56 protein-coding genes and 1 pseudogene (1 of these 57 only partly in view) are annotated in these 57,385 nt (G+C 63.2%); 26 read left to right on the forward strand and 31 right to left on the reverse strand.

Annotation, left to right across the window (positions count from 1 at the left end; genetic code table 11):
* Positions 1-412 carry the 5' portion of a DUF305 domain-containing protein gene (locus tag sphantq_RS21020; protein WP_037529695.1) on the reverse strand. 146 nt of this gene lie to the left of the window's left edge, so only the first 412 of its 558 coding nucleotides appear in the window; the start codon lies at positions 410-412; its stop codon lies beyond the left edge, outside the window.
* Between the two features lie 645 nt (positions 413-1,057).
* Here sphantq_RS21020 and sphantq_RS21025 point away from each other — a divergent pair.
* The 18 genes from sphantq_RS21025 to sphantq_RS21110 all read left to right on the forward strand — a co-directional run bounded on the left by sphantq_RS21025 (position 1,058) and on the right by sphantq_RS21110 (position 17,240).
* Positions 1,058-1,417 carry a hypothetical protein gene (locus tag sphantq_RS21025; RefSeq protein WP_024018512.1) on the forward strand — a complete coding sequence of 120 codons (360 nt, stop codon included), beginning with the start codon at positions 1,058-1,060 and terminating at the stop codon, positions 1,415-1,417.
* A gap of 135 nt (positions 1,418-1,552) precedes the next feature.
* Positions 1,553-1,915 carry a hypothetical protein gene (locus tag sphantq_RS21030; RefSeq protein ID WP_024018511.1) on the forward strand — a complete coding sequence of 121 codons (363 nt, stop codon included), beginning with the start codon at positions 1,553-1,555 and terminating at the stop codon, positions 1,913-1,915.
* A 174-nt stretch (positions 1,916-2,089) separates the two neighbouring features.
* Positions 2,090-2,569, forward strand: coding sequence for a MerR family transcriptional regulator (locus tag sphantq_RS21035; RefSeq protein WP_082679233.1), 480 nt, complete (start codon positions 2,090-2,092; stop codon positions 2,567-2,569).
* A 2-nt stretch (positions 2,570-2,571) separates the two neighbouring features.
* Positions 2,572-2,787, forward strand: a complete 216-nt coding sequence (locus tag sphantq_RS21040) for a hypothetical protein (RefSeq protein ID WP_024018509.1) — start codon at positions 2,572-2,574, stop codon at positions 2,785-2,787.
* Between the two features lie 86 nt (positions 2,788-2,873).
* A complete protein-coding gene (locus sphantq_RS21045; RefSeq protein WP_024018508.1) occupies positions 2,874-3,212 on the forward strand; it encodes a hypothetical protein in 339 nt (112 codons plus the stop codon).
* 102 nt (positions 3,213-3,314) lie between these two features.
* Positions 3,315-3,779 carry a heavy metal-responsive transcriptional regulator gene (locus sphantq_RS21050; protein WP_272800328.1) on the forward strand — a complete coding sequence of 155 codons (465 nt, stop codon included), beginning with the start codon at positions 3,315-3,317 and terminating at the stop codon, positions 3,777-3,779.
* A complete protein-coding gene (locus sphantq_RS21055) occupies positions 3,776-4,240 on the forward strand; it encodes a hypothetical protein (protein WP_031308715.1) in 465 nt (154 codons plus the stop codon). The genes sphantq_RS21050 and sphantq_RS21055 overlap by 4 nt, the downstream gene beginning before the upstream one ends.
* Positions 4,240-4,611, forward strand: a complete 372-nt coding sequence (locus sphantq_RS21060) for a DUF1622 domain-containing protein (protein ID WP_024018505.1) — start codon at positions 4,240-4,242, stop codon at positions 4,609-4,611. Before sphantq_RS21055 ends, sphantq_RS21060 begins: the two co-directional genes overlap by 1 nt.
* Positions 4,612-4,745: 134 nt before the next feature.
* Positions 4,746-5,132: a hypothetical protein gene (locus sphantq_RS21065; protein WP_088181972.1), complete on the forward strand. Its 387-nt coding sequence runs from the start codon at positions 4,746-4,748 to the stop codon at positions 5,130-5,132.
* A 12-nt stretch (positions 5,133-5,144) separates the two neighbouring features.
* Complete coding sequence (locus tag sphantq_RS21070; RefSeq protein ID WP_024018503.1) at positions 5,145-7,124, forward strand: FAD-binding oxidoreductase; 1,980 nt, start codon at positions 5,145-5,147, stop codon at positions 7,122-7,124.
* 1 nt (position 7,125) lies between these two features.
* Complete coding sequence (locus tag sphantq_RS21075; RefSeq protein ID WP_024018502.1) at positions 7,126-7,809, forward strand: iron reductase; 684 nt, start codon at positions 7,126-7,128, stop codon at positions 7,807-7,809.
* Positions 7,806-8,501: a cytochrome c3 family protein gene (locus sphantq_RS21080; protein WP_024018501.1), complete on the forward strand. Its 696-nt coding sequence runs from the start codon at positions 7,806-7,808 to the stop codon at positions 8,499-8,501. Before sphantq_RS21075 ends, sphantq_RS21080 begins: the two co-directional genes overlap by 4 nt.
* 238 nt (positions 8,502-8,739) lie before the next feature.
* Positions 8,740-10,065, forward strand: coding sequence for an NRAMP family divalent metal transporter (locus sphantq_RS21085; protein WP_226949255.1), 1,326 nt, complete (start codon positions 8,740-8,742; stop codon positions 10,063-10,065).
* A 465-nt stretch (positions 10,066-10,530) separates the two neighbouring features.
* On the forward strand, positions 10,531-12,936 hold the full coding sequence (locus sphantq_RS21090; protein ID WP_024018499.1) for a glycosyltransferase family 4 protein: 2,406 nt from the start codon (positions 10,531-10,533) through the stop codon (positions 12,934-12,936).
* Between the two features lie 111 nt (positions 12,937-13,047).
* On the forward strand, positions 13,048-14,031 hold the full coding sequence (gene gnd, locus sphantq_RS21095; protein WP_024018498.1) for a phosphogluconate dehydrogenase (NAD(+)-dependent, decarboxylating): 984 nt from the start codon (positions 13,048-13,050) through the stop codon (positions 14,029-14,031).
* Positions 14,028-15,458 carry a glucose-6-phosphate dehydrogenase gene (gene zwf / locus sphantq_RS21100; RefSeq protein WP_024018497.1) on the forward strand — a complete coding sequence of 477 codons (1,431 nt, stop codon included), beginning with the start codon at positions 14,028-14,030 and terminating at the stop codon, positions 15,456-15,458. Before gnd ends, zwf begins: the two co-directional genes overlap by 4 nt.
* Positions 15,455-16,270, forward strand: a complete 816-nt coding sequence (locus sphantq_RS21105) for a Cof-type HAD-IIB family hydrolase (RefSeq protein WP_024018496.1) — start codon at positions 15,455-15,457, stop codon at positions 16,268-16,270. The genes zwf and sphantq_RS21105 overlap by 4 nt, the downstream gene beginning before the upstream one ends.
* Positions 16,271-16,472: 202 nt before the next feature.
* Positions 16,473-17,240 carry an HAD-IIB family hydrolase gene (locus sphantq_RS21110; RefSeq protein WP_024018495.1) on the forward strand — a complete coding sequence of 256 codons (768 nt, stop codon included), beginning with the start codon at positions 16,473-16,475 and terminating at the stop codon, positions 17,238-17,240.
* A gap of 100 nt (positions 17,241-17,340) precedes the next feature.
* Here the strand turns inward: sphantq_RS21110 and sphantq_RS21115 are convergent, their stop codons facing one another.
* The 4 genes and pseudogenes from sphantq_RS21115 to sphantq_RS21130 form a co-directional block, all read right to left on the reverse strand.
* Positions 17,341-18,630, reverse strand: coding sequence for a glycoside hydrolase family 130 protein (locus sphantq_RS21115; protein ID WP_024018494.1), 1,290 nt, complete (start codon positions 18,628-18,630; stop codon positions 17,341-17,343).
* A 181-nt stretch (positions 18,631-18,811) separates the two neighbouring features.
* A pseudogene (gene adhP / locus sphantq_RS21120) lies at positions 18,812-19,848 on the reverse strand (alcohol dehydrogenase AdhP).
* 57 nt (positions 19,849-19,905) lie between these two features.
* The gene (locus sphantq_RS21125) at positions 19,906-21,426 is read right to left on the reverse strand and encodes an aldehyde dehydrogenase family protein (protein ID WP_024018492.1); all 1,521 of its coding nucleotides are present in this window, start codon (positions 21,424-21,426) and stop codon (positions 19,906-19,908) included.
* A gap of 226 nt (positions 21,427-21,652) precedes the next feature.
* Complete coding sequence (locus sphantq_RS21130; RefSeq protein ID WP_272800329.1) at positions 21,653-22,705, reverse strand: retropepsin-like aspartic protease; 1,053 nt, start codon at positions 22,703-22,705, stop codon at positions 21,653-21,655.
* 384 nt (positions 22,706-23,089) lie between these two features.
* Here sphantq_RS21130 and sphantq_RS21135 point away from each other — a divergent pair, with 384 nt between their 5' ends.
* The 7 genes from sphantq_RS21135 to sphantq_RS21165 all read left to right on the forward strand — a co-directional run bounded on the left by sphantq_RS21135 (position 23,090) and on the right by sphantq_RS21165 (position 28,531).
* A complete protein-coding gene (locus sphantq_RS21135) occupies positions 23,090-23,452 on the forward strand; it encodes a hypothetical protein (RefSeq protein WP_024018490.1) in 363 nt (120 codons plus the stop codon).
* 291 nt (positions 23,453-23,743) lie between these two features.
* The gene (locus tag sphantq_RS21140) at positions 23,744-25,396 is read left to right on the forward strand and encodes a copper resistance system multicopper oxidase (RefSeq protein WP_443021572.1); all 1,653 of its coding nucleotides are present in this window, start codon (positions 23,744-23,746) and stop codon (positions 25,394-25,396) included.
* A 44-nt stretch (positions 25,397-25,440) separates the two neighbouring features.
* The gene (locus sphantq_RS21145; protein ID WP_370569401.1) at positions 25,441-26,331 is read left to right on the forward strand and encodes a copper resistance protein B; all 891 of its coding nucleotides are present in this window, start codon (positions 25,441-25,443) and stop codon (positions 26,329-26,331) included.
* 48 nt (positions 26,332-26,379) lie between these two features.
* On the forward strand, positions 26,380-26,829 hold the full coding sequence (locus tag sphantq_RS21150) for a four-helix bundle copper-binding protein (protein ID WP_024018487.1): 450 nt from the start codon (positions 26,380-26,382) through the stop codon (positions 26,827-26,829).
* Positions 26,830-27,141: 312 nt separating this feature from the next.
* A complete protein-coding gene (locus sphantq_RS21155) occupies positions 27,142-27,636 on the forward strand; it encodes a hypothetical protein (protein WP_130752805.1) in 495 nt (164 codons plus the stop codon).
* Positions 27,637-27,671: 35 nt separating this feature from the next.
* Positions 27,672-28,109 (forward strand): YeeE/YedE family protein, encoded by a 438-nt coding sequence (locus tag sphantq_RS21160; RefSeq protein ID WP_024018485.1) that lies wholly within the window; start codon positions 27,672-27,674, stop codon positions 28,107-28,109.
* 65 nt (positions 28,110-28,174) lie between these two features.
* Positions 28,175-28,531 carry a DUF6691 family protein gene (locus sphantq_RS21165; protein ID WP_254913922.1) on the forward strand — a complete coding sequence of 119 codons (357 nt, stop codon included), beginning with the start codon at positions 28,175-28,177 and terminating at the stop codon, positions 28,529-28,531.
* Between the two features lie 52 nt (positions 28,532-28,583).
* Here the strand turns inward: sphantq_RS21165 and sphantq_RS21170 are convergent, their stop codons facing one another.
* From sphantq_RS21170 to sphantq_RS21300, 26 genes are all read right to left on the reverse strand, one after another.
* Positions 28,584-29,747: an MFS transporter gene (locus sphantq_RS21170; RefSeq protein ID WP_161633892.1), complete on the reverse strand. Its 1,164-nt coding sequence runs from the start codon at positions 29,745-29,747 to the stop codon at positions 28,584-28,586.
* A 226-nt stretch (positions 29,748-29,973) separates the two neighbouring features.
* Complete coding sequence (locus sphantq_RS21175; protein WP_024018482.1) at positions 29,974-30,393, reverse strand: response regulator transcription factor; 420 nt, start codon at positions 30,391-30,393, stop codon at positions 29,974-29,976.
* A 94-nt stretch (positions 30,394-30,487) separates the two neighbouring features.
* On the reverse strand, positions 30,488-31,114 hold the full coding sequence (locus tag sphantq_RS21180; RefSeq protein ID WP_031308706.1) for a response regulator transcription factor: 627 nt from the start codon (positions 31,112-31,114) through the stop codon (positions 30,488-30,490).
* Positions 31,104-32,636: a PAS domain-containing sensor histidine kinase gene (locus tag sphantq_RS21185; protein ID WP_088181988.1), complete on the reverse strand. Its 1,533-nt coding sequence runs from the start codon at positions 32,634-32,636 to the stop codon at positions 31,104-31,106. The genes sphantq_RS21180 and sphantq_RS21185 overlap by 11 nt, the downstream gene beginning before the upstream one ends.
* Positions 32,637-33,103: 467 nt before the next feature.
* Entirely contained in the window at positions 33,104-34,582 is a 1,479-nt protein-coding gene (locus sphantq_RS21190) for a multicopper oxidase family protein (RefSeq protein WP_031308704.1), read from the reverse strand.
* Positions 34,583-35,029: 447 nt separating this feature from the next.
* On the reverse strand, positions 35,030-36,226 hold the full coding sequence (locus tag sphantq_RS21200; RefSeq protein ID WP_031308703.1) for an acetate/propionate family kinase: 1,197 nt from the start codon (positions 36,224-36,226) through the stop codon (positions 35,030-35,032).
* Positions 36,223-37,644, reverse strand: a complete 1,422-nt coding sequence (locus tag sphantq_RS21205; protein ID WP_066608841.1) for a bifunctional enoyl-CoA hydratase/phosphate acetyltransferase — start codon at positions 37,642-37,644, stop codon at positions 36,223-36,225. The genes sphantq_RS21200 and sphantq_RS21205 overlap by 4 nt, the downstream gene beginning before the upstream one ends.
* A 3-nt stretch (positions 37,645-37,647) precedes the next feature.
* Positions 37,648-39,405: a PHA/PHB synthase family protein gene (locus sphantq_RS21210; protein ID WP_272800330.1), complete on the reverse strand. Its 1,758-nt coding sequence runs from the start codon at positions 39,403-39,405 to the stop codon at positions 37,648-37,650.
* Between the two features lie 158 nt (positions 39,406-39,563).
* Complete coding sequence (locus sphantq_RS21215; RefSeq protein WP_031308588.1) at positions 39,564-41,945, reverse strand: phosphoketolase family protein; 2,382 nt, start codon at positions 41,943-41,945, stop codon at positions 39,564-39,566.
* A gap of 213 nt (positions 41,946-42,158) precedes the next feature.
* Positions 42,159-43,025, reverse strand: a complete 867-nt coding sequence (locus tag sphantq_RS21220) for a F0F1 ATP synthase subunit gamma (protein ID WP_024018191.1) — start codon at positions 43,023-43,025, stop codon at positions 42,159-42,161.
* Positions 43,022-44,542, reverse strand: coding sequence for a F0F1 ATP synthase subunit alpha (locus sphantq_RS21225; protein ID WP_024018190.1), 1,521 nt, complete (start codon positions 44,540-44,542; stop codon positions 43,022-43,024). Before sphantq_RS21225 ends, sphantq_RS21220 begins: the two co-directional genes overlap by 4 nt.
* Positions 44,523-45,275, reverse strand: a complete 753-nt coding sequence (locus tag sphantq_RS21230; protein ID WP_024018189.1) for a F0F1 ATP synthase subunit B family protein — start codon at positions 45,273-45,275, stop codon at positions 44,523-44,525. The genes sphantq_RS21225 and sphantq_RS21230 overlap by 20 nt, the downstream gene beginning before the upstream one ends.
* A 1-nt stretch (position 45,276) precedes the next feature.
* On the reverse strand, positions 45,277-45,519 hold the full coding sequence (locus sphantq_RS21235) for a F0F1 ATP synthase subunit C (RefSeq protein ID WP_010405656.1): 243 nt from the start codon (positions 45,517-45,519) through the stop codon (positions 45,277-45,279).
* Complete coding sequence (locus sphantq_RS21240) at positions 45,516-46,220, reverse strand: F0F1 ATP synthase subunit A (RefSeq protein WP_024018188.1); 705 nt, start codon at positions 46,218-46,220, stop codon at positions 45,516-45,518. The genes sphantq_RS21235 and sphantq_RS21240 overlap by 4 nt, the downstream gene beginning before the upstream one ends.
* Positions 46,217-46,483: an N-ATPase subunit AtpR gene (locus tag sphantq_RS21245; RefSeq protein WP_024018187.1), complete on the reverse strand. Its 267-nt coding sequence runs from the start codon at positions 46,481-46,483 to the stop codon at positions 46,217-46,219. Before sphantq_RS21245 ends, sphantq_RS21240 begins: the two co-directional genes overlap by 4 nt.
* Complete coding sequence (locus sphantq_RS21250) at positions 46,480-46,761, reverse strand: AtpZ/AtpI family protein (protein ID WP_024018186.1); 282 nt, start codon at positions 46,759-46,761, stop codon at positions 46,480-46,482. Before sphantq_RS21250 ends, sphantq_RS21245 begins: the two co-directional genes overlap by 4 nt.
* Positions 46,758-47,168 (reverse strand): F0F1 ATP synthase subunit epsilon, encoded by a 411-nt coding sequence (locus sphantq_RS21255; RefSeq protein WP_024018185.1) that lies wholly within the window; start codon positions 47,166-47,168, stop codon positions 46,758-46,760. The genes sphantq_RS21250 and sphantq_RS21255 overlap by 4 nt, the downstream gene beginning before the upstream one ends.
* Positions 47,165-48,583, reverse strand: a complete 1,419-nt coding sequence (gene atpD, locus sphantq_RS21260; RefSeq protein ID WP_024018184.1) for a F0F1 ATP synthase subunit beta — start codon at positions 48,581-48,583, stop codon at positions 47,165-47,167. Before atpD ends, sphantq_RS21255 begins: the two co-directional genes overlap by 4 nt.
* A gap of 171 nt (positions 48,584-48,754) precedes the next feature.
* Positions 48,755-50,008 carry a hypothetical protein gene (locus sphantq_RS21265; protein ID WP_024018183.1) on the reverse strand — a complete coding sequence of 418 codons (1,254 nt, stop codon included), beginning with the start codon at positions 50,006-50,008 and terminating at the stop codon, positions 48,755-48,757.
* Between the two features lie 197 nt (positions 50,009-50,205).
* Positions 50,206-50,973, reverse strand: a complete 768-nt coding sequence (ppk2, locus tag sphantq_RS21270; protein WP_024018182.1) for a polyphosphate kinase 2 — start codon at positions 50,971-50,973, stop codon at positions 50,206-50,208.
* Between the two features lie 78 nt (positions 50,974-51,051).
* Positions 51,052-53,460: a heavy metal translocating P-type ATPase gene (locus sphantq_RS21275; protein ID WP_024018181.1), complete on the reverse strand. Its 2,409-nt coding sequence runs from the start codon at positions 53,458-53,460 to the stop codon at positions 51,052-51,054.
* Between the two features lie 102 nt (positions 53,461-53,562).
* Positions 53,563-54,312: a Bax inhibitor-1/YccA family protein gene (locus sphantq_RS21280; RefSeq protein WP_024018180.1), complete on the reverse strand. Its 750-nt coding sequence runs from the start codon at positions 54,310-54,312 to the stop codon at positions 53,563-53,565.
* 162 nt (positions 54,313-54,474) lie between these two features.
* Positions 54,475-55,149 (reverse strand): methyltransferase family protein, encoded by a 675-nt coding sequence (locus tag sphantq_RS21285; RefSeq protein WP_024018179.1) that lies wholly within the window; start codon positions 55,147-55,149, stop codon positions 54,475-54,477.
* Positions 55,146-55,409, reverse strand: coding sequence for a DUF2933 domain-containing protein (locus sphantq_RS21290; RefSeq protein WP_024018178.1), 264 nt, complete (start codon positions 55,407-55,409; stop codon positions 55,146-55,148). The genes sphantq_RS21285 and sphantq_RS21290 overlap by 4 nt, the downstream gene beginning before the upstream one ends.
* A 65-nt stretch (positions 55,410-55,474) precedes the next feature.
* Positions 55,475-55,741 (reverse strand): hypothetical protein, encoded by a 267-nt coding sequence (locus sphantq_RS21295; RefSeq protein WP_024018177.1) that lies wholly within the window; start codon positions 55,739-55,741, stop codon positions 55,475-55,477.
* Positions 55,742-55,839: 98 nt separating this feature from the next.
* Positions 55,840-56,562, reverse strand: coding sequence for an AraC family transcriptional regulator (locus tag sphantq_RS21300; RefSeq protein ID WP_024018176.1), 723 nt, complete (start codon positions 56,560-56,562; stop codon positions 55,840-55,842).
* A 93-nt stretch (positions 56,563-56,655) separates the two neighbouring features.
* Between sphantq_RS21300 and sphantq_RS21305 the strand changes: the two genes are divergently transcribed.
* A complete protein-coding gene (locus tag sphantq_RS21305) occupies positions 56,656-57,315 on the forward strand; it encodes a class I SAM-dependent methyltransferase (protein ID WP_024018175.1) in 660 nt (219 codons plus the stop codon).
* Positions 57,316-57,385: the final 70 nt, after the last annotated feature.

The raw sequence follows: 57,385 nt of genomic DNA on the forward strand, positions 1-57,385 counted from the left end.
TTTGGGCGATCTCGCGTACCTGCGCGTCGATGATGCCATCGGCCAGCTTTCGAACCTCGGGGTCCTTGATGTGCGCGCGCTCGCTGGTCATGATCGCAATCGAGTGGTGCGGGATCATCGCCTTCATGTAGGAGACGTCGTCGACCGTTTCCTGGCTCCGCACCAGCCAAAGCGCTAAACCAAAAATGGCAGCGCTACCGAGCAGGATGCCGATATTGAGGCGGGTGTTCTTGTACATGCCCCACATGAAACTGAGCATGATCACCGCCATGACCGCGCCCATGACGAGCGCCATCCAGGTGCGCGTCTGGCTGAACTGGACATGGCTCAGCGCATAGGTGTTGAGATACATCAGCCCGAACATCACGACCGTAGACGTCGCAATCATCGCCACGAACCGGCCATAGCCCATGCCTATGCCCATGCCATTCTTCTTGTCTTCCATTGACCGACTCCGTCCTACCTCTAGGCTCCTCACCCTCCTCGGCTGCCAAGGGGGCATGCCTGCAACTCACTTCATACCCAAAGGGATCCAAGATCACCTGGAGTATGACCGGGAGGATGGACATTCAACTTTGATCATAGCCGGGTTTCCGCTGCGCCGTACCTCTGCATTGTTCAGCCAGGCTCTTGGGCGGCGACGCTTAACCGGCCAAGTTCTGAGGGCGCCCTGATGTCGACCGGCTTTGTCGCTATCAATTCCTTGAGCGGCCCGAGCAGCTATGATGATCCTGTTGCATACTGCGGGCGTGAGTGATTTGATCCTTGTACCGCCCGACGGCACCCTGGACCGCGAGAATCGCCCTAATTTACAGGCCATCGAGTACGCGTACCCCTTATCGCCAGAGCACAACCCGCTAGTAGCGGGAGCGTATCAAAAGATGCGATTAGTGCGACGACGTTTTGGCACGGGGTTTGCCCGGAGCTTTGATGGGGCTTCGTAACATTACGCATATTGAGTCGGGAGCCGGGTCCATAGTCTTGGTGGCGAAGAAAGGTTCTTCACCGCCAGTTTTCCTCGGCGGGTCTTGTAAACTCAGCCAAGGAGGCTTCCACCATGTTGCTCAAGAAGAAGATCACCATCGCGCTTGCAGGCCTCGCCGTGCTCGGCGCCGCGCCTACCTACGCCCAGGGCATCGGCCACAGCTTTTTCATGCGTGGATCGATCGTCGGCAAGGACACGACCGGAACGGTCGTTTGTGTGGGTAAGGCCGACGGCGCGACCGTAGGCCAGGTCCTCGAGGTCTACCGTGTGGAAAGCACACCTGGACCTTCGAAGACCCCCGGCGCGGGCTTCCGGCGCGTGGCCGTCGGGCACGTCAAGATCGATCACATTTTCGATGACCATTTCGCGCATGTGAGCATCGCCGACGGCACGCCGAAGGTCCACGACATCGTCGAACTCCGCAGGAAATAAGTCGGCAGCGGGGACGGCGACCGCCGTCCCCACCATCAACGCCACCTCGCTGCAGAACGAGACCGGCACGATCGCTCGCAACCAAGCGACGAACACCGGCCTGGGTGCACGAGACATGAATTGAAAGGAATCGAGATGCGCTTCAAGAAGTCAATATCGATGGCCATGGCGAGTATCGCCCTCGCCGGCGCGGTCCCCGCTCTGGCGACCGGCATCGGCCACAGCTTTTTTATGCGTGGATCGATCATCGGCAAGGACACGACCGGAACGATCGTGTGTGTCGGCAAAGCAGATGGCGCGACAGTCGGACAGGTGCTTGACGTCTATCGCGTGAAGACGCTGCCCGGCTCCGGCTACAAAGGAAGCGGCCCCGCTTATCGCCGAGACCTCATCGGCCACGTCAGGGTCGATCATATATTTGACGACCATTTTGCGCATGTGAGCGTCGCCGACGGCGCTCCCGCAGTTCACGACATCGTCGAGCTCCGCAAGAAATAAGGGCGTGCCGGGGAGGGGCTTGCCGCTCCCCATGATGCCTGATGGCGGCCGCAAGCGACGAAAAGTCGCGCGGCCTTTGAGCGGACAGGAGAGCGGCGATGATCGACCGACGTCCAAATATTTCTCTTGACCCTGGACCTAGGTCCAAGCGGCACTGTGCCTCCGAGACTTGCCATGTCACGGCTTAGAATCGGTGAGCTGGCCGAGGCTGCCGGCGTTCGAAAGGACACCATACGTTATTATGAGCGCACCGGCCTGCTCCCCGCTCCGCAACGGACCAGTGCAGGATACCGCGTCTATCATCCTGCAGACGTCGAACGCATCAAGTTCGTTCGCGCTGCACAGGGGCTCGGTTACACCCTCACCGAAACGCACGCGCTCCTGCTGGTGCGGGCCGGAGACGCCCTCGCCGGGTCGGATATCCTCGCCGTCACGCGGGTCAAACTGCGCGAAGCACTGGTCAGGGTGGAACAGCTCAAGCTTATCGAAACAGGCCTTGAGCAGCTGGGTGAAGCGCCCTCGCACGAAGCCGAAAGCGACCCTTGCCCGATCCTCTTTCTGGTTCGGGACGGGCGGCTGTCTCAATTGGCCGCAGATCAGCCAGAACAAATGTCCGTGGGAGAGGACCACACCACCTGCACAGGGAAGGACTGAACATGAAATACTCTATCTCGCTGGGATTGCTACCACTGGCGCTGCTCGGCGCTTGCGCGACCCTTCCGCCGACTAGCGCGCAGATCGCGAGCTGCAAGGCCATGGAAGACAATATGGGTCTCGCGACGCCCCATGATCACAACGAGATGAAGGGACAGGGGCGCAACCCGATGAATCTCTCGCACGATCGCTGCCTGCAGATTCTCAAGCAGCAATGACACCCTGATCTGTCGGTCGAGCACGCTTATCAAGCTCGTCCGACGGGATTTGCGTTCGACCGCTCACTCTCATTCGGAGACACATCATGAAGACTCACCTCACGAATACGTCCGGGAAGATCGTCTCGGGGCTCACAGCCCTTGCGCTTCTCGGAACGCTTGCTGCGTGCGGCAAGAAGACGGACGGCACGCAAAACCAGGCTGCCTCCAATGCCTCTGCAAGCGCGCCCGGCGCTCTTGAAAACGACACCGCCGCCGCCACGGACTCTGTCGGGACCGACAACACGGCGGCCGATATGGATGAGCGCCACCGTCAGGATATGGACCACAGCGACATGCGCCGGGGTGGGCCGATGATGCCCAATGGCGCCCCGCCTACGAGCACGCCCGACAACAGTCAGTCCGCCCCGATGAAGGATATGTAAGCCGAGCAGGCTGAAAACCCCGGCACTGCCCGACCTGAGCAAGACCAATTCGAAGGAATAATGCCGCGACCTTTCGAATGGTCGCGGCAACGGAGACGCGCCATGACATATTTCACGATCGGAAAGCTGTCGCGTGCGCTCGGCATCCGTCCCGATACCATCCGCTATTACGAGCGCAACGGTCTGCTTCCTCCGCCCGCCCGGTCTTCTGCCGGTTACCGCACCTATGGCGACGCCGATCTCGAGCGCGTGCGGTTCATTCGCAAGGGGCAGCAGCTGGGTTTCACGCTTCGCGAAATCGGAAGCCTGCTCGATTTGCGCGCGTCCGACACCGCGACAACCGCCGATGTCCTGGCCATCACCGAGAGCAAGATAAATGAAGCGACCACCCGTATCGATGATCTGACCCGCATCAAGACCGCCCTGTCCGCCCTGTCCGCCCAATGCTCGATCGACATTCCCATCGCGGATTGCCCGATCCTCGCGCATCTCGCGAGCATTCCCAGGGGAAGCCCACCTGGCGACGGCGGCCCTCATGCCGCCCGCGCAGTGAAGGCGTCCATATGAGACCTGTTTTGCAGCGTTTGGGTTTACTGCTGCTTTGGGCAAGTCGGCGCCAAGCGCGCGCGCTCCTCAGCCGAGCAAGTTTAGCCTTGGCTGTTATCGCTGCGGTTGGCGGCCTGGCCCAGCCTTCTGTTGCCGAGCATCTGCCCGGTCAGCATTTGGGCTCGAAGACGGATCTCATCGGTATCTGGTCATTCGACGCCCGGTCCGGGTGCAAGACCGGTACAGCCTGGGAGTTCCGGGCGGATGGATCTTATAATGAGATCAGTTTGCCCGACCGTGCACCGCAGGCCACCGGGACGTGGTACGAACGCGGTGACATCATCTTTTATTCCCTGGCGCGGCCAGAGACAGTCGCCCCGGGGCGGCCTGACAAACGCATGGTGATCATCGAACGCGAACCCGATCGCCTCGTCGCATTGGGAGGTCGCAGAGTTCGCCACGTGATGCACAGGTGTCCGTGATGACCGAGAGCCTCATTGTGGAGGGCATCCACTGGATCACGCGTGCCATCGAAGTCACCGGGACGGCGATCATCGTCGTGGGCGCCGGTTCTTCGCTGATCAGATTCCTGCAGCAATCCCTGAAAGGTCCGATCGACCAACATGTCGTCGGCAACTTCAGGTCGAGCCTCGGTGAAGCCATTCTTCTCGGACTCGAATTCCTGGTTGCGGCCGACATCATCAACACTATCGCGATCCAGCCAACGCTTAGCAGTCTCGCGGTCCTTGCCGGCATTGTGCTGATACGAACCTTCCTGAGTTTCTCGCTAGAGGTCGAGATCAAGGGTCGTTGGCCCTGGCAGCGGGCGACGGGAACCCCGCGCGATGATTGAGCATCGGCGCCGGCTCCGGGCGCCCGGGCGACAACGCCGGGGAAACAGGAAACTACGTATATTGGCGAAAATCGATTTGTGGTCCCTCGGGGCCGTTGCCAGCCGGATGTTCGGCCGGTCATAGCAATGGAGTATTGATCATGATCATGACGCGTTCTTCCCGCTTGCGCGCGCTCGCCCTAGGGGGTGCAATCGTGCTGTCGCCCGCCATCGCCTCGGCCCAGGGGCAAACCACCGGCCATCCGTCGACCCAGTCTGCGCCCTCCGCCAACGGGTCGATGCCGGCAGGCGGCATGGAGAAGCACGACGCGATGCCAGGCATGGCCGGCATGCCGATGCAGGACGACAAGATGCCTGCGGCCATGCCTCCGATGGCAAAGAAGGCCGGATGCTGCGGCATGAAGAAGATGCCGATGGCCAAGCACAAGGCAGCCCCGCACCGCCGCCATGCGAAACCCGCCACCGCGAAGCCGGCGCCGATGCCCGCGGACAAGCCGATGCCCATGAAGGATGACATGTAAGGAAGTCCTCAGGTGACGCGCCCTCACAACAACATCACCGGCCTCAAGCTATCGCGGGCTTTGAGGACGAGCGGTATCGCACTCGCGCTGGCGATGATCTCCGGATCACCGCCAGCGTCGGCGCAGATGGCCGAGTCAGAGCACGCGTCGCATCATCCAGCGGGCGGAGCCGCCGCGCCAGCGGCGATGCCAGCGGGCAACGTGATGGGGGCAGCAGCTCCGGCCGCGGCGAAAGCTGCCGATCCCATGGCGGCGATGATGAAAGGGATGATGGTGCCGTCGCCGGGTACCAAAATGGGCGCGGGACCGGCGGGATGCTGTGGAAACGGCGGCGCCAAACCCTTCTACCCCTCGCTGATGGACTGGCCCGTCCTGACCGATGAGGCACGACGGACGGTACGCGCCGCGGCTCTCGCCCGCCTGGGGTCAGGCGCCGAGGTCCTGACCGCGGAGCAAGCCCGGCTTCACCACGCTCTCATGTCGAACGACACGAAAGGAGCCCAGGATGCGATCAGGGGCGCCCGCGAAGGCCTCGCACTCGCGGACAGCGGAGCAGGCGCGCTCAGGGGCCTCGAAGAGGGCCGCCCTCCCCGGCAGATTGCCCTGAGCTGGTTCAAGACCCAGTCGGGTTTTGCCGTCAGCGACCAGATGGCATACGGAAACGAGCTGGCGGGCCTTTCCTGGTGGCACCTGATCGCGATGGCGCTGCTGGCGGCGGCTCTGGTTGCGGCGCTGCTACTCCGATGGGCGCGGCTGCGCCGCATCGCAAGCTTGGTGGAGCGGCTCGCACCAGGCGGGGCTACACCACCGGCCAGTCCGGCCACCTCTCCGGCCCCGGCCCCCATCGTGCCGGCGCCCGCTGCTCCTGCAGGCGCAGCTACGCCCGGCAGCGCCACGCCGGCAGCGCCGCGCCTGTGGAAAGGCGTCCTGCGGATCACCGCGATCTTCGACGAGACCCCGAGCGTCAAGACGTTCCGGCTCATGGAACCGAACCGCGGGCCGATGCCGTTCACGTTCCTGCCCGGCCAATATGCCTCGATCACCTCGGAGATCGAAGGCCAGAAGGTCCGACGATCCTACACGATCTCGTCGTCGCCCACACAGCGCGACTATATCGAGCTCACGATCAAGCGCGAACAATATGGGCTGGAATCGCGCCATCTCCATGATCATGCCGCTACGGGCGACCTTCTCGAGATTGCGGCGCCCGCGGGCCGGTTCTTCTTCACCGGCAAGGAAGCCGAGGGGATCGTCCTGATCGCCGGCGGAGTCGGCATCACACCGATGATGAGTGTGCTGCGCAGCCTGACGGACCGCTCCTATGAACACGACATCTACCTCCTCTACGGTGTCAACACGCCGACGGATCTGATCTTTCGCGAGGAATGCGACTATCTGGCGCGGCGCCACCACAAGCTTCACATCGTCTCCATCGTCGCAAAGCCCGAAGGGACCGACTGGGCCGGGCCTTCCGGTTATTTGACGGCCGATTTCATCGCCGCTTCCGTTCCCGAAATCGCCAGCAGGCGCGTTCACCTGTGCGGCCCGCCGCCGATGATGGACGCGGTGAAGGCGGCGCTTGCGCAGCTCAAGGTGCCGGCGGAGCAGGTAAAGACGGAGGAATTCGCGCCCCCCAAGGGCGGACCCGTCCTTGAAGATGAACCGGCGGAGACCGCGACCGACAGCTCGGCATCGGCCGCCCCGCAGACGCCGCCCGCCATTCCTTCCGCGCAGGCGACGATCGCTTTTTCGAAGTCCGGCAAAAGCGGTGCACTCGCACCCGATCAGTCCGTGCTCGAGGCGGCGGAGGCCATTGGCGTGGCCATCGACTATGAATGCAGGGTCGGCATCTGCGGAAGGTGCAAGGTCCCGCTGCGGCAGGGCCAAGTGACGATGGAAGTGGAAGACGCTCTCGCCGCCGACGAGAAGGCCGACGGTATCATCCTCGCCTGCCAGGCAAAATCGGTGGGCGATCTCGTGGTGGACGCTTGAGATGACCGAAACCGAGAAAGTAACGGTCGGCGCTCTCTTGACCGCTCTTGCGCTGCTGGTCCCGGCCTTCCTGCTGCATTCCGCGCCGCGGTTCCCCGGGAGCCTGGCGGGAGGCCTGTTCGGCATCGCCGCCGCCCTGCTTTTCGTGCTCCTGCTCGTCTACAGCATCGTGAAGCGGCAGGCGTGGGTCAAGCAGCGCACGCAGCGTCTCGTCTCGCTTGGCGGACTGCTCAGTTTCCATGTGTATGCCGGCGCGATCGGCGCGCTGCTCGGGATTATCCATTCAGGGCACAAGTTTCAAAGTCCGATCGGCATCGCCCTCGTGATCGCGATGCTGACAGTCGTCGTCACGGGCTTCATCGGCCGATATTATCTGGCGCAGGTCGGCCAGGAATTGCGGTTTCAGCAAAAGGAACTCAAGGTCCTGCGCGACCGCTATGACGTCCTGGCGGCCGTATCGGCCGATCTGCACGGTCAGAACATCGTTGATCCATCAGGACTGCCGCTGGACTCGCTGCTCGGCGCGATAGCCGATCTCGAATTCACGATTACCGCACGCGACGTCATCAAGGCCACGCTCGACAGGTGGATCGTCGTGCATATCGTCGCGGCGATCATCATGTACGGATTGCTGACGATGCACATCTGGAGCAGCATCTACTTCGGCCTGCGGTGGTGGCCATGAACCGGACGACCATCGTCTATCTGATCCTTGCGACGCTCGCGGTGGCCGCCGCGATCGCCGTCCCCCTCACCATCTACCGCTCGGGCAGCACCGCGCTGCCGCAATGGGCGTCGTCGGTTCGACCCGGGCCGCTATCGAACGCCCATGCATTTCTCGAAGGCAAGTGCGAGAGCTGTCACACGCCCAATCGCGGGATCAAGGCCGAAACCTGTATTGCCTGCCATGCGTCGGCGCCGGAATTGCTTATGAAGCCGGAGACCGCCTTCCACGTTAACGTCACGGAATGCGCCGGCTGCCATGTCGAACATCAGGGGAGAGACATTCGGCCGGTCCGCATGGATCATGCCGTACTCGAGAAGATCGCCCAGCGTGGCATGAACCATCCCGCGGGGCTCGACTGCCAGTCCTGTCATGCCCCCCGGGACACGCATAAGGGCTTCTTCGGCACGGACTGCGCCAGCTGCCATCTCACGAGCAGCTGGAAGATCAGCGGATTTCTCCACCCCAGCCCCAAATCAACCGAATGTTCGCAGTGCCACAAGCCGCCGCCGAGCCATAACATGATGCACTTCGAAATGATGGACAAGACGATCACCGGCGAGAAGAGCGCCCGCGTGGAGCAGTGCTTCGCGTGTCACCAGACCGACTCATTCAACAATATCAAGGGTGTCGGCATGGTGAAGGTCCATTGACCCGTCATAGGGGTGTACCGGCAACAGTCGCTACGCGCGCTTTACTCCAGCCCGAAAGAGCAATTCGAGGATTTCCCGGAGTTGGAAAGGGCGCTGCCCGACAGCTTTTCCTCGCGCCACGTCCGTTCGCGCGAAAATGCCGCTGCCCGCAGACCACATTCACGAAACCGAACTCAAGGATCCGTAACCGGCCGACCAAAGAACTGGAAAAATGGGACCAGCGTGCACGAGAACCCCGTTGGCGCGCGAGCCGGATTCCCAACAGGACGGCCCTTTGATGAAAGCTCCACGCCCAAAGGCGTCTCGCACCCGCCGATTGCGACGCATCCGCCAAATATTTGGCCCAGGATTTATTGCCGGAGCCGCCGACGACGATCCCAGCGGGATTGCAACCTATGCGCAAGCCGGCGCGGCTTATGGATATATGCTTGGCTGGACCATGCTTCTCACCTGGCCGCTTGCCGCGGCCGTGCAGGAGATCTGTGGTCGAATAGGGCGAAGTACCCGCGCCGGGCTGGCTGAAACCATTCGTCGTCGTTGTCCATCACCCGTTCTAAGGCTCGTTGTCCTCCTCCTGTTCATCGCAAATATCATCAATCTCGGGGCCGACCTGGGTGCAATGGGCTCGGCGATGTCTCTCATAGGCGGCGGTCCCCCGCACCCCTGGGTGATCGTCTTTGCGCTTGCTTCAACATTGCTCGAGACGTTTGTGGACTATCAGCGATATGCCCGGCTCTTGCGATGGATGACCCTGGCGCTCCTGGCTTATGCGGCGACGGCATTTGTGGTGCATGTATCCTGGGGCTCGGTCTTGCGCGGGCTTGTAGTACCAGCCATGCCCGGCTCGGGAGCGTGGATGCTGGTGGCGGCGATCTTTGGCACCACGATCAGCCCCTATCTTTTCTTTTGGCAGGCCTCGCAGGAAGCCGAAGAAGCGGGCCTGGCCAGCGCTGGTGATGCGGAGCCAGGGCCAGACTGGCAAGTGCGCCGTATCCGACTGGACAGCTGGCTCGGAATGCTGTTCTCGAACGTCATTGCCATCTTCATCATCGTGACGACGGCCGCAACTCTGAATGTCGCTGGAACCACCCAGATTGATACGGCTGCTCAAGCGGCCGAGGCGCTTCGACCGCTTGCAGGCGATTTTGCCTTCGCGCTTTTCGCTGTCGGAATCATCGGGACCGGCATGCTCGCCATTCCGGTGCTCGCCGGCTCTGCGGCCTATGCCGTTTCTGAAGCATTTGGTTGGCGGACCGGCCTTGCGCAAAGCGCTGGGCGGGCCAAGGCCTTCTATGGCGTAATTGCTGCCGCGGGGTTGCTGGGTGTGCTTGTGCACTTCTCCTCGATCGATCCGATGAGGGCATTGCTATGGAGTGCTGTCGTCAACGGCTTTGTTGCAGCCCCACTTATTGCCCTGGTGATATGGCTCGGCTCGGATTCCGAAGCGATGAACGGCCAGCCCATTCCTCGGCGGCTGCAACTGCTCGGTGGCGCAGCCTGTCTGGTCATGGTCGGTGTTGCCATAATGACCACAGTTTCGTGGATCGCCCCGACCGCGCGATAAATGATGATGATCCCCTGGCGATCCAGCGCTCGCACGCACAGATCAAGCTTGGCACGAGATTGACGCGTTCCGCCCTCAGCAATTTCAGCATCGTGAATCCGGCCGACGCGCGGCCTGGCTCAGGCGACGCCGGTCAGCAAGTCCTGCGCACATTACGTAACGCGACGTGTGTGTGCTTGCCATAAATCGAAGAAATGCAAGCCAATCGCCCAAGTCACCGCGCCAGCATTAACGCCGTCAGGCCGGCGCGGCCGCGCAATCCTGTGTCCAAGCTGCTCAGGCGTGGAGACAGAATATTGGCCTTGACTCTGGACGGTGGTCGAAGCCCGACAACATGGTCGGATCATGAACCCCATTGCTCGGCAACCGTCGTCTTGCCGCGGCGCGAACACGAGGGAGCAGCGGACGCGGCCCCCAAGGCGGCATGAGCCGCTCTGAGAGATATTTTCATATTTGAGGTCGAGCATGAACCACTCTGTGATCATTCCCCCGCTCAAGCGTATCGCTGTCGTAGGAACCTGCATTCCAAGGCAGTGTGGCATCGCCACCTTCACCAACGATCTGCAGCAGGCGTTGAAGAACTGCGATTCCGATCTCTCTTCAATGACGATCGCGTTGACGGACGATGCCAACACTTACGCCTATCCGCCCGATGTCGCCCTGGAGATCCAGCAGGCCTCGCCCGCGTCCTATGCAGTCGCCGCCGACTTCCTCAACGTGTCGAACGTCGATCTCGTTTCTCTTCAGCACGAGTTCGGGATCTTCGGAGGTGAGGCCGGTGAATTCATCCTTGGCCTTCTCAGCGGCCTCAACGCTCCGATCGTCACGACGCTGCACACCGTACTGGCCAACCCCAACCCTGCACAACGTCGCGTCATGGATGGCATCATCAAACACTCATCCCGCCTCGTCGTCATGGCGGACAAAGGACGGCGCATTCTGCAGGACGTCTATGATGTCCCGACCGAGCACATCGCCGTGATACCCCACGGCGTTCCGGACCGCGCCTTTATCGATCCGGCGATGGCGAAGCACAAACTGGGACTTGCAGACCGGACCTTGTTGATGACCTTTGGCCTGCTTGGTCCAGGCAAAGGTATCGAAACGGCAATTCGCGCAGTGCCGGCACTCGTTCGCGACCATCCCAATCTGCTCTATATGATTGTCGGCGCGACCCACCCCAACCTCGTTAGGGATGAAGGCGAACGCTATCGCGATAGCCTCGTTGCACTCGCAACCGAACTCGGCGTCATCGAGAATATTTGCTTTGTCGACCGTTATCTCTCACTGGATGAGCTGCTCGACCATTTGGCTGCATGCGATATCTACCTATCGCCTTACCCCAATGAAGCGCAGATCGTTTCAGGAACGCTCGCTTACGCTGTTGCCCTTGGTAAAGCGGTCGTCTCCACGCCCTTCTGGTATGCGCAGGAACTGCTCGCCGACCATTGTGGCGTGCTGGTGCCTTTTTCGGAACCGGATGCACTCGGAGCTGCCGTCGCTCGATTGATCGTCGATGGCGCGTCGCGTAGCGAGATTAGAACCCGCGCGTACGAGCGCGGTCGCGCGATGATCTGGTCGAGCGTGGCGAAGCAGTACCTGAAAGTCTTCTCCGATGTCCGATTTGAAAGACGCTCCGGCGCTTCTCGGGCTATACGTCCTGTAAATGACGAAGCCTGGAACAGGGCGCTTCCACCGATAAACACGGACCATCTCGCCGCTCTTACCGACATGGTCGGCGTAACCCAGCACACAAAATTCGCGGTTCCGGACCGGAGACACGGCTATTGCCTCGATGACAACGCGCGCGCGCTGTTGCTTCTCTCCGAACTATCGACGCTGCGTTCTCTTACTCCACACGAGGAGCAGCTTGCGTTGACATATGCCGCATTCGTTGAGCACGCCTGGTCGCCAAAGGATAACCGCGTCCACAATTTCATGGGGTTCGACCGCACATGGCTCGACGATGCGGGAGCCGACGACGCGCATGGCCGCACGGTCTGGGCGCTGGGGGCGGTCGCAATGCGAAAAGACGATCGATTCCTGGACGGATGGGCCGCCGCGCGCTTGCTGGAGATGGCGCCGGCGTTGGTAGCGCTGACCACGCCGCGTGCCTGGGCCTACGGGCTGCTCGGCATCTCAAAGCTTCTCCGGCGCTTCCCGGGCCATCGCAATCTGGAACAGCTGCGAGGAGAACTGTCCAATCGCTTGTTCCAACGTTGGTCTGACGCCGCCGCGCCCGACTGGATCTGGTTCGAAGACAGGCTCGGCTATGACAATGCCCGATTGTGTGAAGCTCTCATCGAAAGCGGCCATGACACTGGCAACGAGTCTCACCTTGATGCCGGCCTCGATACGCTGCGCTGGCTGATGACGCTGCAGACGGCTGAAGCTGGGCACTTTCGGCCGATCGGAACCGAAACATTTGGAAGCGACAGGCGGCGCCCGCAGCCGTTCGACCAGCAGCCTCTCGAGGCTTGTGCAGCGGTGAGCGCATGCCTTACCGCGGCCCGAGTCACCAGCGACGTCCGGTGGAAGCGCGAAGCGCGCCGGGCCTTCAATTGGTTTCTCGGGGCAAACGACCTTGGCATCCCCGTCGTGGACGTCGAACGAGGCGCCTGCTTCGATGGTCTCCATCCAGACCGGCGCAATGCCAACCAAGGCGCTGAATCGACGCTCGCATATCTTTCCGCACTGACCGCGATCCTGAGCACGGCCGAACAGGATAGCTCGTCGAGCAGAGCGGCACGCGTAGTCGAACTCTGCGCGGCCGGTACTAAGCCTCTCAGGCGGGTACCCAACGGGGTCCGAACAGGTCTTCCCGAAGACCGCCCAGAAGCTCAGCTTTCCTGTGGATGCCCAAATCCATGACGACGGTATCGGCTCAGCCGGCTGAAAAGGCCCGAGCGCTCAAAAGGTCCGCGACCGACTCCATCGGTCCGTTGGCGATGGATGCCGTACAGAAAGCTGAGGCATGAGCAGATGCGTATAGCGATGATCGGCCTCGGCAGGATGGGTGCCAATATCGCGCGCCGTCTGATGCGCGGCGGTCACGAGATCGTCGCCTATGATCGGAACCCGCCGCTGGTGGCCATGCTGGCCGGCGAAGGCGCGACCCCCGCCGCTTCGCTTGAGGAGGTCGCAGCCACGCTGGAGGGGCCGCGCATCTTCTGGGTGATGCTGCCAGCCGGACCGCCGACGGAGAGCACGATCGAGACGCTGATGGGCCTCGCCTCCCCAGGCGACATAATCATCGACGGCGGCAACAGCTTCTACAAGGACGACATCCGCCGGGCGAAGCTGTGCGCCATGAAGGGGCTCCACTATGTCGATGTGGGCACCTCAGGCGGCGTGTGGGGCCTCGACCGAGGCTATTGCATGATGATCGGAGGCGATGCTGCGACGCTCGTCAGTCTCGATCCTCTCTTCGAGGCCCTGGCACCAGGCTTCGGGACGATCGCACGCACGCCGGATCGCGGCGATCCCAACGAGGATGCCCGTGCCGAGAAGGGCTATATCCACACCGGTCCCGCCGGCTCGGGCCATTTCGTCAAGATGGTGCACAACGGCATCGAATATGGCTTGATGCAGGCCTATGCTGAGGGGTTCGACATCCTGAAGGGCAAGTCATCGGCCAAGCTGCCGGAAGACGAGCGCTTCGACCTCAACCTGACGGACATCGCCGAAGTTTGGCGTCGCGGAAGCGTCATCTCCTCGTGGTTGCTCGATCTGACCGCAACGGCGCTCGCGAAGGACCAAATGCTGGAACAATTCTCCGGCCAGGTCGCGGATTCCGGCGAGGGTCACTGGACGATCGAGGCGGCAATGGAGGAGGCAGTCCCTGCCTACGTGCTCTCAGCGGCACTGTTCGCGCGCTACCGCAGCCGCGTCGACACAACGTTCGGCGACAAGCTGCTCTCGGCGATGCGGTTCGGCTTCGGTGGCCATGTCGAGATGCCGCAATGAGCGATGCTCCGACTGCGCCCTCTGCCACCTTCGTTATCTTCGGCGCACTCGGAGACCTCGCCCGCCGCTTGCTGATACCCGCGCTCGTCAACCTCGCTCGGGCCGACTTGCTGAAGGAGGATTTGGCGCTCGTCGGTGTCAGCCATCATGACATCGACGACGAACAGCTGCGCGCGGCGCTTGACGAAGGCGTGGAGGACGATGCCAACTGGCAATGGCTCCGCAGTCGTATCCGCTATTTGAAAGGCGATTTCGCCGACCCGGCAATGTATCAGGGTCTCGGCCGCCAACTCGCCGGCAACGCGATATTCTACCTCGCCACCGCGCCGACTTTCTTCGGGACCGTCGTCAATCAGCTCGGCGATGCAGGACTGCTCACCGAGACCGATGGTTTCCGCCGCGTCGTGATCGAAAAACCGTTCGGGACCGACCTTGTCTCCGCGCAGGCGCTGAACCGGCAAATCCTTTCCCGCGCCAGCGAGTCCCAGATCTACCGGATCGATCATTTCCTTGGGAAGGAGACCGTGCAGAACATCATGGTCACACGCTTCGGCAACACCATGATGGAGGCCGTCTGGAACAACCGCTACGTTGACCATGTCCAGATAACGGCGGCCGAGGCAGTGACCGTCGGCACCCGCGGCAGATTCTACGACGCCACCGGCGCATTGCGGGACATGGTTCCCAATCATCTCTTCCAGCTACTGGCGATGATAGCGATGGAGCCCCCGATCAGCTTCGATGCCGATGCGATCCGCACGGAGAAGGAGAAGGTGATTGCCGCCATCCTGCCGATCGACCCGGCCGAGGCCATTCGCGGGCGCTATTGCTCGGGCTCAGTCGCTGGCAAGGCCGTTCCCGCCTATCTCGACGAGCCCGACGTGGACCCTGCCAGCCGCACGGAGACCTTCGCCGCACTCAAGTTGCACGTAGAGACATGGCGGTGGTCGGGCGTGCCCTTTTATCTACGCACCGGGAAGGCGCTGGCGACCCGTGATACCGAGATCGTCGTCCAATTCCGCGACGTGCCGCTGGCGCTTTTCCAGGAGACGGTGGTGGACCGGCTGCCCCCCAACCGTCTTGTGGTGCAAATCCAGCCCGACGAGGGCATCAGCCTCGAGTTTGTGGTCAAGCGGCCTGGGCTCGTCGTGAACACTGCGCCAGTGGCAATGGATTTCCGCTACCGTGACCATTTCGACGTTGGCCACCAGACCGGCTACGAAACTTTGCTGTATGACGTGCAATCCGGCGACCAGACGCTGTTTCAGCGCGCCGCGCAAATCGAAGGTGGCTGGCGCGCTGTGCAGCCGCTCCTCGATCTGTGGACGCAGGGCACTCCCGAGGACTATGCCGCAGGCAGCGCCGGCCCAGAAAGTGCGGATGCGCTGATGCACCGCTCGCATCGACGCTGGCATCACCTGGGATGAGCAGCCCTATTCGCCTGATCGTCTCCGATATAGATGGCACGCTCGTCCGCCAGGACAAAAGCCTCTCCGAAGGCGTCATCTCTGCAGTTGGACGCGCCAGAGCAGCTGGTATTGCGGTGAGCCTGATCAGTGCTCGCCCGCCCAGCGGCATGCTTTGGATCGCGAGACGGCTGGAACTCCCGGGCGTCATCGGCGCTTTCAATGGCGGCACGATCGTCGAGACGGATGGGGCTGTCATCTCGGCCGACCAACTCGATCCCGAGTGCGCCGCGCGGACGCTCGCCCTGCTCGAGCACCCAGCCGTCACGCCCTGGCTGTTCACGGGCGGCCTCTGGTACGCACGCGCGGCCGACGATGTGTACGTTCCGCGCGAGCGCCGCGCGGCAAACATCGAGCCGATAATCAGGGACAACTTCGCGGGATTGCTCGCACACACTGACAAGATCGTCGGCGTCAGCAACGACCAAGCACTCCTCGCGCGACTTGACGGCGATATCGCGGCAGCGCTCGGACGCTCTGCGACTGTCGGCCGTTCACAGCCTTACTATCTCGACATTACCGCCGCCCAGGCCAACAAAGGTGATGGCGTCGCCGCCCTGGCAGCCGCGATCGGAGTGCCGCTCGCCAACGTTGCCGTCTTGGGGGACGAGCGCAATGACCTTCCAATGTTCGCGCGCGCTGGCCTCTCAATTGCGATGGGACAGGGTCCCGACGCGGTCCGCTCAGCCGCTGACCAGGTGACTGTGTCGAACGAGGAGGACGGCGCTGCCCAGGCGATAGACAATATCATCCAGACGGAGGCTGCGAGATGATCCAGCCATTGTCGGTCGCGCCATCGATGTGCGCGACGAGGTGGCGCGCAAAAAATGTGCAGCGCCGCACGAGCCGGGCCAAAGGCGGATCCGCTGCGGCATCTTGGAAAGGCGCATCGCGTTCGGAGATCCACCAGAGCCGGCGATCGTGCCTTAGCGCCGCCTACCTGCCGAGCGACCGCACCCTGATTGGAGTCCACCGATGAAGCGACTTTTCGCCTTCGATCTCGACGGCACGCTGGCTGAAAGCAAGCAGCCGATCGACCAGAATATGGTCGAGTTGCTTGCCGCGCTGCTCGATCTCGTCGGCGTCGCGGTTATCTCCGGTGGCGACTGGCCGCAGTTCGAAGCGCAAGTCGTGTCGCTGCTGCCGAGCAGTGCCAACCTCCGGCAGCTCTTCATTATGCCGACGACGGGCACCAAACTCTACCGTTTCGAGAGCAGCTGGAAACCAGTCTATGCTGATGTGTTCGACCCCGACGAACGCCAGCGCATTCTGCGCGCGTTTGAACAGGCTCTGGACGAGATGGACCTGGCGCACGAGAAGATATGGGGCGAGCGGATCGAGGACCGCGGAAGCCAGATTACTTTCTCTGGACTTGGACAGGAGGCGCCGCTCGATGCAAAGAAAGCGTGGGATCCCGACTTCGCCAAGCGCAAGGCACTGCAGGCGGCGCTTCGATCACGACTGCCGGAATTGTCCGTCAACGTGGGAGGATCAACCTCCATCGACATTACTCGCCAAGGTATCGACAAGGCCTACGGAATGCGCCGTCTTTCCGAGGAATCCGGCATTCCGCAGTCGGCCATGCTGTTCATGGGGGACGCGATCTATCCCGGTGGCAATGACGATCCCGTTCGCGCAGCCGGAATCGACGTAATCCCCGTGCGAGACGTGGCGGAGACCCGAACCGCGATCATGGCAATCCTCGCTTGCCTCGCGCCTGATCCCGCTCTGGCCGAGCAATAACCACAGGTGCGAGATGACCCGCCGCCCGGGCGCGTCTCACGCCGGCCGGAACAAGAATTCTCCACCCGGCGGCCGACTATTCCCTGTGAGCCAAAGTGACCTACTCCATCACATCGAGGAGATTGTCGATCGATGCCGTAGCGAAGGCAGTAAAGCTGTCCGCCACGCCATAAGGGAGCAACATCGTCCGACCCTGAACAATCGCACCGCAACTGTAGACGACGTTGGGCACGTAACCGTCTCGCTCGTGGGGACTGGGGAAGAGCACCGGGCGCGGCGTGCGGGCCAGCAGCTTCGATGGGTCGTTCTTGTCGAGCAGACACGCGCCGATGCAGTAGTTTCGCACCGTGCCGACACCGTGGGTCATCACCAGCCAGCCTTCGTCGAGCTCGATCGGCGACCCGCAATTTCCCACCTGCACGAATTCCCAGGGGAACTTTGGCGTAATGAGCTTTTCGCCCCCTTCCCAGTTCAGCAGCTCATCGGAAAAATGTAGCCAGATGTTCTTGCTGTCCTGACGCCCAAGCATTGCGTACTTGCCCGCGATGCGCCGCGGAAAGAGGGCCATACCCTTTCCGCTCGAGGCGCGACCGCTCAGAACGCGCATGTCGAACGACCGAAAATCGGACGTCGTCAGCAATTCCGATCGCACTTGGCCCCCGCCGAACGCGGTATAGGTTCCATGATAGATCATGCTGCCGTCATCTTCGCAGAAGCGGACGAGGCGCGTATCTTCGATGCCTTGCGTTTGGCTTGGCAGTACCGGGAACAGCACGGTCTCCGAAATCGACCTGCCACCAGCGCAGCAAAGGCGCGCCGCTACGCCCTCACCTCTCGGACAGGTATCGATAAGGGGCGCTACCGATGTCGGACTGGCATCATCGACGACGAGCGCTCCTCCCGGCGTCCAGGTGCCAGTGCGGAACGTCACGGACGACACATGTCCCTCGCCAATTCCCCGCAACGAGATCACGAAACGGATGGTGCCTTCGGCAAGACCCGACTGGTCGGGATGGAGTACCGCGCTTGGATTGAACAAGGCGGCCGCCTCATATGCAAATTCCTCGCTGCAATAGGCACCGATCAATCGTCGTTGCGCAGCGTTCGTCCGATCAGCGCCTTTAATCCGACCGGCGATATCGTCGAATTGGCGAAGCAGCATGGCATCAACATCACGATGGTTCTCGTCCAGCGACAGCGTCACGCCTTTCAACTGGCGGGCCAACTCAGCCTCGTCGAGACCCATGATCAGGTCGACTGTCTCCTGCGTGCGGGATGGACCGTCGTCGAAGCCTCTGGGGTAACTCGGCTCAAATGGCCGGACGACAGTGCGTGATGGATCGGGTCGAAGCACGCGGTCGTAAAAGGTGAGCTTGGCGCGTTCGGTCATGCCGGCCGGTCTCCACCCAGGGCGCTGCCGCGACCAAGGAGATCTATGACCGCTTTGTGCCGGTCCCACGGTACGAGAAAACTCGCCCCGGGGTCGCGGCACGTGACCCGCCGACGTCGAGAGCCGAGGCTAACTCGATGCGAGAGCGGTTGTTCCGCGCAGGCTTTGAGCGAGCGCGCCGTCACTGGGCGCCGCCCTCGAAGTCGATCACGATCCGGCCTTCGATTTCGCCATGATGCATGCGCGCGAAGATGTCGTTGATATTCTCCAGCGTGTCCGTCGTGACGGTCGCGTGACCTTGCCCTCGGCGGCAAAATCAAGGGCTTCCTGCAGATCGAGGCGAGTGCCGACAATGGAGCCGCGAACGGTGATCCCGTTGAGGACCGTGTCGAAGATCGACAGCGGAAAGTCGCCTGGCGGAAGCCCGTTCAACGCCACCGTGCCGCCCCGCCTGACCATGCCGAGTGCCTGCTTGAATGCGATCGGCGACACGGCGGTGACAAGTGCGCCATGGGCGCCCCCGATCTCCTTCTTGATGAATGCCGCGGGGTCGACGTTGCGCGCGTTGACGGAGAGATCTGCGCCCAGTCGCTCCGCGAGCGCGAGCTTGGCGTCGTCGATATCGACGGCCACGACATTGAGCCCCATCGCCTTGGCATATTGCACGGCCATATGCCCGAGACCGCCGATGCCCGAGATCGCCACCCAATTGCCGGGCCGTGTGTCCGTGACCTTCAGCCCCTTGTAGACCGTCACGCCGGCGCACAGGATCGGGGCGATGTCGATGAACCCGATATTGGCCGGCAGGTGACCGACATAGTTGGGATCGGCGAGAACATATTCGGCAAAACTGCCATTCACCGAATAGCCGGTATTCTGCTGGGCCTCGCAGAGCGTTTCCCATCCGCCGAGGCAATGAACACAGTGCCCGCAGGCGGTGTAGAGCCAGGGGACGCCGACACGGTCGCCCTCCTTCACATAGGTCACGCCGCTACCCACCGCGACCACATGACCGACACCCTCATGGCCGGGAATGAACGGTGGATTGGGCTTGACCGGCCAGTCCCCCTCGGCCGCGTGAAGGTCTGTATGACAAACGCCGGTCGCCGCGATCTTCACCAGGATCTGGCCCGGGCCAGGCATCGTGACCGGCACTTCCTCGATCACCAGCGGTTGGCCAAATTCGCGTACGACCGCAGCTTTCATGGTCTTGTTCATCGTGGTGTTCCTTGCAGAGGCGGCCGCGCGGATTGGCCGCGGCCTGGGTGAGCCGGGTCAAAAGAGGCCGAGGGCCGTCTCGTCGTAGCTGACCAGCAGATTCTTGGTCTGCTGATAGTGGTCGAGCATCATCTTGTGGTTTTCACGCCCGAACCCGGAGGCCTTATATCCTCCGAACGCCGCGTGCGCGGGATAGGCATGATAGCAGTTGGTCCACACCCGACCGGCCTCGATCGCGCGGCCCAGCCGATAGGCATGATTGCCGTTACGGGTCCACACACCGGCGCCCAATCCGTAGATGGTGTCGTTGGCGATCGAGATCGCGTCCTCGATCGTCTTGAACGGGGTCACCGACAGGACCGGCCCGAAAATCTCCTCCTGGAAGATCCGCATCTTGTTGTTGCCGACAAACACGGTGGGCTCGACGAAGAAGCCGTCGTCGAGCTCGCCTCCCGGACGGGCGCGCTGCCCCCCCGTCAGGCACTCGGCGCCTTCCTGCTTGCCGATGTCGATATAGCCCAGGATCTTGTGGAGCTGGTCCTCCGACGCCTGCGCGCCCATCTGCGTGAGCGGATCGAGCGGGTCGCCGACCCGGATCGCCGCGACGCGCGCGACCGCCCTTTCGACAAACCGGTCGAAGATCGATTCGTGGACCAGCGCGCGCGAGGGGCAGGTGCAGACCTCACCCTTGTTGAACGCGAACAGGGCGAAGCCTTCCAGCGCCTTGTCGAGGAAATTGTCGTCCTCGTTCATGACGTCCGCCAGGAAGATGTTCGGGGACTTTCCGCCCAGCTCCATCGTCTGCGGGATCAGGTGCTCGGCGGCATAGCCCATGATCTGCCGGCCGGTCGTCGTTTCGCCGGTGAAGGACACTTTCGCAATCCGCGGATTGGCCGCGATCGCGCGTCCGACCGACCCACCCGGTCCGGTCACGATATTGACCACCCCCGGCGGCAGGATATCGGCGGTCAGCTCGGCGAACAGCAGCAGCGAAAGCGGCGTCTGCGAGGCGGGCTTGATGACCGTGCAGTTGCCGGCCGCGAGCGCCGGGGCAATCTTCCAGGCCGCCATCAGCAGCGGGAAATTCCACGGAATGATCTGTCCGACGACGCCCAGCGGCTCGCGGAAATGATAGGCGATCGTCTTCTCGTCGATTGTCGAGATCGACCCTTCCTCCGCGCGGACGCAGCCGGCGAAATAGCGGAAGTGATCGATGGCCAGCGGCACATCGGCGGCGCGGGTCTCCCGGATCGGCTTCCCGTTGTCCATGGTCTCGGCCAGCGCGAGCAGCTCGAGATTGTCCTCGAGCCGGTCAGCCACGCGATTGAGGATCCTTGCGCGCTCGGCGGGGCACATGCGCGCCCAGCCCTCCTTCGCCCGGTGGGCAGCATCCAGCGCTGCCTCCACATCCTCTGGCGAAGACTTCGCGATCTCGGCGAGCTGCCGGCCGTTGATCGGACTATGGTCCGTAAAATATTCGCCGCGTATCGGCTCCACCCATCGTCCACCGATGAAGTTGCCATAACGCGACGGTGCGTGACCCTTCGCCCGGACGGTGTCGATCGCTTGCTGGAACATGAAACATCTCCGCTATACATGGCCCGGCGCCCAGGTGTGCGGCACCGCGGACTCAATATTCTCCCTCGCAGGAGGGCTGCGTTGCGGATGTGCGAGATGACGACTTTGCGAAGTATTGGGATTGTTACGTAGCGGCTGATAGAGCAATCCGGGGCCGGTTGGATGCGGTGTCGATCGGCAACAAGAAGCCGTGCGTCGCGACCGAACGCCGACACGGGCGTCAACGTCAGTAATAATCTGCGAGCGTCAGCAGCCGCACGATACCGGATCCGTCGACGAGCCTGAAGTGGGTGCCGGCAGGAAGGAAGCGCCAGCGCCAAAGCTGCCCACGCGTGTAGCTTGCATTGATTGGCCGCCCGTCGATACGGACGATCCGATCGCCGACCGACCAGCCGCTCTTCTCGGCCGGACTATGGACCGCGACATGGGCGACGGTCAGGGCGGAAGGCGAAACCGCCAGGCCGAAGCCTGAACGGTCTTTCAGCATCGGGAGCCTGTGTTTTGGCGGCGCCGGACGCAGCCACAGGCTTTCCGCAGTGATATCCATGATCACATCGAATTGCGCGATGAGCGGCAATCCGATGCTCCCCACCGCGCTGTCGGATTGCCAATGATCCAGCCCCGCCACCGGCACCCCGGCAATGAGCACTTCGCCGATAACAATGTCGTCCAGAACAAAGGCGGTCACAATCTGGACCCCATCGAGGCTTCCCAGCGCCGCGGTCGACCGGGCCTTGCCGGCGAGGAGGTCCTGCGCAGCGACAAAGGGGGTAGAGAGCATGAGCGCATTTGCGCTCCCGAGATCGAAAATGAGTTGCACGGGGCTCCCGCCCCCGATCGACGCTGTGACCAGCAGTTCGCTGCGAGTCCCGTGCGTCAGAGGAAGGCGACGCCAGCCGCTCCCGCCGGCAAAACTCCCCGTCGGGGCGAAGCCGATCCGGTCCTGCGTGAAGTCGAGGGCGACACAGCGCCCCGCCAAGATGTCCTCCCCCAGGACCAGATCGATCGGGCGCCCGAATTCGGACGATATCGCCGCAAGGTCGCTCACGATGGCGAACGGCAAGCGCCTGCGATCGTCGGCGACGGTGAGGGCAACGTCGCTGATCTCGGTGACCTCGACGCGGCCACCGGTGCCGCGAATGATCCGTTTCCCGGATGGGGCGATATCCAGACTCTCCACCAGGCGCGTATTGATGATCGAAGCGGCGCTTCCGCTGTCTAGAATGGCGCGGACGGGACTGCCGGCCACCTCTGCCGAGACCATCAGCGTATCGCCCATCGCGATCTCCGCTGACGTCCAGGCAAAGGAACCCCACCCATCGCCTGCGCGGGCGAGAGACGTCAGAGGGAAGCCAGCCGACGAGGCGCCCAGGAGCGACGCGGCGGACAGGCCGCGGGCGAGAAGCGTCCGGCGATGCATCCTGTGATAAGCGTCCGCGTCGTTTTCCAATCTGCCCTGCCTGCTTCTGGAAAACCGCCCCGTTCGATCGACGCCGCACAGGCGGTCTCATTGCCCGGCATGATCGTTCGCATGCTGCGCCGGCGGCAGGCATCCGTAACAAAACGTATATTTCCCGAACGGCTCGAACGGCACTTCTGCTGGCATCTTCAAACGGATCGAAATCTTGCGGTCCCCACGTCCAATTCTTCGAGGAGCCAAGTCATGCAGAATATTTTCCGTAGCAAAGCTGGCCTGATCGTCCCCGCCATCGCTGCGCTTGTCGCGCTCTCGGCGACGCAGGCTTGGGCGGATGAGGCCCCGCCGGTGCCGGCAAAAGTCGTCAAGCACCAGAACCACGAGGCGCATCAGGCCCATCAGGCAGGGATGAAGCATGGCGCGAGACAGATGCATGACGAGATGATGCACGACCATCAGATGGGCGTGAACGCGTCGGGCGGCATGCAGATGGGATGTGGCGGGGCGGCCGGGTGCAAGGACAAGATGCCGATGGCGCCCAAAGCGAAGCCGGACCAGGCGCCGCCCGCCGCCAGCATGCCCGCCACGCCGATGAGCGACGACATGTAGGAAGCGCGGAAGTGAAGGGCCGACAGCGTTGGCGAGACAGATGCGAGGGTCCGGCAGATACGGATGTCTCCACCGGACGCTGATCCTGCGCGCCTTTCACTTCCTCGGCCGGGTTTCATGCGCCCCTGACCCCGCCTGCCCGGTCGGCCGTCTCTGCGACCATGCCCCCGCGGGGCAATCGGCTCCGCGGCGTCTCTTCAGGTCTGGTTCCGAAAGTTCAAATTGATGCGGACTCTACTTCCCCCGCTTGCCGATACGACCACCGGTCGCCGAGGCTTCGTGCAAGGTCTTTTGCTCGCGACAGCCCTTGCCACGCTGGGTTGGCCCGCGCACGCGCTCGCGGCACCGGCGGTGAAGACGCCGGACGTGCTGAGCGGCACCGAGATCGATCTCGACATCAGCCGGGTCACGGTCAACTATTCCGGAAAAGCGAGCGTCGCCACGGCCGTCAACGGGAGCGTGCCGGGCCCGCTGATCAGGCTGCGCGAAGGCGACGCTGTAACGATCAGGGTCAAGAACAGTCTGGATGAAATGACCAGCATCCATTGGCATGGCCTGATCCTGCCGACGGACATGGATGGCGTGCCAGGGATCAGCTTTGGCGGAATAGCGCCGGGCGAAACCTTTACCTACCGCTTTGTCGTGAAGCAGAGCGGCACCTTCTGGTACCATGCTCATACATTGGCGGAGCAGACGGGCCTTTATGGCCCGATGATCATCGAATCGAAGAGCGAGACGCCCCTCGCCGCCGACCGCGACTATACGGTCATGCTCAGCGACTGGACGGACGAGGCTCCGCTTCAGGTCTATCTGAACCTGAAGAAGATGAGCAGCTATTATAATTTCGCGCAGCCGACCGCCGGCGATTTTGCGCGCGATGCCGGCAAGCTCGGGCTGGGCGGTGCTTTGTCGAAGCGCGCGATGTGGAACAAGGCGCGCATGAATCCGACCGATCTGAGCGACGTGTCCGCCGCCACCTACACCTATCTCCTGAACGGCGCGCCCTCCGCCAGGCACTGGACGGGCATCGCGAGCAAGGGCGAAAGGGTTCGCCTGCGCTTTATCGGCGCCGGAACCGCCACCTATTTCGACGTTCGGATTCCCGGCCTGATGCTCACGGTCGTCGCCGCCGACGGACAACCCGTCGAGCCGGTCGACGTGGATGAATTCCGGATCGGACCCGGTGAAACCTACGACGTCATCGCGACCATCGCGGACGACAAGGCCTATGCGATCTTCGCCCAGTCCATGGATCGCACCGGCTTTGTCCACGGCGTGCTCGCGCCGCGTGACGGCATGAGCGCGGACATTCCCCCGGTCGATCCGCGCTCCTGGCTCGATCCGATCGACATGATGGGTGGGATGGCCGGGATGGCGGGGATGGGACCGGCCGGTCACGACCATGGCATGGTCGAGACGACACCCAAAGCCCGCCATGCGCGTACCGAATATGGTGCCAATACCGACATGCGCGTCGACTTTCCGCGTACCAATCTCGATGATCCCGGCGTCGGGCTGCGGCGCAATGGGCGCCGGACCCTGACCTATGCGGATCTGAAGACAGCAGGGCCGGCGGCAGACCCCCGCGAACCGCAGCGCGAGATCGAACTCCATCTGACCGGCAACATGGAACGCTTCGTGTGGGCATTCGACGGCGTGAAGCTCAACGATTCGAAGCCCCTGCATTTCACCCCGAACGAACGGCTCAGGATCATCCTCGTCAACGATACGATGATGACCCACCCGATGCACCTGCACGGGATGTGGAGCGATCTTGAATCGCCCGACGGACAGTTCCAGGTCCGCAAGCACACCATTTCGGTGCAACCGGCCCAGCGCGTGGCCTTTCGCGTGACGGCCGACGCGATGGGCCGGTGGGCCTTTCACTGCCACCTTCTCTACCACATGGCGGCGGGCATGTTCCGCGAGGTGGTCGTGGCATGACAAGCTCGCGCTCAACTTGGTTGCTGGCTCTCACCGGGCTCGCGATGACCACCATCACCGAACCCGCGCTCAGCCAGCAGGTGAAACCCGCGGGCAACGCCGAGGCCGCCAGCTCCAATGATCAGGCCATGCCGCCGGATATGCAGATGGGCGACCAGCAAAAAGATGGCAGCAGCGCGCCCCCGATGAACATGCCCGGCATGGACATGAGTGGCGGAAAGCCCGGCGCCGATGCGCGCGACCCGGACGCTTATTCCGACGGCTACAGGAATTCGACGCTGCCCGGCTATGAGATGGCCGACAAAATTTCGGTGGCCAAGGTGCTCGTGGATGAGCTCGAGTTCCTCACGAACAAGCAAGGCCAAGGCATCAGCTGGTCGGGTCAGATTACCAATGGCCCGGACAACGACAAACTCTTGCTGCGGAGCCAGGGCCTGAAACAATCCGGTGAGCGGCTTGATCCGGAATCCTCGGTCGAGGCGTTCTGGTGGCACGGACAGCGCCCGTTTTGGGGAACGATCCTTGGCGTGCGTCAGGACATCGGCCCGGGAGCCCATCGCTGGATCGCCGGGGGGATCGAGGGCCTGGCCCCCTATTGGTTCGATGTCCAGCTGACCGGCTACGTTGGAGACGATGGCCGTCTCGCGGCACGTCTGAAGGCATCCTATGACGTGCTGCTCACCAACCGCCTCATCCTCGTACCGCAGCTGGAATCGAACGCCTACAGCAAGGCGGCTCCCGAGCGCGGGCTCGGCGGAGGCCTGAGCAACCTCGAGCTCGGCTTGCGGATGCGCTACGAGATTCACCGAAAAGTCGCTCCCTATGTCGGCTTTGTATGGGAGCGCTCCTTTGGTGAGACGGCGGATTTTCGTCGCCTTGCTGGCGAAAATCCCACCGAACACCGGTTTGTGGCTGGCTTACGGATCTGGTGGTGAGACGCGCGCTGAACCGCAGCGGCTAAACTTTTTGGAAAGGACCAAATCATGCTTGATCGTCGCGCCGTCATCGGTTCGGGACTCACCTTCGCGGCGCTTACCGGGGCTGTCGCCGCGGCAGGCCCGGCCATCGCGGCGCCAAGGAAGCGTGGTGACGGCATGATGACGCTCGACGAGTGCGTCGACAGCTGTATCGCATCGCACCGCATGTGCCTGGAAACCGCGCGATACTGCACCGAGCAAGGCGCACCGGCTCATATCGAGGCGACGCACATCGCTTTGCTTCTGGACTGCGCGGAGCTCTGCCAGACAACCGCCAATTCCATGCTGCGCCGATCGCCGCAGCATGCCCTGTTGTGCGACGCCTGTGCCCGGATGTGCGAAGCCTGCGCGCGCGATTGCGCGAAGATCTCCGGCGACGCCCGCATGCAGGCCTGCGCCCAGACCTGCAGGGATTGCGCGGCGAGCTGCAAGGAAATGGCCAGTATGGGAATGTGATCTGGCCGGTCACCGCTTGCCTCCGGATCCGCACCCGACGTTCATTCCGCAAGCCACGCGACCGGCCAATCAGCCGCGGGCACGATCGTGCCAGATTTCCGCTGCGGACCGCATGTTTGCCGGCCCCAGGCCACCCGTCTGAGCCAGCAACAACTTCCCGGCGCTTTGCGTTCTGGCGCAACAGCATCTGGCATATCCGTCCCGCACTCATAGGGCGCCGCATCCGAGCCGGCATAAGCACGAGAAGCATTCGTATATTTCCGTAGAGACCCGGCGCGACCCAATTGCGACTTTCAATGCATGGAGGCGGTCATGAACGAGTGCGATATTCCTTACTTGCTACGGCGCGTGCGCGCCCACCGGTCACAGGCAGCGGCGGCGAATTGCCCCGAGGCGCGCTTGATCCACCGACGCTTCGTCGAGAATTATCAGCATTTGCTGGTGGGAATACGGCGGGACCAACTTCGTGAGCGAGGCGACCGGGGAAGCCAGCCTTGTGCTGAACGCGCCTGCCTTTGCGAAGGGCAAGACCCGGAAATGGCCCAGAGCCGTCGCGCAACATCCGCAGCCGCCGCAGCGGGTGAACGTGGAGAAAATGAGGCGGTCCCAGCCATTCGGTACAAGCCGGCCAGCGTACTGGTCCATCACGACCTGACCGCCCTTGGCCGACAGAGCGTTCCTGAAGCCCCTCAGCTTTTCAACGCGAACGTAACTGTCGCGACGGCCAGTGCTGCGACGGCGGCACACCAACGCATCAACCCTGCCGACCGCCAGGCTCAAGCGATGGCGATGGACGCCACAGCCTGAATGGCGCCATTGAGGTTGCCGCTGGATATGCTCTGATGGACTGGACCAACGCCACGCCGCTCGCTGCCTTGACGGGCGGAATATTGATCGGATTGGCGTGCGCGATCATGTTGCTCGGCCTCGGCCGGATAGCGGGCGTGAGCGGCCTCGCCGCGCGTGCCTTCGCCCTCTCACAGACTGGCCCGCCCTGGAGCATCGCTGCGGCTTTCATTGTCGGCCTGCCGTTCGGAGCGGGGATCGTGAACCTGATCTCAGGTCCGGTAATTGCCCGTTTTCCATCCTCGCCGGCGGTGGTCCTGATCGGCGGGCTGCTGGTCGGCTTCGGTACCCGGATGGGCAGCGGCTGTACCAGCGGCCACGGCGTGTGTGGCCTCTCCCGCCTGTCAGCGCGATCGATCGTAGCAACTTTGAGCTTCGTGAGCTTTGGCTTCGCGACCGTCGCGGTGATGCGCGTGCTAGGCGTTTCGTGGTGAGGGTCCGCATCCCTATCGCACTCATTGCCGGGCTCCTGTTTGGCGCAGGACTCGCCTGTTCCGGCATGTCAGATCCGACCCGCGTGCGTGCCTTCCTCGATCTGTTCGGAGGCCGCTGGGACCCTACGCTTGCTTTCGTGATGGGAGGCGCCATCGCCCCGATGGCCTTGGCCTGGGTGATCCGGCGGCGGATGGAGACGCCACTTGCCGACAGCCGCTTCTCGCTGCCGGATGCCCGCGAGATCACCGCGCGCCTGATCGGCGGTAGTGCAATCTTCGGGATCGGCTGGGGAATTGCCGGCCTCTGCCCCGGTCCGGCGATTGCGGACCTTGCCATCCGCCCGACGCTTGCCGCGCCCTTCGTGATCGCGATGCTGGCAGGGTTCGCGGTGCACCGCTTCATCGATCGCCCGAAGATCTGAATCGGAGCCGGCCCTTTGATGTACTTTGACGACGGAGCGAACGAGAGGCGCCTCAATCTTTCAACCGTAACGTCATCGCCGTGACCGCCAACGCGGCGGCAGCGGCAAGCCACAGCATCAAATGCTCCGACGCGCTTGCCCATCCAGTGACGATCGACGCCGCAGCCTGACTGGCGCTCACCGCCGCGTACTGGAGCGCAAGGCCCGAACCCTGCGTGCCCGGAGACGCTTTCGACGTCAGATAATTGGTGAGCAGCTTCAGCGTCGCGGTGCTCCAGCCGGCGAGCAGAAATACAGGCACGAGCACCCACAAGGTCCGGGCGAAGACGGCAATGATCAATGCGGCGGCCAGCCCGGCGAGCATTGGCCGCAACAGCCAGGCCGCGCCGACCGTGACTCTGCGCCCTGTGAACGGGACGAGCTGCGCCACCAGCATCGCTGCACCGCACAGAGCGAACAGCATCGAGACGTTCTCGCGGAACAGATCCCGCGCGCCCGATCCAAGCGACAACGTCAGATGCAGAACGGTGAGGCACCCGGACGCAATGGCCGAGATCAGGAGCAGCGGGACAAGCGCCTCACGCGCTTTCGGGCGTGGAACGCTGCCGACCGGACCAGTGGCACTTTCCCGTGAAACCAGAAGAAGACCGGGCATGGCGATCGCGCTCAATGCAGCTGGCGCCAGGAATGGCGACGTTGCTCCGAGCGCCACCGAAATTTCTCCAAGGAGCGGGCCGGTCAGGTCGCCCGCGAAGACCAGGGCGTTCAGCCAGGTGAACTGACGCGCTCGCCGAACCAGATCTGGTGAACGATCGGCGACCATCGCAAATGCCGTCGGCACGACGGCCGCCGCAAACACGCCATTGAGCAACCGCAAAACATAGAGTCGCTCGAATCCGACCGCGGAATACAACGCCATTGTCAGGCTGAAACCCAACAGCCCCACGACCAGGATCGGCCACCGTTTCCACCGGTCGGAAATCCAGCCCCATAACGGCGCCGAGAGACACCCTGCGATCTGGGAAACCGTGACCAGGGCGACGACAAGGCGCCCTCTCGCGAGGGCACTCGCGTCCGGAGACATTTGACCCACCATTTCTGGCAGGAATGGCAGGACGACGCTATTACCCAGGGCAACCGCCGTGGCCGCGAAGAGAAGAACGACGAAGCCAAGTTCGCCCCGATCGCGCGCCGCTTCGATGACCGTGGCGGGCAAGCTCGCCTCCATATGCTACGACCCGGCCATGAATACCCGGATCGCGCTGGCCCCGCCCTTGCAGTCACCAGGGCCGGGCGCGCCCGCGAAGAAGATCGCACGCGGAATCGCGCGCATATCCACCATCAGAAGGCGGCGGAGAAAATGCCTTGTGGGACGAGCGCCGGTCCCGGGAAGGTGCGAGGATGTCGCAGAGGTTCCGATCACGGCGCGATATTCCATTTCCCTAGCAGTGATCGCTGCCAACTTTCCGCCCGGCGGAGATTACTTCGCCGATGGTCTGTACCAGCACACCATCGCGCAGAGGTTTCTCGAGCACAGCGGCAAAGCCCGCTTCCTGCGCGCTTTCGGCGAGCTTATCGGCGTAATGCGCCGTGATCAGGATCGCCGGCCCACACCAGCCCGCCGACCGAAGCTTCCTCAGGATCGAAATGCCGTCGATGTCCGGCATAAGATAATCGACCACGAGGCAATCGCCCGATTGCGTTTGCGGATCGAGCAGCAAGGCAGTGCCACTCGCATAGGACAGGACGCCAAAGCCGCGGGACCGCAACAAGAGATGAAGGGACCTGCGTACCGAGACATCGTCGTCAGACAACAGGATCAGGGCCGCTTTCTCGCTCGTTTGGTGATCGATAACGCCCATGACCGACGATGCTGCCTCTTCGCTGATCCACCCTCGGATCCTGGGCATGCATCGCAAATGAACAGGAGGCCGTCGCTACGTAGTGATCCCAAGCTCACGATTCCGGCGCATCGCCCAATCCGGCCGAAAACGCGATCCTCAGCGCGTCCGACAGGCTATGCACTTCGAGCTTGGTCATGAGGTTCGCCCGATGAACTTCCACCGTTCGAGTCGATATGTCGAGATCATAGGCGATGGTCTTGTTGGGAAAGCCGTTGGCGAGGCCGATGAGAACCTCTCGTTCGCGAGGCGTGAGCACGGCGACCCGCACCCTCGCCTCCGCCTCTCGAAGCGACCGCGCGTCGGACTTATCGAGCCTCGAGAAAGCCACGCCGATCGAGGCCAGGAGCGCGGTCTTCTCGAACGGCTTCTCCAGGAAATCGACCGCCCCTGCCTTCATGACGCGAACCGCGATCCCGACATCGCCATGCCCGGTCAAAACGATCACCGGCATGGTGACACCACGCTCTGCAAGCACCTCCTGGACCTCGAGCCCGTCCATGCCGGGCATGCGAACGTCAAGCAGAATGCATCCCGGCTCAGCGGTCTTGACGGCTTTCAGAAACGCAATGCCGGAGGCATAGGTCTGGACGGCGAATCCCGATGTCTTCAGCATGAAGCCGGCCGACTTGCGGATGGATTCTTCGTCATCGACCAAATGGACAATACGTTTAGGCGTCATGCTCATCCTCCGGGCGGGCCTGCATCAAGGTGAAATGAAAAGCAGCGCCTCCGTTCGGCGCGCCGTCGGTCCAGATCCGGCCGCCATGGGCTTCGATGATCGTTCGACAGATCGAAAGGCCAAGGCCCATGCCGTCGGTCTTGCTGCTCACAAAGGCTTCGAAAAGTTGGGGCGCGACCTGCTCGGATATGCCTGGGCCCGTGTCCGCCACGGACACCTGAACCATTGCCTTCGGCCGCCGCCGCGTCGTGATCGTGAGGTCGCGAATGGCGACCTGCGCCATCGCCTCGACCGCATTGCGGATCAGATTCACGAGGACCTGCTGAACCTGTATGCGATCGGCGAGCACCGGCGAGGCCGCCGGATCAAAATCGAAAAAACTGCGAACGCCTCGTTCACGGGCGCCGACAAGGCCGAGAGCAGCGGCTTCCTCAATCAGCCGCGGCAAATCCTCGATCCGCTTCTCGGTCTCCCCTCGCGCCACGAAATCACGAAGTCTTCGGACGATATGCCCCGCGCGGTGGGACTCCTTAGCTGCCTCGTCGAGCGCGTCGCGCACGATCGCGACGGTCTCGGCATCGGGATCGACAAGCAGGTCGCGCGTCGTTTCCAGATAATTGGCGATCGCGGTAAGCGGCTGGTTCAACTCATGGGCCAGCGTCGACGCCATCGTGCCCATCGCGCTGAGGCGCGAGACGTGAATCAATTCGGCTTGCAGCTCCTTGAGCTGCAGTTCGTTGCGGTCGCTTTCTGTCAGGTCGTGAATGAAGCCCGTGAAGACGCGGTGGCCACGGTGACCGGCCTCTCCGATCGAGAGTTCCATCGGAAAGGTGGTACCGTCCCGCCGTTGGCCAACGACGATCCTGCCAATACCGATGATCCGCCGTTCGCTCGTCGACAGATATCGGCCGATATAGGAATCATGCCGTTCACGGTCCGGGGACGGCATGAGGCTGCTCACATTGGCGCCGAGCACCTCTGCTTCCGAATATCCGAACAAGCGCTCGGCCGCGGCGCTGAAGGACGTTATCAGCCCGCGCTCATCGATGATGACCATGGCATCGGGAACTGTATCCAGGATCGACTGGAGATGCTGCTCGCGGGCAACGATCGCTTCCTTGGTCGCGGCTTCATCGGTCGTGTCGCGCAGGATCTTGCCATAGCCGCTCAGCTGGCCGGCCTCATCGTGGAGCGCCGTCGTCGTCAGATGGGCGAGGAACTCCGACCCGTTTTTCCGAACGCGCCAAGACTCTTGCTCGACCCGGCCAAGCTGCTCCACCTGCGCGAGGTGCCTATCCGCAACGCCCGCCGCGATATCTTCCGCGCAATACAGGAACGAATGGTGTTTCCCGATCGCATCGGAGCTGGCCCATCCCGTAATTTCTTCACAGCCGGCGGTCCAAACTGTCACGAGGCCCTTAGGGTCAAGCGCATAGACGGCGTAATTTGGCGCGCTCTTCACTACCTGAATGATCGTGCCCGAATCGGGATCGAGGCCATTCGCCTTTTGGCTCTCAATCATGCCCCCATCCATCTCCCCGTCATCCACAGTCAAACAAGGTTAGAATGGATTTGCGGACAGGCGCCGACAGCCGTCGGAGGCAGGGTTTCTGCCATCGTTCCCACCATGCACCCGGCGAGCGAAAATCGGCGTTGGCTTTCGAAACGAGACATCAAGCGTGGCTCCCCATAACTCTATACGCAGGAGCAGCGGTTACCCCTCACGCTCCGTTTCCCCGGTCACGGCGTCCGAGCTATCGGGCTGCGCCAAGATCATCATTGTGGACCTTGGACCATAGTCCTGGGTCAAGCGATATTGACGAGCCTAAAACGGCAGCGCCTGGAGAGTTCATGCTGTCACGAAGATGTCGCTGGACGAGAGTGGCACGGCCAGGCGTTGCCGTCCGAGCGACAGGGGCCACCGGCGTTGGCCGCGTCCGTGAGATGCACCCGCTCCTGGCAGGCTTTGGGCGACGCACCCGGATTGAATCAACCGACCGTGAATTGCCCCATCATGCCTTCATCCTCATGTTCCAGGATATGGCAGTGATACATAAAAGGTGCTTTGGTGGCCGGCTGGTCGAACCGGACCAACAATTCTACCGCCTCCTTCACGACGATCGTATCGCGAGGCCCCTGATCGAGAAGGTCCGGGTCGTCGCCATCGCGGCGTAGCACGTCGAAATGCACGCCGTGGATATGGAAGGGATGCGCCATCTTCTTCCCGGAGACTTTCCATATCTCGACGTCCCCGAGACCGACTTCCTCGTCGATGCGATCAATGTCGAACGGCCTGTCGTTGATCGCGTATGCGCCGTCATCGCTGTCCATCATACCGCCCATCGACATATTGAGCACGAAGCGCCGGCGCCTTACGGCCGCTTCAGGATCTGGTACGGTGCGTGCCGCCAGGAGCAGTGGTACAGCGGCTGCGGCCCGCCCGCCCAAGCCCGGGCGCGGTGAGAAGGTCAGCACCGTCTCCGTCGTTGAAGCGTCGTCTTCATCGTCGTGATGGTCGCCCATCATTCCCATACCTCCCATCATCCCCATCATCGACGCGCTCGCATCTTGAGCGGTGACCAGAGCGACCGGCTTGCCATCGGCGAAGCTTACCAATATCTCGGCACGCTGGCCGGGTGCCAGGGTGAGGGCCTGCAGTTCGACGGACCTCGCCAGGAGACCGCCCTCGGTGCCGATCCAATGAAACGTCCGGTCATCGCTGAACGAAAGCTCATAGATGCGGGCGTTCGAACCGTTCACGAGCCGCAACCGCACCAGGCGGTCCGGAACATCGGCCCGAGGCGTGGGTGCGCCATTGACCAGAATCGTGTTGCCACGGCGGCCCTGCGAAGCAACCATCATGCCGGTCGGCATGACCAGCCGGCCATCCTCGAATTGCCGGTCCTGAATCAGGACGGGCAGATCATCAACGCCATAGTCCGACGGCAGTCCAAGGCCCTGCTCTTCCTCATCCGTCACAACCAGCATGCCCGCGAGCCCCGAATAGACTTGCTCACCCGTCAACCCATGCGCATGCGAGTGATAGAAGAGGGTCGCCGCCGGCTGGCGGATCGGCAGCGTAGGACGCCAGGTCGCACCGGGAGCGATCAGCTGGTGCGGGCTACCGTCCAGTTCGCCCGGCACGAGCAGCCCGTGCCAGTGAACCGTTGTGTCAGCCGACAGGCTGTTGCCGACGGTCATCGTCACATCGTCGCCGCGGTGAACCCGCAGCGTCGGGCCGAGATAGCTACCATTGTACCCGAGCGTGGCGCTTCGCCGGCCAGGGAAGAACGTGGTCTCGCCTTCCTGTGCTCTCAGGTTGATCAGCTGGCCGTGTTGGCGCGCGTCGACCAGGCGCGGGATCGGAAGCGTCCCGGCACGCTCGGGCGAACCGAATTTTCGCGTACACGCCGCCGCCAGGAGCAGACCCCCGCTCGCCAGCAACGTCCGCCGGTTCAGTAACATCATGACCGCCTCCTGGTTGGCGCGGAGCGCCTGCTTTGCTAAATGCGAATTCAGCGAGCCACCAGCTGATCGAGGATCGGGCATCCCGACCGGTCGTCACCACCGCATCGATCCGCGAGATCGAGCAGCGGCACGCGCGTCGTCTGGAGCTTGCGAGCCTGACAGCTGTTCGGCGCGCGTGATGGGCAAGCGACATGACCTCGGCCTGGAGCGCTCGAAATCGCTCCAAAGGGAGAGGGAGACGAGATCCGCGATCTCCACGATAGGAAAACCGAGATCGCGAGCGATCGCGCGATAAAATGGCAACTGGTGGGCGGGAAACGAACAGTCGCGATAACCCGTTATCGCTGCGAAGCCTGGTTCGCATCAGGGCGATCTTCTCATAGTGCCGGATCACCCGCGGTGATACACTGCTCCGCCGGTGCGTGACCGAAGGATCAACACGCGGCCTCACCGCCGCCCCCTTCCATGGCGATTGATAAGAGCGACCGTATGATCGGCGATCACGCGCTCCTCATCAGTGGGAACGATCCGCACGATCACTCTGCTATCTGGCGCGCTGATGACAGGCGCATTCGATGCATTTGCGTCGAGATCAAGAATGACGCCAGTCCAAGCTAAGCGCTCGCAAATCGCAGCCCTAATCTCTGAATCATTCTCGCCAATGCCGGCGGTGAAGACGAGACCGTCGAGACCGCCGAGCGCGGGAATGAGAGCGGCGGCCTGACGGCCAGCTTGCTGGACGAAAAGGGCGACCGCCTCCTTCGCTTCCGGCGCGTCGCTTGCATGCAACGTACGCATATCGCCTGAAATCCCGGACACACCGAGTAAGCCCGACTGCTCATAGAGCAACGTCTCCACCGCCTGTGCGGCCATACCGACCTGAGTCTGAAGATGAAGCACCACGCCGGGGTCGATCGCGCCCGAGCGCGTGCCCATCATCAATCCGTCAAGCGCCGTGAAGCCCATCGTCGTATCGACGCTCGCCCCGGCACGCATTGCGCACATGCTCGCACCGTTGCCTAGGTGCGCGGCGATGACGCGGCCTGCGGCCAGAGCAGGGTCGATCTCGCGAAGGCGGCCCGCAATGTATTCATAGGACAAACCGTGAAAGCCATACCGGCGCACGCCCTGGCCGTGAAAAGCGCGCGGAATCGGCAGGCGCGTCGCCAACGGCGGCATGCCATGGTGAAACGCGGTATCGAAGCAGGCGATCTGCGGCAGCAAAGGCGCCAGCAGGCGCAAGGCCCGGACCGCGGCGAGGTTATGCGGCTGATGGAGCGGCGCCAATGGGATCAAGGCATCGAGCGCATCCAGCAAAGTATCATCGATGATCTGCGGCGCGGCGAAGCGCACGCCGCCATGGACGATACGATGGCCGATCGCGGCGACCTTGCGGTCTCCCAATTGGGTTGCCGCCCAGGCAAAGAGGTCCTCGAGCAGATTCTCGTGCGAGAGTGCGTCCCCGCCCGGCCACGTCTTTTCCACGATGGTCTCGCTGCCCGCGTCGCGCGCGACGAGCCGGGGGCTAGTGCCGATACCCTCGATCTTGCCGCCCGCATCGAAGTCGAGCTGTCCGCCCGACAAGCGATAGAGCGCGAACTTGATGCTCGACGAGCCGGCATTGAGACTGACGATCGCCTTCATGCCGGCTTCGCTATCGGGCCGGGCGTGGCTCTGGGGGCGGCCCGCGCCAGCAACAGCGCGATTGCGCATGACGCTACGCTGGTGCGGAGCGAATCCGCCCGGCTGGTGAGAATGATGGGTACCCGCGCGCCCAGCACCACGCCGGCCGCGTCCGCGCCGCCGAGAAAGGTCAGCTGCTTGGCAAGCATATTGCCGGCTTCCAGATTGGGAACGACGAGGACTTCGGCGCGCCCTGCAACGGGGGAGACGATGCCCTTGTCCTTTGCCGCCTTCTCGCTGATCGCGTTGTCGAAGGCGAGCGGACCGTCAAGGACGCCGCCGACGATCTGTCCGCGATCGGCCATCTTGCACAAGGCGGCCGCATCGAGCGTCGAGCGGATCGCCGGATTGACCGTCTCCACGGCAGACAAGATCGCGACCTTCGGACAGGCGATGCCGATGACATGCGCGAGGTCGATCGCATTGCGGATGATATCGGCCTTGTCTTCCAGGCTCGGATCGATGTTGATCGCCGCGTCGGTGATGATGAGCGGCGCCGGATGCCCGGGGACGTCCAGCAGATAGGCATGACTGATGCGGCGCTCGGTTCGCAGGCCCGTCGCAGCCGGAACGACAGCACCCATAAGTTCGTCGGTGTGCAGCGATCCCTTCATCAGCAGCAGTGCTTCGCCCGAGCGGACCAGTTCGACCGCACGCGCCGCGGCGGCATGGCTGTGGGGCACGTCGATCAGGCGGAGGGCACCGATATCCTTGCCGGCGTCCTTGGCAGCCACACGGATGCGAGCCTCGGGGCCGATCAGGATCGGCACGATCAGGCCGGCTTCGGCAGCGGCTGCCGCAGCCAGGATCGCGGCGGTGGTGCAGGGATGTGCGATCGCCGTGGGAACGGGCTCGACGCTTCTCGTCATCTCGATCAGCCGGCGGAAGCCGTCATGATCCGAGAGCTGGATATCGGGCAGCGCCATGCGCGGGCGCCTTACTTTCTCGGTTGGCGCTTTGACCTCAGCCTCGCCGTTGATCACCTCCTCGCCGGCCTGGTTGATGCAGCAACAGTCGAAGACGACGATATGATGCTTGGCGCGCTTCTCGCGTACCGTGACCGACGCGACAATCGTATCCCCCAACCCTACGGGTCGCTTGAACCGAAGGCTCTGGCTCAGATAGATCGCGCCCGGCCCAGGGAGCTGCGTGCCGAGCACGGCCGAGATCAGACCACCACCCCATAGGCCGTGCGCGATCACCCGCCCGAACATGTCGCCGGCGGCATATTCGGCATCGAGATGGGCCGGATTGACGTCGCCCGAAACCAGGGCGAACAGCTGAATGTCCTGCTCGCCCAAGGTCCGCGTGACGCTCGCCGTCTCACCCACGACGATCTCGTCGAAGGTCCGGTTCTCGATCATTTTGAGGCTGCCCATTGCTCAGCGCTCCAGCACATAATGGCCGGGTGCATCGCAGAGCGCTACGAGGCCCCTGTCCGGATTACCCATCGGCGGCGGGGCCTGCGGCGCGCCGGAATGATCGCCGAGCCAGGCCACCCAGTCCGTCCACCATCCCTCGCGCGCCTCGGCCTGGTCCAGCCAATCGTCCGGATCGAGCGCGGGGCGGTCGAGGACGCGGGTCGCGACATGATAGCTGCGGTGGCGATGCCCGGGCTCGGACACGATGCCGGCATTGTGGCCGCCGCTGGTCAGGACGAAGCGGATCTCGGCGCTGCTCAGCCAGTGCAGCTTGTGGACCGACCGCCACGGCGCGACAAGATCGCGCTCGGTCCCCACCACGAAGATCGGCTGACGCAGCGACGAGAGCGTGATCGTGCGCCCTTCGACCTTGAACCGGCCTTCGGCCAGATCGTCGTCGAGAAAGAGCGTGCGCAGATATTCGCTGTGCATGGCGTAGGGCATGCGGGTGCCGTCCGCATTCCATGCCATCAGGTCGGTCATGGGTTCGCGCTCGCCCATCAGGTAGGTGCCGAGGATGTGCGACCAGATCAGGTCGTTGGACCGCAATATCTGGAAGGCGCCGCCCATCTGGCTACTGTCGAGATAGCCACGGCTCCACATCATATTGTCGAGCAGGTTGAGCTGCGCCTCGTCGATGAACAGGCCGAGCTCGCCCGGCTCGCTGAACTCGGTCTGCACCGCGAACAGGCTGAGCGATGCGAAGCGTTCGTCGCCGTCGCGAGCCATGGCCGCCGCCGTGATCGCCAGCAGCGTCCCGCCCAGGCAATAGCCGACGCCGTGGACCTTGTCCGAGCCCGTGATCGCTATGACCGCGTCGAGCGCCGCCATCGGCCCGAGGCGAAGATAGGCGTCGATATCGAGGTCGCGGTCCGCGCTCTGGGGATTGTGCCAGGACAGGACGAACACGGTATAGCCCTCGGCCACCAGCCAGCGGATTAGCGAGTTCTCCGGCGACAGGTCGAGAATGTAATATTTCATGATCCAGGCGGGAACGATGAGGATCGGCTCGGGGCGGACAATCCCGGTCGTCGGCGCATATTGGATGAGCTCGACCAGCGCGTTGCGGAACACCACCTTGCCGGGCGTGATCGCCACCGTCTCCCCGGCGCGGAACGCCTCAGTCCCTACGGGCGGCTCGCCTCGGGCGCGCCGCTCCGCATCCTCCATCCAATGCTTCGCACCCTCGACCAGGCACTCACCACCGGACTCGATGATCTTGCGCTGGAGCACGGGATTGGTCGCGAGGAAGTTGGTGGGCGCGATGACGTCGAGCATCTGCCGTGCCGCGAACGCCACCATCTCTTCATGATGCCTGGACACGCCGCTGATGCCGGTGGTCGCCGCATGCCACCATTGCTGGGTGAGAAGGAAGGATTGCGAGATCAGGTCGAAAGGGAACTGCCGCCAGGCCGGATCGATAAAGCGCCGGTCCTGCGGTAGCGGCTCGATCGCCGGCGCGGCATCGACCTGCCCCACACGTCGCACGGCATAATCGGCAATCCGCTGGACCTTTCGCCCTGCCTTGCCGGCAAGCTGCAGCCGCTTGCCCGGCGATATGGTGACATGAGCACACCAGTCCAGCCACGCCTGCATCATTGTCACCGGCGACAGGCCAGAGGTCATCTGCGCGATTGCCGCGGCCGAGGCATGGTCGAGCGTCCGAGCGATGCCGTCGAGTGGGTCGCACTTGGCACAGTCTGCGGACGTATCGATCATGCAGCGTTTCTCCGGGGGACGTCGCGGCATGCCCGGCATGGCTCGAAACAACATTACGTGATGTCCCCAGATGCTTGTCCGTTAACGAGCGCACGCGCATAATGCCTGCCATGTCTCTCGAGGCGGGGCTCTCCCAAACCGCCCGTCTCGGTGACCCCTCAGGCTCCAGAGGGCCACCGCCAGTCGCGAACGGCAGGCATATCGATCCCGTGTGCCGCGATGTACCGCTTGTGCTCGACCAGCTGATCATCGATCGTCTGCTTGGCGTAGGCGGCCGCGCTATCGGGCAGCTCCACATGGTCGATAACCTTCCCCATGAGATGGAAGCGGTCGAGATGGTTGCGGACCACCATGTCGAACGGCGTCGTCGTCGAGCCCTCCTCTTCGAACCCGTGGACGTGGATATTCTGGTGGTTGGTACGCTTGTAGGTGAGCCGATGAATTAGTGCCGGATAGCCATGATAGGCGAAGATGACCGGCTTATCCGTCGTGAAGAGCGCGTCGAACGCGCTGTCGCTGAGCCCATGAGGGTGCTGGCTGTTGGGCTGCAACGTCATCAGATCGACGACGTTGACGACGCGGACCTTGAGCTCGGGGAGTTGCACACGCAACAGGCTGACCGCGGCCAGTGTCTCCAGCGTTGGAACGTCGCCAGCACACGCCATGACGACATCCGGCTCTCCGCTGCGATCGTTGCTGGCCCAATCCCAGATACCGATGCCGCGCGTGCAGTGCTTGATCGCCGCATTCATGTCGAGCCACTGGGGTGAAGGTTGCTTGCCGGCAACGATGACATTGATTCGGTCCCAGCTGCGCAGGCAATGGTCGGTGACAAAAAGCAGGGTATTGGCGTCGGGCGGGAAATAGACCCGCACGATGTCAGCCTTCTTGTTGACGACATGATCGACAAATCCGGGATCCTGATGGCTGAAGCCATTATGATCCTGGCGCCAGACGTGAGAGGTCAGCAGATAATTGAGCGAAGCGATCGGGCGACGCCAGGGCACCTCCTTCGCCGTCTTCAGCCATTTGGCGTGCTGGTTGACCATCGAATCGACGATGTGGATGAACGCCTCATAGCAGGAAAACAGGCCGTGGCGGCCCGTCAGCAGATAGCCTTCCAGCCATCCCTGGCAGCAATGTTCGCTCAGCACCTCCATCACGCGTCCGCTGGGATCGAGATGGACATCGTCCGCGATCGTCTCCGCGTCCCAGCTCCGGTCGGTGGCTTCGAAGATCGTCTGCAACCGGTTGGATGCTGTCTCGTCCGGACCGAAAACGCGGAAGTTGCGGGCCTGGGCGTTCTCCCGCACCACGTCGCGCAGGAACGTACCCATCACCTGGGTCGCCTCGCCGTCGCTCTCGCCGGGATGAACAACCGGGACCGCGTAGGATGCGAAGTCGGGTAACCGCAGAGGGCGCATCAGAGCCCCGCCATTGGCATGCGGATTGGCACTCATCCGCCGGTCGCCGCGCGGAGCCAGAGCCGCAATTTCGGGCCGAAGCCGCCCGCCATCATCGAACAGTTCTTCCGGATGGTAGCTGCGCATCCATTCCTCGAGCAGCCCAAGATGCTCGGGCTTGTCCATCGTGAACGGGACCTGGTGCGCCCGCCAGAAGCCTTCGCTCTTCTGCCCGTCGACGATCTTGGGTCCGGTCCAGCCCTTTAGGCTGCGCAGGACGATCATCGGCCAGAGCGGACGCGTCGTGACCCCACCGTCGCGCGCGGCCTTCTGGATCGCGTGTATCCGATCGACCGCGTCGTCTAGCGCGGCCGCTATCGCCCGGTGCATCGCGTCCGGCTCCTCGCCGTCGACGAAGATCGGCAGGTAGCCATAACCGCGAAACAGCGCGTCGAGCTCGGTGTGCGAAATGCGCGCAAGGACAGTCGGACTTGCGATCTTGTAACCGTTGAGATGCAGGATTGGCAGAACGGCCCCGTCGGTCGCGGGATTAAGGAACTTGTTGCTGTGCCACGAGGTCGCCAGCGGTCCGGTCTCCGCTTCGCCGTCGCCGACGACGCAAGCAACGATCAGATCGGGATTGTCGAAGGCGGCGCCAAACGCATGCAGAAGAGAATAACCCAGTTCACCACCTTCATGGATTGAACCGGGCGTATCGGGTGACGCATGACTGGGAATGCCGCCAGGGAAGGAGAATTGCCGGAAAAGCTGGCGCAGGCCATCTTCGTCGGGACCGATGGCAGGATAGACTTCGCTATAGGTGCCCTCGAGCCATGTGTTGGCGACGACACCTGGTGCGCCATGACCAGGCCCGGCGATGAAGAGCGCATTGAGGCCGCGCGCCTTGATGACACGATTGAGGTGCACATAGAGGAAGTTAAGCCCGGGGGTCGTACCCCAGTGTCCAAGCAGCCGCGGCTTGACGTGATCCATCTTGAGCGGTTCGCGGAGCAGCGGATTATCGAGCAGATAAATCTGTCCAACCGAGAGGTAATTGGCGGCGCGCCACCAAGCGTGGATCAGGCCGATCTCATCGCTGGAGAGTGGCTGGCCTGTCGCCTCGGGCTGCGGGTCCATGGTCATTCTTCCTGAAACTGAAAAGGCATGGTTTCCCGGCCGCCGAGCCGGAGCTGGTGTTTGCCGGAGCGCTGATGCGCCACCGCGCAGCGCTCAAACTGCTTGCGCACCCATGAATGGCGCAGACTGCTCACAACATGCGTATTGATACGGATGGCAGTGCCGCACACTTATACCAGGCAATCACGTCGCTTCCGGCATCAGCTCGGCCCCCTACTCCGATACCGCCCTGGTTCGGCCGCGTGCGCGTGCCCCGGCCGCCAGCTCAACCACCTCGGCGGTGATTTCCTCCTGACGCGTCAGCCGTTCCTCGCGTTCAAGTGCCTGGAGTCTGGCGTCGATATTGGTTTTCGCGGCCGCCATCGTCGCCATGCGAGCCTCGTTTTCAGCGGCGAAGGCCTCGGTGGCCGCTTCGCACAGCTGGGCGAAGACATATTCCTGGGCCAAGCGCTCGACGAGGTCGCTTGCCGGCAGATTGATCAGGGGTATCGACCCAACTGGCTCCGGCGGAAACATATCGGGATCGAGCGGCAAAAGGCTGCGGCGGACGACCGACGCACCATGCCCTGCCGTCCAGACCGGATAGATCATTGCGACCGGGACCGCGCCGGCCACGGCCACATAATCGTAGAGGGCGCCAAGCAGTTCGGTTGCCATATTGGCAAGCGCAGCGGCGCGACTGGGAAGGCTGGTGGCCCAAGCGACGGGCAGTGACCGCTCGGCAGCAAGCGCGGCGGCACGGTCGCCGACGAGGAAGAAGTGCGCCGCTTGGGAATCGCTCGCAGCGGCGTTCAAGACCTGCTCTGGAAAGGCGCCCGCGAACCCCTGCTCTGCGCCGAAGACGATAAGACCTGTCTTGCCCTTTGCGCTGTTCAGCGGCGGTGCCGCAGGTCCTGTCTGTAGCTGCCGCGCCTTCCCAATCGCATGACCCGCCGTCGCGGCATAGGCGCGGATCGCGGGCAACAACGCGCGGCCCTGCTGGGCACGGGCGCCGGCGATGCCGCGCATCGCATTGACCACCGCACCGAGTTGCCGCACAGTGGCGATCCGTCGCCCGACAGTGGCCAGACGATCGCTCATGTCGCGGCGCCAGCGCTGGAACTGGCGATCATCCGTTGCACGGCCGCCAACAATGCGGCCCGCAACGTCGCATCCATTGTCCCCTTATCCTCGACCTGCCCTGTGAGCTCGGCGGCGTTGGCATCGAGCCATGACGGCAGCGTCGCGCGGATCGCAGTGATGTCGGGGATCGCCAGGGCATCCAGGAGGCCCTCCGTGAGCGCGATTGCCAGCGCCACCTGATCGACGACCCGCAGAGGCTGGAAGCGCGGCTGGGAGAGTAATGCGCGCAGCCGCCTGCCACGCTCGATCTGGGCCTTCACGCGCGGCTCTGGCTGCTCGCCGAAGCGGGTGAACATCTCGAGTTCGAGGAACTGGGCATAGTCGAGCCGCATCGTGCCGCTCGCGTCCCGCAGCGCCCGGGCCTGCGTCTTGCCGCCCACGCGGCTGACGCTGGTGCCGACATCGACCGCGGGTTTGTGGCCTTCGGCGAACAACCGGGTGTCGAGCACGATCTGCCCGTCGGTGATCGAGATCAGGTTGGTCGGGATATAGGCGCTGACATTGCCGGCATCGGTCTCCGCGATCGGCAGCGCCGTGAGCGAACCGCCGCCCTTTTCGGGCGACATGCGGGCGGCGCGCTCCAGCAGCCGCGAATGGAGGTAGAAAACGTCGCCTGGATAGGCCTCGCGTCCCGGCGGCTGGCCGGTCAGCAGCGCGATCTCGCGGTGCGTGGCGGCATGCCTGGTGAGGTCGTCGAGCACAACGAGCGCATGGCCGCCCTGATCGCGGAAATATTCCGCCATGGTGAACGCGGCAAACGGCGCGATCCATTGCAACCCCGGTGCGGAAGCCGGGCTCGCGACCACGAAGATGCAGCGTTCCGGCGCGCCATGGCGGCGCACCTGATCGATCACGCGCGCGACACTGGAGGATTTCTGGCCGATCGCGACATAGATGCATATCATGTCGCTCGACCGCTGGTTGATGATCGCATCGACGGCGAGCGCGGTCTTGCCGGTCGCGCGGTCGCCCAGGATCAGCTCGCGCTGGCCGCGGCCGAGCGCGAACATCGCGTCGATGACCAATATCCCGGTCTGCACCGGCTGAACGACGAGGTCGCGATCGATGATCGACGGCGCGGGGCGCTCCACCGACTCGAACCGCTCGGCGACGATCGCCGCCCCGCCATCGAGTGGTCGGCCGAGTGGATCGACGATACGGCCGAGCAGTCCTCGCCCCACCGGCGTGCGCACCACTGCGCCGGTGCCCGAGACGATGTCCCCCGCCTCGATGCTGTCAGCATCCTCAAGCATCACGCAGCCGATGCGATCGCGGTCGAGCGTTTGTACGAAGCCCGCCTGACCTCCGGCAAACTGCAGCAATTCGTCGAGCCGTGCCTCCGCCAAACCCGAGACCAGCGCTACGCCATCGCCGATTGATTCGACGCGGCCGATCTGGCGGACCTGTGCGCCGATTTCCGCCGCGGCCACGCGCGTCGCGGCCCGGGCAAGCCATTCATCCGCGGAGCCCGGCATGATCGTCCTCCTTGAGTGCCGCCAGCTGCGTGTCGAGATCGGCTCGCCAGCTGTTACGGACGAGCATGTGCGGTCCATGGAGCTCGAACCCGGCAATCAGCGCGGGATCGACGGTGAAGTTCGGTGCTGCAAGCCCCGGCAGTGCCTCTTCGAGCTTTTGCACGCATCGCGCTTGGGTCTCCCCATCGAGCGCGGCCGGCGTCACGATGGCGAGAGGAGTGTCACCGGCCAGGGCTCGGCGTTCCTCGACCGGCAAGCGTTCGACCCGTTCGAGCAGGGCAGTGAACATCATATCGGTGGTGCCCGCGGCCGGTAGCCGGCGCAGCAACGCAGACGCCATCTGGCCCGCGAGCACGGCCGCGTTTTCCTCTAGCTGTGTCGCCATGCCCTTTTGCGCGTCCTCGACAGAAGCAAGCGCCTGCTTCGCTTTTGCATCGGTCTCGATCGTGGCCGCATCAAGGAGGCGGCTGCGTTCGGCCTCTATGCTGGCCAGCAAAGCTGACCGGCGTGCCTCTCCATCGGCGGCGAAGGCGTCGGTCTGCGCCTTAAGATCCGCTTCCAGCTTGAGCGCAGCTGCCTTTGCAGACTCCGCATCGGCGAGCAGCTGGTCCATAGCCGTCTGGCGCGCGGTGATAGCCCCCATCACCGGACGAAAAAGGAAGCGTGCGAGCAGCCAGACGAGGATGACGACGTTGATCGCCTGCAGCGCCAGCGTCCACCAGTCGATACGCATGTCAAGCGAAGGGATTGGCGAAGAGCAGCAGCAGCGCGATCACGAGACAATAGATCGCCATCGTCTCGATCATGGCCAGGCCCACGAACAGGGTGCGCGAGACGGTGTTCGCCGCCTCAGGCTGGCGAGCGATCGCATCCATCGCTGCGGCGACCGCCTTGCCTTGGGCGAGTGCCGGCGCGATCGCGCCGATGGCGATGGCGAACGCCGCGCCGAGGATGCTGACGATGTGGATCCAGTTCATGAAGAGACCTCGTGGTTCGGCGCTTTCGGGGATGGGTTCGCTTCGCTGATGGCGCTGCCGATAAAGACCATTGCGAGCGCGCCGAAGATGTAGGCCTGGACGGCTCCGGTCAGCATCTCGAGCGCCATCAGCGGGATCGGTACGAGCAACCCGGCAAGGCTCAGCACGACGCCGATCATGAACACGCCGCTCATGACATTGCCGAACAGGCGCACCATCAAGGAGAAGCTGCGGGTGAACAGCTCAACGAGATTGAGCGGCACGAGCAGGATCGACGGCTGCGCGAAACTGCGCAGATAACCGCGCGCGCCAAGCGCCCGGACACCGAACCAGAGCGTCGCGCCGAACACGATCAAGGCCAGCGCCGCATCGGTTTCGAGGGCCGCCGTAGGCGGTTCGACGCCGGGCAAGAGCGATGACCAGTTTGCGACGAGCAGGAAGATGAAGAGCGTCCCGATCAGGGGCAGATAGGGCCGTGGCTCAGCGTCCATCGTCTCGCGAATCTGGCGCGCGATCACTTCGACCACCAGTTCCAGCGCCGCCTGGGTCCTGGTGGGACGAAGGCCGAGCCGCCGGGTCAGAAGCCAACAACCGATCGTCAGCACCGCCATGATGCCCCATGTCGTGACGACCGGCTGGCTGATCGGAACCGGTCCGATCGTGAACAGGATATGGCTTTCGAGCGGAGAGGCGAACTTCACGACACCGCTTTCAGTCGGTGCAGCACGACCTGTCGCGCCGCCATGAACCCGGCCGCAGCCGCGAGTAGGTCCACCCAGCCCTGCCTTGCGGCAACGAGCAGCACGCCGAGCGTCAGAAGCATCCGACCGAGCCGCAGGCCGAGCGACAGCATAATCGATCCGCCATGGACGAGCAGGTCAGCATCCTTCGCGATAGCCAGGTAATGTGCTGTTCCGGCAGCGGCGCCGAGCAGCAGAAACAGGAGGACGGCCCAGGGCGTCATTGCCGCCCGATCCACTTCCAGGCCGACCAGCAGCCGAGGCTCACGCCAAGGATCAGCAGCGGCGCGGTCCAGAAGATACCGCTGGACAGCCGATGGTCGAGCCAGCGGCCGATCGCGAGCGCAATTAACGCCGGCACGACGACCTGCCAGCCAAGCACGCCGATCTGGCCGAAATTGCGCGCAAAGGAGGGCAATCCCCGCGCCCTGCGTCGACGTTCAGCGCGCTGTTTGACCGCGTCCACGAGCCGTTCCTGCTCGGGTGGCAGATCCTGGGTCATAGACCGATCTCCGCCGGCACGCCCTGCAGCGCCTCGACCATGCGCCGGATCGCGCGCATGCGCAGCCGCGTCGCGGCGGTGCGACCGCTGCGTTCGGCATCGCCGCGCTCACGGTAACCCCTAAGCACTACCGTCTCGAGCTCGTCGAGATCATCGCCGACATGCGCCTCGCGCGTCGCGATCGAGACGTCATTGCCGCCACTCACCGTCAGAATGCCGTTGCGCACCGCGCAGTAGCCGGCGCGCCCGTCCATGTCGCGCCAGGAGACGACCGAGATATCGAGCGCGGTCAGGAAATCGGCGTGACCGTTCAGGATCCCAAAGCTGCCCGTCGCATCCTCGGCGCGGATTGCGGCGACCTCCCGGTCGACCATGATCGCGGTGGGATCAGTGATGCGCAGCCTCATGGCTTGGGCCCCACCTTGCCGCGCGCCTCTTCCAGGTCTCCGACCATATAGAAGGCACTTTCGTGCCAGTCGTCGGTCTCGCCACCGAGGATAGCGCGCACGCCATCGAGTGTGGCGTGGAGCGGCACCGATCGTCCGGGCTGGCCTGTAAAAGCCTGTGTTACGACAAAAGGCTGCGTCAGGAAGCGCTGGAGTCGGCGGGCACGGCCAACGATCAGCCGATCCTCCTGTCCCAGCTCCTCCATGCCGAGCAGCGCGATGATGTCCTGCAGCTCGCGATAATGAGCGATCGTCTCGCGGACCTTTTGGGCCAGCGCATAATGGTCCTCGCCCACGACCAGCGGATCGAGCAGGATCGAGGTGGAGGCAAGCGGATCGATCGCCGGGTACATGCCCTCCGCGGCCATCGTGCGTGACAGGAGCACATTGCTGTCGAGATGCGCCGAGATCGCCGTCACGGCCGGATCGGTGAAATCATCCGCAGGCACATAGACCGCTTCGATCGCGGTCACCGATGCGCCCGCGACCGAGGCGATCCGCTCCTGGAGCGCCGCGACTTCGCTCGCGAGCGTCGGCTGATAGCCGACCCGCGACGGCATCCGCCCTAAGAGCCCCGAAACTTCGCTGCCCGCCTGGACGAAGCGGAAGACATTATCCATCAACAGCAGCACATTGCGTTTCTGCTCGTCGCGAAAATATTCGGCGATGGTAAGCGCGGTCAGACCGACCCGCCAGCGCGCGCCCGGCGGCTCGTTCATCTGTCCGAAGACCAGCACGGTCTTCGCGATCACGCCGGAAGTGCGCATGTCGGTGAGCAGTTCATGCCCTTCGCGCGAGCGCTCGCCGATACCAGCAAACACCGACACGCCCTCGTAACGTGCGACCATTGCGTTGATCAGTTCCATCACCAGCACGGTTTTGCCGACCCCGGCGCCACCGAACATCGCCGCCTTGCCGCCCTGCGCGAGGGGCGCAAGCAGATCGATCACCTTGATCCCGGTCTCGAACATCGTCGTCGCTGTGCTCTGGGCATCGAGTGGCGGCGGTTGGCGATGGATTGGGCGAAGCGGAACGTCCACTGGAAGCGCCGCCCCGCCGTCGCCGATGACGCCGGTGGCATCGAGCAGGCGGCCCAGAACCGCATCGCCGACCGGGACCATGATCGCTGCACCCGTGGCCTCGACGTGGGCGCCGCGCGCGAGTCCGCTGGTGGTCTGGAGTGCGACCGCTCGCACGGTGCGCGCATCGACATGGCTCTGCACCTCGGCGATGTGCTTCCCTGTTGGGGTTACGATGCACAGCGCATCGTTGACCGGCGGAAGCGAGCCGGCGGCAAATTCCACGTCGAGCACGGGACCGCGGATCGCGCAAACGCGTCCGCTCGCCTTATCGATGTCGGGTGCCGCGCTGCTCATCTCAAGCTTCTCATGACGGGAGCTAAAGCGAGATCGGGCGGCATCGATATGCGGGACTATACGGATGCTCGTCTCTGCGCCGCGGCTTCGCCGGATCGCTAATGCAATCCGGTCTGGCGAAGTCCGATGTATCCCGACTTTCAGGACGCCAGTTTCGCTGTTCTGTCCGGCTCACGCCTCGCCAGTGGCGCACCTGTCGCAGTCCTGCGGCGAATCGTCGGCGGCCATCAGCAGAACAGGCGCGAACCCACCACCGGCGGTGCGCATATTGGTGGTTTGGCCCTGATATAGTCGCGCTGCGGCAACAAGCGGCTCCCCATCATAGGTGTAGAGACGAACGTCGATCTTGCGCTTAACCGTCTCTCCATCCAGCCGGATGATCCGCTCGCTTGGTCGCACATAGGCTTGGGCGACATAGTCGCTCTCCAGGATCTCGGCCCACACCGATTTCGTCAGCTTGTCGCCACGATAGGCCGCTTTGCTCCCATACCCTCCGGCCGGCTTGAAGAAGAATTGCCTGCGGCCCGCCCAAAGCCGCTCGGCGGAAGCCTTGTCGACCCGTTCGGTTGCCGGAATCCCGGCAACAAGCGTGTCGACAATTGCCGGGTCGAAACCCCATTCCCGCAGCTGCGCGGTGTCGGACAGCAGGGTGAGATTGCGCTTGTCGGCGAATTTCGCGTGGACATGGGGATTGGGCGTTACGACCACCGAGCCGTCGAGATATGCCGCTCGCAATGCCGAGTGCTCGGGTCGATCGAGCGAGAAATCGACGAGCCGGTTGTAGATGAGATCCACATTCCGGTCCCCATAGCGAAGAGTGCCGGACGCATAGGCGAATTCAGAAGGATCGGCGATGCAGACGCTATGGCCGGCCCGCTCCAGCAAATGGCGGGTCAACAGAAACTCGGGAAACAGATATTGCGATACGGGATCGTCATCGACGATGGCGATGGAGACCGGTTCGCCGCTGCCGCGTTGATAGCGCCATTCCTTCGAGAACATGGCCGCGACCACGGACTCAAACGGATCTGCGCGAAGAAAATCTGTCGGCTCGGAAGGACAGCAGACTCGTTGTGCCCGCGCGAGCACGGCATTCAACATTGCTCCTCCTGCATTGGTATTTATTTCGATCAGGGCCGGGCCGCGCTCGCTCAGATGGAAGTCATAGCCCATGAAGACGCCGTGCGGACCAAAGTCCTGTCGGGCACTTACTGGCGCCCAGGCCATGGTGGCTGCCAGATAATCCGGGTGGCGGGCGACCGTCTCGATCGCGGCGATGATGCGCTGCATCCCGGCGAGTTGGGACACATTGATGAACACCGCGACGTCCGAGAATAGATGCGGACGCGTTTCCAGATATGACGCTCGCATTGCCAGATCGCCCGTCTCCCGGACGAGTGCGTCGCTCAGGGCGGCGCGATCCAAGGTTACGCAAACGCATTCCGAACGTCCGTTCTGGAGGTCTGAGACTCGGGCTTCCTCTAGGCTCGGCACGCTATCGAGCTTCCCTGGAATAGAAACTGGACCCAGAACATAGCCTGATCCTTCTTTGGCTCATGCAAATTTCATTTCACGTGAGCGGCAACGACTTCGCCCGCCGCGTGATGACGCAAGAGGCTCGCTCACGGCGCGATCAGCCCCTGTTCTCGGGCGGCATCGTCATAAAGGAAGGCGGTGTTGGGATCAGGGTGGCCATAGCGATCAGAATCCGTTTCTCCCAGCCGGGTCAGCAGATCCCTGATCAGCGCGAGGCGTGCCTGGTGCTTGTCGTCCCCGCGAACCACCGTCCAGGGTGCCGCGATGCTGTGCGTGCGGGCGAGCATTGCATCGCGCGCCTTGCTGTAGGCCTTCCAGCGCTTGTTCGCCTGGTCGTCGATCGGGCTGATCTTCCACTGTTTGAGCGGATCCTCGCGTCGGGCGGTCAGGCGTTTCTTCTGTTCCGCCCTCGAGATATCGAGATAATATTTTACCAGCGTGACCCCGCAATGTTCGAGCAACTGCTCGAACATTGGGACGGTCGTCAGAAACTCCTCATATTCCTTGTCGGTGCAAAAGCCCATCACGCGCTCCACGCCGGCGCGATTGTACCAGCTACGATTGAACAGGACGATCTCGCCGGTAGCCGGCAGATGAGGGACCCAGCGCTGGAAATACCACGACCCGCGATCGTGATCCGATGGGGGGCCGAGTGCCACCACCCGGGTTTCGCGCGGGCTCAGATGCTCGACGACACGCTTTATCGTGCCGTCTTTGCCGGCTGCGTCGCGCCCTTCGACGATGACCAGCACCTTGCGGCCATCCTCGATGATTCCCCGCTGCAGGGCGGTGAGCCCGATCTGGAGCGCGCGCAACTGCTCGGCGTAACGGGGTTCGTTCTTCGCCTTCACCACCGGTTCTTTCTCCTGTCGGCAATCATGCACACCAAGATAGCGGGCCGCGAGGGCCGGGGTCGCACTCGTGGGCCGGTCTCAAACAGCGGCACCAACGGCATTGTGCTCCACCGCTGAGGCCCGACTCATGCCGCCCCGACTGATACCCGCCAGCCGGGTCCGCTTCAGCAGCAGCGCGTTGACCGCGACGAGTGCGGAGCTGCCCGACATAGCCAGCGCAGCGACCTCGGGGCTCAGCAGCACCGGATAGAGCACACCCGCCGCGAGTGGAAAGGCGATCACATTGTAGCCGACTGCCCACCACAGATTCTGGTGCATCTTGCGAAGCGTGGCGCGTGAGAGCGCTATGGCACCGACAATATCATAGGGGTCGCTCTTCATCAGGACGACATCGGCGCTTTCCATCGCGACGTCGGTGCCCGCCCCGATCGCAAATCCTACGTCGGCCTGGGTAAGCGCGGGGGCATCGTTGACCCCGTCACCGACCATGCCGACACGCTGGCCCTGGGCCTGCAGCTCCTTGACCTTCTCCGCCTTTTGACCGGGAAGCACATCGGCAAGGACGATGTCGATGCCAAGCTCATCGGCGATTCGCTTGGCCGTGCCGGCGTTGTCGCCGGTAATCATCGCGACCTTGACGCCGCGCTCCCGAAGCGCCGCGACGGTCGCCTTCGCGGTTGGCCGCGCCGCATCCGCTATGGCGATCAACCCGAGAATCTCGCCGCCGCGCGCAACATGGACAACGGTGCGCCCCGCCCCTTTCAGGCGCTCGCCAGGTTCCTCGAGGGCTCCCAGCGCTACTTTTCCTTCATCCATGAGACGCCGGTTGCCAAGCACCACGGTTGCGCCCTCGACCTGGGCGCTGGCGCCCTTCCCCTCTATATTGGCAAAATCGCGCGTCTCGGGAAGGGTGATACCGGATGCACCTTCGAGGACCGCCAGCGCAAGCGGGTGGTCGGAGTTGCGCTCGATCGCACCGGCGATGCGAAGCACCTCGTCCCGGGTGATGCCTTCCGCTGTCACTACTTCGACAACATTGGGCCGGCCCATGGTGAGGGTCCCCGTCTTGTCGAACACGATGACGTCAAGCTTGGTCGCATCCTCGAGCGCGCTGGCATTCTTGAACAGGATGCCGTTCATCGCGCCAAGGCCGGTACCGACCATTATCGCCATTGGCGTGGCAAGGCCAAGGGCGTCCGGGCAGGCGATCACGAAAACGGTTATCGTCATGGTCAGCGCAAACAGCAATGTCCCACCCAGAATCCAGTACCAGATGGCGAACGTCGCGAGACCGATCAGAATTGCCGCGAGCACCAGCCACTGCGATGCCCGGTCGGCGAGCAGCTGTGCCGGCGCCTTCGAGTTCTGCGCTTCCTGGACGAGCTTGACGATCTGGGCGAGCGCGGTGTCGGCGCCAACCTTGGTCGCGCGATAGCGGAAGCTACCGCTGCGGTTGATCGTCGCGCCGATCACGGTGTCGCCGGCCGCCTTCGACACCGGCATCGATTCGCCCGTGAGCATCGACTCATCGACCTCAGATTTGCCTTCGAGGATTTCGCCGTCGACGGGAATCTTGTTGCCCGGCCGGATCAGCACAACATCGCCGGCCAGCACCTCGGCGGTCGGCACTTCGACGTCCTTTCCGTCGCGCTGCACGGTCGCCATGGGCGGCGCCAGATCCATGAGCGCGCGGATTGCCTGGGACGCGCCGGCGCGAGCGCGCATCTCCAGCCAATGGCCGAGCAGAATGAAGATGAGCAGGACCGCGGAAGCCTCGTAAAATTGCTGGCCCTTGAACAGGAATGTCGACGCCACGCTGAACAGATAACCGGTGCCGACGCTCAACAGGACGAGCACCGCCATATTCAGCACACCGTTCCGAAGCGCGCGGATCGCGGCGACCACGAAGGGCCAGACCGGATAGAGGATCGCGGCGCTGGCAAGCAGGAACAGGGTCAGGTCGAGACTGAGTCCGAACATCGGTTTCAGAAGGGGATGGTCCAGACCCATTGGCGACAGCGCAAAGATCGGCAGGCCAAAAACGAGGCTGACGATAAACCTGTTGCGCATGTCGCGCGCCATAGCCGCCATGTCCTTGCCGTCGCCATGGCCCATCTCGTGCGCCATGGCGTCGTGTTCGGCCGTCACCGGCTTGCGATCGGGAGCAACCGATCTTGCGGCGACACCATCGGAACGATGATCGGGAGGATGCGTCGCGTCGGGCAAGACAGAGGACTGGGTTGTGCTTCCGATCACGCACACGTGCCGCGGGACGAGCCGGCCGCCGCAATGGAAACCGCATGCCGCGATCTGCTCCTCTATCGCGGTTTCGCTGGTGCGCGCTTCATCAAAGCTGACGGTGACGCTGTCGGAGGCGGCGTTCGCGGAGACCTGCGTCACGCCGGGAACCCGCAGCAACTGCTTTTCGACGCCGAGATGGTCGAGCGATTCGAATGATCCACGCAGATCGAAGGTGGACGTCTTCAAGGCAGGTCTCCGAAATCGAGGCAAGCCGCCGCCGACGTGTCGGCAGCCATAGATGCGCCCGCCGCCAAGGCCTGCGCGTGTCGGCCGGTCATCCCGGCTGACCTATTGCCGCCGATCACCCATGAAGCGCAGCAGGAACAGGAACAGGTTGAGGAAGTCGAGATAGAGCGTCAGCGCTCCCATCACGACCGCCTTACCGCGAAACTCGGTACCGGCCACATCGAAGTAGACGCTCTTGATCTTTTGCGTGTCGAAGGCAGTCAGGCCCGCAAACAGAAGCACGCCGATCGCGCTGACGATGAGATCCAAAGTGGACGACCGCAGGAACATGTTGACGACCATGGCGATGAGCAGGCCGACGACGCCCATGATCAGGAAGGTCCCGAACGCCGACAGGTTCCTCTTGGTTGTATAGCCCCACAGGCTCAAACCTCCGAAGGCTGCGGCCGTAACGAAGAATGTGCGCGCGACACTCACGCCGGTATAGGCGAGGAGGATGGTCGACAGCGATACGCCCATCAGGATCGCATAGGTCCAGAACAGTGCCTTGACGGTGCTCTCGGACAGCCGATTGATACCGAAGCTTAGCGTAAAGACCAGGGCGAGCGGTGCGAAGACCGCTATCCATCCGAGCAGCGTCGGAGTGCCGCTCGCGGCGAAAAACACGGCGCGTATGGCGGCGCTGTTCGCAACCAACATCGCGACGATCCCGGTCAACAACAGACCGCTGGCCATGTAGTTGTAGACTGCGAGCATATATGTTCGCAGTCCCACATCAAAGGCGACCGCGGGGATTGCCGGATTCCTGCCAGCGGTAAGCGGCGATGTGGTCGGTTTCAGCGGATCTGCCATGGCCAGTGCTCCTTCTCGGTGTCGCGGTTTCAAGCTTCAGTCATTTCGGCGAGGCGACCGGCACGTACGTGCAGCCGCGCCGGCCTATACGCCACGCCCCGATGCCGGGCGGACGGCTGAGCGGTTCCCCTGGGATTTGCGCCGGTCCGGCTGGCAGGGAATTCATCGCTGATCCGCTCCTGCGTCACGCTTCGCCCCGAGCAGGCGCGCGAGGTGGGGCACGAACGGTGGAACGGTCTTTGCGTAGCGCCGATAGGCATCATCAAATTCGGCGAGAGCCTCACGCTCCTCGGTCCGCGCCAACCGCAAATACATGACGACGAGGACCGGAAACATCGCAAGCGTCAGGATCGTCGGCCACTGCAGCAGGAACCCGAACATCACCAGAATGAACCCGATATATTGCGGGTGCCGCACATAGGAATAGATCCCCTGGGTCGCGAGCTCGTGGACCTTCTGCGCGTCGTACAGCGCCTTCCAACCCGTCGAGATCAAGATGAACCCGCCGCCGATCAGGATAAAGCTCATGATATGGAATGGCCCGGCATGCGGGTTCGCCCGCCAGCCGAAGAGCATCTCGAGCAGATGCCCGGCATCATGCGAGAACCAGTCGATATTGGGATAATGGCTCTGCAGCCACCCGGACAGGACATAGAGAGTCAATGGGAAGCCGTACATTTCCACGAACAGCGCAACCAGGAAGGCGCTGAACGCGCTGAACGATCGCCAGTCCCGAGTGGTTCGCGGCTTGAAGAAACTGTAGGCGAACAGGATGAAGACCGCTGCATTGACGACGACGAGGCCCCACAGACCATAGGCTTGCGCATGGCCCGTCACTGGCCCTGACCCTCCCGGGGCGAACGACCGGCCCCCGGCTGCGGTGTTCCATCGTGACCATGCCCATGTCCGTGATGCATGAAGAGGTGCATCAGGGGACACGACAGCAGCAGCAGAAAGGGCAGCGCGCCAAGTACATGCGCGCGATGCTCCGTGAACAGCAGCACGAAACCGAGCGCAAGAAAGCCTATCATCACGATGCCCGCGCGCGACGTCAGGAAATTCTTTTTCCCAGTATGTGCCGGTCGTTGCCGTTCCATGATCACGTTTCCTTGAATATAGAACTCGTTAAAAATTGCTGATTGCTCACTTGCGCTGCGCCGTCCTAGGGACGCTGCCAATGACCGATCCAATTGTGGAATGCGGCGAAGAGACCTCCCACGGCTGCGCCGAAGACGATCGACCAGCACAACCCCGCCCCAAGCGCGACGAACGATCCCGGCGGAGCTGTCGTGAACATCGTCACGAACATGTGTGACCCGATCGGACCGAACAAAGTCGCCGCGAGCCAGCAAAGCACGAAGACAGTGGAAAGAGCGGCAGCGCTGCTCGCGGCACATCGTATCACACTGAGCTTGCTTGCATCGGTCATGACGGCTTCCTTTCCCCCCAAATTTGGGCCGGATCGAAGACAGCCACTATACGTATTCCACCCAAGGCTCGGTCGCTCGACCCTGGTCGATGCTGCCGTCAGCGGGAGGCCATCGCCAATGCCGCGGTCCTTGGTGTGACGCCCATGAACCGCCGCATCGTACGAGAGAGATGCGCCTGGTCGCTGAACCCCGCATCCGCTGCGGCTGCCACAAGGGGCGCGCCCGCGCCAAGTGATCGCAGGCCCTGCTCGAGCATGAACCATAGCCGCCAGTGTGAGAGCGGTGCGCCCAACTGCTCCGCGGCAAGCGCACGCAACCGCGGTTCAGAGAGTCCGACAGCGCGCGCGATTTCACCTAGATCGGCTATGTCCACTCGTGCGTCCTTCAGGCGCCGCAATGCCTCGCAAAGGCGCGCGTCGATCGGCGGTGTCGGGCAGGCCGCTGCAAGCTCGTAAAGCGTTCCAGCGAGGTCATCGGAGCTGCGCAACTGCTCGGATAGCGCTGCCGGTGGCGACGCCGCGTCCTTACCGTCCCCAAGCCTGGACCAGGCAATACCCAGCGGGCTGAAGGATCGCGCATAGATCACCCTCGCATGCGTCGCGGTGGGACGAACCGCGTGAAGCGCGCCTGCGCGCACCAGCACGGCAGGTCCAGTCAACGAACCTGCGATCGTCTCGACATGGATCGGCTCGGACAGTCCGACGATCATCTGCGCGGCGAGATGGCGATGGGGTCGGGTGTCGCCGCAACGACCCTCGAACCACGCCCATCCGTCGCCCAGGCGGACATGGCCGGTCCACAAATCGCCATAGCTTGGCATCGGAGCTTACTCCCGTCGCGAAACTGAAGATGCAAGCGAAAGGTTCAAGACTCGGGGTGCTGCGATCGCCATGAAGCACATGGAGGCATAACGGTGAATGACAGTCCAACCTTCGTCCCCGCACTCGGGCTGTCTGGCCTGACGGGCGACTATGACCGGGTGATTGCGGTCATGACCCGCGAGCGTCGGTGGCGCAGCGCATTGCTCGAGTCGATTGCACCCGAGGCGGGCGATGTCATCGTCGATGTGGGCGCCGGCACGGGCTCGCAGCTGATCGCGATCAAACAGGCTGTCCCCACGGCACGCGTGATCGGGGTCGATCCGGATCCTGCCGCTCTCGCGCTGGCGCGGCAAAAGGCACAAACGGCCGGCGTAGAAAGCGAGTGGGTTCGAGGTTTCGGCGACCAGGTCGACGTCCTGGTCGGCACGATCGCCAACAAGATCGTGTCGAGCCTCGTGCTGCATCAATGCGACCTGCCGGTGAAATCGGCCATCCTTCGGGCCATGGCACGAACGCTTTGCCCAGGTGGCCTCGTGGCGATTGCCGATTACGGACTTCAGCGTACCTTGTTGATGCGAACGCTGTTTCGTCAGGTGCAGGCGCTCGACGGCTGGGAGCGCACCGGGCTCAACGCAAAGGGCATCCTGCCGGAGCTCATCGCCGACGCCGGCTTCGAAAATGTCGCCGAAGTTCGCGTCGTCCAGACGCCGACCGGCTCGATCTCGCTCTATACCGGGCGCAAGCCGTTCTGACACCGGGCGGCAAGACGAGACCAACACCCACCCGGCGATGGCTTCGGAATCAGCGAAGCGTCGATGCCTG

The sequence above is a fragment of the Sphingobium sp. AntQ-1 genome, assembly GCF_028538045.1.
GTDB lineage: Bacteria > Pseudomonadota > Alphaproteobacteria > Sphingomonadales > Sphingomonadaceae > Sphingobium > Sphingobium cupriresistens.

What these genes read in the sequence shown, in the direction of transcription:
- sphantq_RS21045 (WP_024018508.1), top strand. Translation starts at nt 2,874, where the DNA reads ATGAAGACTCACCTCACGAATACGTCCGGGAAGATCGTCTCGGGGCTC.
- sphantq_RS21300 (WP_024018176.1), bottom strand. Translation starts at nt 56,562, where the DNA reads ATGCCAAGCTATGGCGATTTGTGGACCGGCCATGTCCGCCTGGGCGAC.
- sphantq_RS21075 (WP_024018502.1), top strand. Translation starts at nt 7,126, where the DNA reads ATGACCGAAACCGAGAAAGTAACGGTCGGCGCTCTCTTGACCGCTCTT.
- sphantq_RS21190 (WP_031308704.1), bottom strand. Translation starts at nt 34,582, where the DNA reads ATGATGTTACTGAACCGGCGGACGTTGCTGGCGAGCGGGGGTCTGCTC.
- sphantq_RS21030 (WP_024018511.1), top strand. Translation starts at nt 1,553, where the DNA reads ATGCGCTTCAAGAAGTCAATATCGATGGCCATGGCGAGTATCGCCCTC.
- sphantq_RS21105 (WP_024018496.1), top strand. Translation starts at nt 15,455, where the DNA reads ATGAGCAGCCCTATTCGCCTGATCGTCTCCGATATAGATGGCACGCTC.
- sphantq_RS21110 (WP_024018495.1), top strand. Translation starts at nt 16,473, where the DNA reads ATGAAGCGACTTTTCGCCTTCGATCTCGACGGCACGCTGGCTGAAAGC.
- sphantq_RS21250 (WP_024018186.1), bottom strand. Translation starts at nt 46,761, where the DNA reads ATGACCCAGGATCTGCCACCCGAGCAGGAACGGCTCGTGGACGCGGTC.
- sphantq_RS21245 (WP_024018187.1), bottom strand. Translation starts at nt 46,483, where the DNA reads ATGACGCCCTGGGCCGTCCTCCTGTTTCTGCTGCTCGGCGCCGCTGCC.
- sphantq_RS21165 (WP_254913922.1), top strand. Translation starts at nt 28,175, where the DNA reads ATGTCAGATCCGACCCGCGTGCGTGCCTTCCTCGATCTGTTCGGAGGC.
- sphantq_RS21040 (WP_024018509.1), top strand. Translation starts at nt 2,572, where the DNA reads ATGAAATACTCTATCTCGCTGGGATTGCTACCACTGGCGCTGCTCGGC.
- sphantq_RS21185 (WP_088181988.1), bottom strand. Translation starts at nt 32,636, where the DNA reads ATGATTGAGAGCCAAAAGGCGAATGGCCTCGATCCCGATTCGGGCACG.
- sphantq_RS21205 (WP_066608841.1), bottom strand. Translation starts at nt 37,644, where the DNA reads ATGGGCAGCCTCAAAATGATCGAGAACCGGACCTTCGACGAGATCGTC.
- atpD (WP_024018184.1), bottom strand. Translation starts at nt 48,583, where the DNA reads ATGAGCAGCGCGGCACCCGACATCGATAAGGCGAGCGGACGCGTTTGC.
- sphantq_RS21060 (WP_024018505.1), top strand. Translation starts at nt 4,240, where the DNA reads ATGACCGAGAGCCTCATTGTGGAGGGCATCCACTGGATCACGCGTGCC.
- sphantq_RS21130 (WP_272800329.1), bottom strand. Translation starts at nt 22,705, where the DNA reads ATGGGCGATACGCTGATGGTCTCGGCAGAGGTGGCCGGCAGTCCCGTC.
- sphantq_RS21055 (WP_031308715.1), top strand. Translation starts at nt 3,776, where the DNA reads ATGAGACCTGTTTTGCAGCGTTTGGGTTTACTGCTGCTTTGGGCAAGT.
- gnd (WP_024018498.1), top strand. Translation starts at nt 13,048, where the DNA reads ATGCGTATAGCGATGATCGGCCTCGGCAGGATGGGTGCCAATATCGCG.
- sphantq_RS21200 (WP_031308703.1), bottom strand. Translation starts at nt 36,226, where the DNA reads ATGAAGGCGATCGTCAGTCTCAATGCCGGCTCGTCGAGCATCAAGTTC.
- sphantq_RS21115 (WP_024018494.1), bottom strand. Translation starts at nt 18,630, where the DNA reads ATGACCGAACGCGCCAAGCTCACCTTTTACGACCGCGTGCTTCGACCC.
- zwf (WP_024018497.1), top strand. Translation starts at nt 14,028, where the DNA reads ATGAGCGATGCTCCGACTGCGCCCTCTGCCACCTTCGTTATCTTCGGC.
- sphantq_RS21155 (WP_130752805.1), top strand. Translation starts at nt 27,142, where the DNA reads ATGAACGAGTGCGATATTCCTTACTTGCTACGGCGCGTGCGCGCCCAC.
- sphantq_RS21255 (WP_024018185.1), bottom strand. Translation starts at nt 47,168, where the DNA reads ATGAGGCTGCGCATCACTGATCCCACCGCGATCATGGTCGACCGGGAG.
- sphantq_RS21220 (WP_024018191.1), bottom strand. Translation starts at nt 43,025, where the DNA reads ATGAGCGATCGTCTGGCCACTGTCGGGCGACGGATCGCCACTGTGCGG.
- sphantq_RS21175 (WP_024018482.1), bottom strand. Translation starts at nt 30,393, where the DNA reads ATGGGCGTTATCGATCACCAAACGAGCGAGAAAGCGGCCCTGATCCTG.
- sphantq_RS21145 (WP_370569401.1), top strand. Translation starts at nt 25,441, where the DNA reads ATGACCACCATCACCGAACCCGCGCTCAGCCAGCAGGTGAAACCCGCG.
- sphantq_RS21225 (WP_024018190.1), bottom strand. Translation starts at nt 44,542, where the DNA reads ATGCCGGGCTCCGCGGATGAATGGCTTGCCCGGGCCGCGACGCGCGTG.
- sphantq_RS21135 (WP_024018490.1), top strand. Translation starts at nt 23,090, where the DNA reads ATGCAGAATATTTTCCGTAGCAAAGCTGGCCTGATCGTCCCCGCCATC.
- sphantq_RS21210 (WP_272800330.1), bottom strand. Translation starts at nt 39,405, where the DNA reads ATGATCGATACGTCCGCAGACTGTGCCAAGTGCGACCCACTCGACGGC.
- sphantq_RS21025 (WP_024018512.1), top strand. Translation starts at nt 1,058, where the DNA reads ATGTTGCTCAAGAAGAAGATCACCATCGCGCTTGCAGGCCTCGCCGTG.
- sphantq_RS21295 (WP_024018177.1), bottom strand. Translation starts at nt 55,741, where the DNA reads ATGACCGATGCAAGCAAGCTCAGTGTGATACGATGTGCCGCGAGCAGC.
- sphantq_RS21035 (WP_082679233.1), top strand. Translation starts at nt 2,090, where the DNA reads ATGTCACGGCTTAGAATCGGTGAGCTGGCCGAGGCTGCCGGCGTTCGA.
- sphantq_RS21290 (WP_024018178.1), bottom strand. Translation starts at nt 55,409, where the DNA reads ATGGAACGGCAACGACCGGCACATACTGGGAAAAAGAATTTCCTGACG.
- sphantq_RS21150 (WP_024018487.1), top strand. Translation starts at nt 26,380, where the DNA reads ATGCTTGATCGTCGCGCCGTCATCGGTTCGGGACTCACCTTCGCGGCG.
- sphantq_RS21160 (WP_024018485.1), top strand. Translation starts at nt 27,672, where the DNA reads ATGGACTGGACCAACGCCACGCCGCTCGCTGCCTTGACGGGCGGAATA.
- sphantq_RS21215 (WP_031308588.1), bottom strand. Translation starts at nt 41,945, where the DNA reads ATGGACCCGCAGCCCGAGGCGACAGGCCAGCCACTCTCCAGCGATGAG.
- sphantq_RS21230 (WP_024018189.1), bottom strand. Translation starts at nt 45,275, where the DNA reads ATGCGTATCGACTGGTGGACGCTGGCGCTGCAGGCGATCAACGTCGTC.
- sphantq_RS21235 (WP_010405656.1), bottom strand. Translation starts at nt 45,519, where the DNA reads ATGAACTGGATCCACATCGTCAGCATCCTCGGCGCGGCGTTCGCCATC.
- sphantq_RS21280 (WP_024018180.1), bottom strand. Translation starts at nt 54,312, where the DNA reads ATGGCAGATCCGCTGAAACCGACCACATCGCCGCTTACCGCTGGCAGG.
- sphantq_RS21050 (WP_272800328.1), top strand. Translation starts at nt 3,315, where the DNA reads ATGACATATTTCACGATCGGAAAGCTGTCGCGTGCGCTCGGCATCCGT.
- sphantq_RS21090 (WP_024018499.1), top strand. Translation starts at nt 10,531, where the DNA reads ATGAACCACTCTGTGATCATTCCCCCGCTCAAGCGTATCGCTGTCGTA.
- sphantq_RS21180 (WP_031308706.1), bottom strand. Translation starts at nt 31,114, where the DNA reads ATGACGCCTAAACGTATTGTCCATTTGGTCGATGACGAAGAATCCATC.
- sphantq_RS21080 (WP_024018501.1), top strand. Translation starts at nt 7,806, where the DNA reads ATGAACCGGACGACCATCGTCTATCTGATCCTTGCGACGCTCGCGGTG.
- sphantq_RS21125 (WP_024018492.1), bottom strand. Translation starts at nt 21,426, where the DNA reads ATGTTCCAGCAAGCGATCGACACCGTCCGGGCGAAGGGTCACGCACCG.